The sequence below is a fragment of the Pseudomonas sp. BN417 genome, assembly GCF_029871205.1.
In the GTDB taxonomy this organism is placed as follows: domain Bacteria; phylum Pseudomonadota; class Gammaproteobacteria; order Pseudomonadales; family Pseudomonadaceae; genus Metapseudomonas.
Genome location: NZ_SSOJ01000125.1, coordinates 1 through 51,296, shown reverse-complemented (window position 1 = coordinate 51,296; position 51,296 = coordinate 1). Strand labels below are relative to the sequence as shown.

50 protein-coding genes are annotated in these 51,296 nt (G+C 66.5%); 30 read left to right on the top strand and 20 right to left on the bottom strand.

Annotated features, from left to right (window positions below; all coding sequences use genetic code 11):
* Positions 1–285: 285 nt before the first annotated feature.
* The gene (locus E8F11_RS16115; protein WP_280289843.1) at positions 286–1,410 is read right to left on the bottom strand and encodes an endonuclease/exonuclease/phosphatase family protein; all 1,125 of its coding nucleotides are present in this window, start codon (positions 1,408–1,410) and stop codon (positions 286–288) included.
* A 49-nt stretch (positions 1,411–1,459) separates the two neighbouring features.
* Here E8F11_RS16115 and E8F11_RS16110 point away from each other — a divergent pair, with 49 nt between their 5' ends.
* Positions 1,460–1,708 carry a CDGSH iron-sulfur domain-containing protein gene (locus tag E8F11_RS16110; protein ID WP_280289842.1) on the top strand — a complete coding sequence of 83 codons (249 nt, stop codon included), beginning with the start codon at positions 1,460–1,462 and terminating at the stop codon, positions 1,706–1,708.
* 13 nt (positions 1,709–1,721) lie between these two features.
* The gene (locus tag E8F11_RS16105) at positions 1,722–2,522 is read left to right on the top strand and encodes a transporter substrate-binding domain-containing protein (RefSeq protein WP_280289841.1); all 801 of its coding nucleotides are present in this window, start codon (positions 1,722–1,724) and stop codon (positions 2,520–2,522) included.
* On the opposite strand, the gene E8F11_RS16100 is transcribed toward E8F11_RS16105, so the two are convergent.
* The 4 genes from E8F11_RS16100 to E8F11_RS16085 form a co-directional block, all read right to left on the bottom strand.
* On the bottom strand, positions 2,516–2,953 hold the full coding sequence (locus E8F11_RS16100) for a VOC family protein (RefSeq protein ID WP_280289840.1): 438 nt from the start codon (positions 2,951–2,953) through the stop codon (positions 2,516–2,518). The genes E8F11_RS16105 and E8F11_RS16100 overlap by 7 nt on opposite strands.
* Positions 2,954–3,056: 103 nt before the next feature.
* Positions 3,057–3,719 (bottom strand): YciC family protein, encoded by a 663-nt coding sequence (locus E8F11_RS16095; protein WP_280289839.1) that lies wholly within the window; start codon positions 3,717–3,719, stop codon positions 3,057–3,059.
* A gap of 202 nt (positions 3,720–3,921) precedes the next feature.
* The gene (locus E8F11_RS16090) at positions 3,922–4,647 is read right to left on the bottom strand and encodes a transporter substrate-binding domain-containing protein (RefSeq protein ID WP_280289838.1); all 726 of its coding nucleotides are present in this window, start codon (positions 4,645–4,647) and stop codon (positions 3,922–3,924) included.
* A gap of 156 nt (positions 4,648–4,803) precedes the next feature.
* Positions 4,804–5,376 (bottom strand): cysteine hydrolase family protein, encoded by a 573-nt coding sequence (locus E8F11_RS16085; RefSeq protein ID WP_280289837.1) that lies wholly within the window; start codon positions 5,374–5,376, stop codon positions 4,804–4,806.
* Positions 5,377–5,461: 85 nt separating this feature from the next.
* Here E8F11_RS16085 and E8F11_RS16080 point away from each other — a divergent pair, with 85 nt between their 5' ends.
* Positions 5,462–5,941, top strand: a complete 480-nt coding sequence (locus E8F11_RS16080) for an NYN domain-containing protein (protein ID WP_280289836.1) — start codon at positions 5,462–5,464, stop codon at positions 5,939–5,941.
* Between the two features lie 25 nt (positions 5,942–5,966).
* Positions 5,967–6,578: a 3'-5' exonuclease gene (locus E8F11_RS16075; RefSeq protein ID WP_280289835.1), complete on the top strand. Its 612-nt coding sequence runs from the start codon at positions 5,967–5,969 to the stop codon at positions 6,576–6,578.
* Positions 6,579–6,700: 122 nt separating this feature from the next.
* Here E8F11_RS16075 and E8F11_RS16070 read toward each other — a convergent pair whose 3' ends face one another.
* Positions 6,701–7,180, bottom strand: a complete 480-nt coding sequence (locus E8F11_RS16070) for an Lrp/AsnC family transcriptional regulator (protein WP_280289834.1) — start codon at positions 7,178–7,180, stop codon at positions 6,701–6,703.
* Positions 7,181–7,341: 161 nt separating this feature from the next.
* Here E8F11_RS16070 and yedA point away from each other — a divergent pair, with 161 nt between their 5' ends.
* The 8 genes from yedA (at position 7,342) to E8F11_RS16030 (ending at position 17,438) form a co-directional block, all read left to right on the top strand.
* On the top strand, positions 7,342–8,268 hold the full coding sequence (gene yedA, locus E8F11_RS16065; RefSeq protein ID WP_280289833.1) for a drug/metabolite exporter YedA: 927 nt from the start codon (positions 7,342–7,344) through the stop codon (positions 8,266–8,268).
* 61 nt (positions 8,269–8,329) lie between these two features.
* On the top strand, positions 8,330–9,649 hold the full coding sequence (locus tag E8F11_RS16060; RefSeq protein WP_280289832.1) for a DEAD/DEAH box helicase: 1,320 nt from the start codon (positions 8,330–8,332) through the stop codon (positions 9,647–9,649).
* Positions 9,650–10,271: 622 nt separating this feature from the next.
* Positions 10,272–11,096, top strand: coding sequence for a helix-turn-helix transcriptional regulator (locus E8F11_RS16055; RefSeq protein WP_280289831.1), 825 nt, complete (start codon positions 10,272–10,274; stop codon positions 11,094–11,096).
* A 624-nt stretch (positions 11,097–11,720) separates the two neighbouring features.
* Positions 11,721–12,839: an ABC transporter ATP-binding protein gene (locus E8F11_RS16050; RefSeq protein ID WP_280289830.1), complete on the top strand. Its 1,119-nt coding sequence runs from the start codon at positions 11,721–11,723 to the stop codon at positions 12,837–12,839.
* Positions 12,840–12,890: 51 nt separating this feature from the next.
* The gene (locus E8F11_RS16045; protein ID WP_280289829.1) at positions 12,891–14,036 is read left to right on the top strand and encodes a spermidine/putrescine ABC transporter substrate-binding protein; all 1,146 of its coding nucleotides are present in this window, start codon (positions 12,891–12,893) and stop codon (positions 14,034–14,036) included.
* 190 nt (positions 14,037–14,226) lie between these two features.
* Positions 14,227–15,138, top strand: a complete 912-nt coding sequence (locus tag E8F11_RS16040) for an ABC transporter permease (RefSeq protein ID WP_280289827.1) — start codon at positions 14,227–14,229, stop codon at positions 15,136–15,138.
* Positions 15,138–15,950 (top strand): ABC transporter permease, encoded by an 813-nt coding sequence (locus tag E8F11_RS16035; RefSeq protein WP_280289826.1) that lies wholly within the window; start codon positions 15,138–15,140, stop codon positions 15,948–15,950. Before E8F11_RS16040 ends, E8F11_RS16035 begins: the two co-directional genes overlap by 1 nt.
* Positions 15,951–15,968: 18 nt before the next feature.
* Complete coding sequence (locus tag E8F11_RS16030) at positions 15,969–17,438, top strand: aldehyde dehydrogenase family protein (RefSeq protein WP_280289825.1); 1,470 nt, start codon at positions 15,969–15,971, stop codon at positions 17,436–17,438.
* A 166-nt stretch (positions 17,439–17,604) separates the two neighbouring features.
* Here the strand turns inward: E8F11_RS16030 and E8F11_RS16025 are convergent, their stop codons facing one another.
* From E8F11_RS16025 to E8F11_RS16005, 5 genes are all read right to left on the bottom strand, one after another.
* Complete coding sequence (locus tag E8F11_RS16025; RefSeq protein ID WP_280289824.1) at positions 17,605–18,057, bottom strand: PAS domain-containing protein; 453 nt, start codon at positions 18,055–18,057, stop codon at positions 17,605–17,607.
* A gap of 3 nt (positions 18,058–18,060) precedes the next feature.
* A complete protein-coding gene (locus E8F11_RS16020) occupies positions 18,061–19,068 on the bottom strand; it encodes a response regulator (RefSeq protein ID WP_280289823.1) in 1,008 nt (335 codons plus the stop codon).
* An 88-nt stretch (positions 19,069–19,156) separates the two neighbouring features.
* Positions 19,157–19,522, bottom strand: coding sequence for a VOC family protein (locus E8F11_RS16015; RefSeq protein WP_280289822.1), 366 nt, complete (start codon positions 19,520–19,522; stop codon positions 19,157–19,159).
* Between the two features lie 78 nt (positions 19,523–19,600).
* Complete coding sequence (locus tag E8F11_RS16010) at positions 19,601–20,836, bottom strand: TIGR03862 family flavoprotein (protein WP_280289821.1); 1,236 nt, start codon at positions 20,834–20,836, stop codon at positions 19,601–19,603.
* A 145-nt stretch (positions 20,837–20,981) separates the two neighbouring features.
* Positions 20,982–21,905, bottom strand: coding sequence for a histone deacetylase (locus E8F11_RS16005; RefSeq protein ID WP_280289820.1), 924 nt, complete (start codon positions 21,903–21,905; stop codon positions 20,982–20,984).
* A 70-nt stretch (positions 21,906–21,975) separates the two neighbouring features.
* On the opposite strand from E8F11_RS16005, the gene E8F11_RS16000 reads away from it, so the two are divergent.
* Genes E8F11_RS16000 through E8F11_RS15985 form a run of 4 tightly spaced genes read left to right on the top strand, consistent with a single transcriptional unit; the run spans position 21,976 to position 25,640 of the window.
* The gene (locus tag E8F11_RS16000; RefSeq protein ID WP_280289819.1) at positions 21,976–22,536 is read left to right on the top strand and encodes a GNAT family N-acetyltransferase; all 561 of its coding nucleotides are present in this window, start codon (positions 21,976–21,978) and stop codon (positions 22,534–22,536) included.
* Complete coding sequence (locus E8F11_RS15995; RefSeq protein ID WP_280289818.1) at positions 22,533–24,137, top strand: nitroreductase family protein; 1,605 nt, start codon at positions 22,533–22,535, stop codon at positions 24,135–24,137. Before E8F11_RS16000 ends, E8F11_RS15995 begins: the two co-directional genes overlap by 4 nt.
* Positions 24,138–24,168: 31 nt before the next feature.
* Positions 24,169–25,038 carry an acyl-CoA thioesterase II gene (gene tesB / locus E8F11_RS15990; RefSeq protein ID WP_280289817.1) on the top strand — a complete coding sequence of 290 codons (870 nt, stop codon included), beginning with the start codon at positions 24,169–24,171 and terminating at the stop codon, positions 25,036–25,038.
* Between the two features lie 8 nt (positions 25,039–25,046).
* The gene (locus E8F11_RS15985; protein WP_280289844.1) at positions 25,047–25,640 is read left to right on the top strand and encodes an HAD family hydrolase; all 594 of its coding nucleotides are present in this window, start codon (positions 25,047–25,049) and stop codon (positions 25,638–25,640) included.
* Between the two features lie 408 nt (positions 25,641–26,048).
* Here E8F11_RS15985 and E8F11_RS15980 read toward each other — a convergent pair whose 3' ends face one another.
* The 3 genes from E8F11_RS15980 to E8F11_RS15970 form a co-directional block, all read right to left on the bottom strand.
* The gene (locus E8F11_RS15980; protein WP_280289816.1) at positions 26,049–26,921 is read right to left on the bottom strand and encodes a neutral zinc metallopeptidase; all 873 of its coding nucleotides are present in this window, start codon (positions 26,919–26,921) and stop codon (positions 26,049–26,051) included.
* Positions 26,922–26,989: 68 nt separating this feature from the next.
* Positions 26,990–27,844, bottom strand: a complete 855-nt coding sequence (locus E8F11_RS15975) for a PhzF family phenazine biosynthesis protein (protein WP_280289815.1) — start codon at positions 27,842–27,844, stop codon at positions 26,990–26,992.
* 55 nt (positions 27,845–27,899) lie between these two features.
* Positions 27,900–28,334, bottom strand: coding sequence for a DUF411 domain-containing protein (locus tag E8F11_RS15970; protein WP_280289814.1), 435 nt, complete (start codon positions 28,332–28,334; stop codon positions 27,900–27,902).
* Between the two features lie 141 nt (positions 28,335–28,475).
* Between E8F11_RS15970 and E8F11_RS15965 the strand changes: the two genes are divergently transcribed.
* Entirely contained in the window at positions 28,476–28,862 is a 387-nt protein-coding gene (locus tag E8F11_RS15965; RefSeq protein WP_280289813.1) for a DUF4345 domain-containing protein, read from the top strand.
* 69 nt (positions 28,863–28,931) lie between these two features.
* Here E8F11_RS15965 and trmA read toward each other — a convergent pair whose 3' ends face one another.
* Positions 28,932–30,026, bottom strand: a complete 1,095-nt coding sequence (trmA, locus tag E8F11_RS15960) for a tRNA (uridine(54)-C5)-methyltransferase TrmA (RefSeq protein ID WP_280289812.1) — start codon at positions 30,024–30,026, stop codon at positions 28,932–28,934.
* A complete protein-coding gene (locus E8F11_RS15955) occupies positions 30,026–31,318 on the bottom strand; it encodes an NCS2 family permease (RefSeq protein ID WP_280289811.1) in 1,293 nt (430 codons plus the stop codon). The genes trmA and E8F11_RS15955 overlap by 1 nt, the downstream gene beginning before the upstream one ends.
* 193 nt (positions 31,319–31,511) lie before the next feature.
* Here E8F11_RS15955 and E8F11_RS15950 point away from each other — a divergent pair, with 193 nt between their 5' ends.
* Positions 31,512–32,078, top strand: coding sequence for a DJ-1 family glyoxalase III (locus tag E8F11_RS15950; RefSeq protein WP_280289810.1), 567 nt, complete (start codon positions 31,512–31,514; stop codon positions 32,076–32,078).
* 145 nt (positions 32,079–32,223) lie between these two features.
* Here E8F11_RS15950 and E8F11_RS15945 read toward each other — a convergent pair whose 3' ends face one another.
* Complete coding sequence (locus tag E8F11_RS15945; protein ID WP_280289809.1) at positions 32,224–33,432, bottom strand: MFS transporter; 1,209 nt, start codon at positions 33,430–33,432, stop codon at positions 32,224–32,226.
* 288 nt (positions 33,433–33,720) lie between these two features.
* Between E8F11_RS15945 and E8F11_RS15940 the strand changes: the two genes are divergently transcribed.
* From E8F11_RS15940 to E8F11_RS15905, 8 genes are all read left to right on the top strand, one after another.
* Positions 33,721–36,549: a xanthine dehydrogenase family protein molybdopterin-binding subunit gene (locus E8F11_RS15940; protein WP_280289808.1), complete on the top strand. Its 2,829-nt coding sequence runs from the start codon at positions 33,721–33,723 to the stop codon at positions 36,547–36,549.
* A complete protein-coding gene (locus tag E8F11_RS15935; RefSeq protein WP_280289807.1) occupies positions 36,542–37,081 on the top strand; it encodes a 2Fe-2S iron-sulfur cluster-binding protein in 540 nt (179 codons plus the stop codon). The genes E8F11_RS15940 and E8F11_RS15935 overlap by 8 nt, the downstream gene beginning before the upstream one ends.
* 2 nt (positions 37,082–37,083) lie before the next feature.
* Positions 37,084–38,292 carry a cytochrome c gene (locus E8F11_RS15930; RefSeq protein ID WP_280289806.1) on the top strand — a complete coding sequence of 403 codons (1,209 nt, stop codon included), beginning with the start codon at positions 37,084–37,086 and terminating at the stop codon, positions 38,290–38,292.
* Positions 38,293–38,306: 14 nt separating this feature from the next.
* Entirely contained in the window at positions 38,307–39,278 is a 972-nt protein-coding gene (locus E8F11_RS15925) for an XdhC family protein (protein ID WP_280289805.1), read from the top strand.
* A gap of 161 nt (positions 39,279–39,439) precedes the next feature.
* Entirely contained in the window at positions 39,440–40,009 is a 570-nt protein-coding gene (locus E8F11_RS15920) for a nucleotidyltransferase family protein (RefSeq protein ID WP_280289804.1), read from the top strand.
* A gap of 346 nt (positions 40,010–40,355) precedes the next feature.
* On the top strand, positions 40,356–41,795 hold the full coding sequence (locus tag E8F11_RS15915; RefSeq protein ID WP_280289803.1) for a cytochrome ubiquinol oxidase subunit I: 1,440 nt from the start codon (positions 40,356–40,358) through the stop codon (positions 41,793–41,795).
* A 3-nt stretch (positions 41,796–41,798) separates the two neighbouring features.
* Entirely contained in the window at positions 41,799–42,806 is a 1,008-nt protein-coding gene (gene cydB, locus E8F11_RS15910) for a cytochrome d ubiquinol oxidase subunit II (RefSeq protein ID WP_280289801.1), read from the top strand.
* A gap of 10 nt (positions 42,807–42,816) precedes the next feature.
* Positions 42,817–42,957 (top strand): DUF2474 domain-containing protein, encoded by a 141-nt coding sequence (locus E8F11_RS15905; protein ID WP_280289799.1) that lies wholly within the window; start codon positions 42,817–42,819, stop codon positions 42,955–42,957.
* Positions 42,958–43,106: 149 nt separating this feature from the next.
* On the opposite strand, the gene E8F11_RS15900 is transcribed toward E8F11_RS15905, so the two are convergent.
* Positions 43,107–44,231 (bottom strand): class I SAM-dependent methyltransferase, encoded by a 1,125-nt coding sequence (locus tag E8F11_RS15900; RefSeq protein WP_280289798.1) that lies wholly within the window; start codon positions 44,229–44,231, stop codon positions 43,107–43,109.
* Positions 44,232–44,314: 83 nt separating this feature from the next.
* On the opposite strand from E8F11_RS15900, the gene E8F11_RS15895 reads away from it, so the two are divergent.
* Complete coding sequence (locus tag E8F11_RS15895) at positions 44,315–45,091, top strand: ferredoxin--NADP reductase (RefSeq protein ID WP_280289797.1); 777 nt, start codon at positions 44,315–44,317, stop codon at positions 45,089–45,091.
* Positions 45,092–45,130: 39 nt separating this feature from the next.
* On the opposite strand, the gene E8F11_RS15890 is transcribed toward E8F11_RS15895, so the two are convergent.
* Both E8F11_RS15890 and ccoN read right to left on the bottom strand, forming a co-directional pair.
* Positions 45,131–45,376 (bottom strand): cbb3-type cytochrome c oxidase subunit 3, encoded by a 246-nt coding sequence (locus E8F11_RS15890; protein WP_280289796.1) that lies wholly within the window; start codon positions 45,374–45,376, stop codon positions 45,131–45,133.
* Positions 45,369–46,805, bottom strand: a complete 1,437-nt coding sequence (gene ccoN / locus E8F11_RS15885; protein ID WP_280289795.1) for a cytochrome-c oxidase, cbb3-type subunit I — start codon at positions 46,803–46,805, stop codon at positions 45,369–45,371. The genes E8F11_RS15890 and ccoN overlap by 8 nt, the downstream gene beginning before the upstream one ends.
* A gap of 267 nt (positions 46,806–47,072) precedes the next feature.
* Here ccoN and E8F11_RS15880 point away from each other — a divergent pair, with 267 nt between their 5' ends.
* The 3 genes from E8F11_RS15880 (at position 47,073) to E8F11_RS15870 (ending at position 51,045) form a co-directional block, all read left to right on the top strand.
* Positions 47,073–48,743, top strand: coding sequence for a nitrite/sulfite reductase (locus tag E8F11_RS15880; RefSeq protein ID WP_280289794.1), 1,671 nt, complete (start codon positions 47,073–47,075; stop codon positions 48,741–48,743).
* On the top strand, positions 48,740–49,216 hold the full coding sequence (locus E8F11_RS15875) for a DUF934 domain-containing protein (protein WP_280289793.1): 477 nt from the start codon (positions 48,740–48,742) through the stop codon (positions 49,214–49,216). Before E8F11_RS15880 ends, E8F11_RS15875 begins: the two co-directional genes overlap by 4 nt.
* 275 nt (positions 49,217–49,491) lie before the next feature.
* Entirely contained in the window at positions 49,492–51,045 is a 1,554-nt protein-coding gene (locus E8F11_RS15870; protein ID WP_280289792.1) for a TerC family protein, read from the top strand.
* The last annotated feature ends 251 nt before the right edge of the window (positions 51,046–51,296 follow it).

Here is a 51,296-nt window from a genome sequence, read left to right as displayed (position 1 = left end):
TGCGGGCATTCCCCGGATTTCATCCGGGCTACCAAGCTGCTGGCCGGATGACCCGCTGGTGGCTGAGCCGAGGGCAAGGGCCAAGCCGAGGAAGTGAGCGCGGTGAATCGCACTCTTGTGGGGGCGATTTCAATCGCCAAGGGACGCGAAGCGGCCCCCGACAATCTGGAACGGCAGACCTTCGGTCTGCTTAGCGAATGAATTCGCCCCCACAGGTATGAACCTGTAGCCCGGATGCAATCCGGGAGCGATGGCGCCGGCATTGGCAACGCAGCGCCCGGCGGCTCAATGCGCAGGCGGCAGGAAGAACCGGGCCGTCAGTGGCAGGTGGTCGGAGATGCGCAGGGTATCGCGCTGGCGCACCCGTGCCTCGATGCGGGTCAGGCTGGGGCTGTGGAAGAGGTAGTCCAGGGTGCGGTCCGGGCCATTCACCCGCGGGTCGTTGGGGAAGTGGGTGAACCACTGCGCCTGTTGCGCGCCGCCGGCTTCCTCGACGCTGGGAATCATCGGATACCGGCTCCAGAGTGCCTTCAGCTCGCTCTCGGGGGCGTAGCGGCTGCGCTGGGCCGGCGCCAGGCGTTCGTACTGGCCGGGGGGGAGCTGGCTGAAGTCGCCGCCAAGCACCCAGGGCATCCCTTCTGAATGCAGCTGGTCGAGCAGGCCGCGGGTCATGGCCACCTGGCGTTTCAGGGTTTCCTGGTCGTCGGCCAGGGCATCCAGGTGAGTGTTGATCGCCGCCAGGCGGCCGCCGCCGCGGATCGGCAGGTAGCTCACCAGCAGGGCACGCTTCTTGTCGAACTGGCGGCTGACGGGGTCGTTGTCCGCCAGGGGCAGTTGCAGGCGTTCGGCACTCTCGATGCGGAAGCGGCTGAGGGTGGCCAGCTTCATGCCGACACTGCCGAGGATTCGCGGATGGGGCACGAAGGAAGCCTTCCAATAGAAGGCCTGGCTGGCGCAGGGATAGAGGTCGGCCAGGCGCTCCTGGAGCAGGGCCAGCTGGTCCTGGTAGTCGGTGGCCCGGGTGCCTTCGTGCAGTTCCTGCAGGTTGACGATGTCCGGCTGTTCCTCGCGAATCACCCGCACTGCTTCGTCCAGGCTGTAGGCCAGGTCCTCGGGGGTGGGGCGTTCATCCGGGCCTTTGCCGTCGGGCAGGTCGTAGTAGAAGACGTAGCGCTTGCCGGCCAGGTACTGCAGGTTCCAGGTCATCACCTTGAGCGCCTGGCCGGGCTGCAGTTGCGGCGCTTCCGCCAGGCAGGCGAGGGGAGCCGCTTCGCGCGCCGCCGGATGCCAGGTCAGCGCATAGATCAGGGCGACCAGGACAACGGCGAGGACCGACAGGCTGAGCAGGGCTAAACGCAGGACTCGGGACATCGGCAAAGGCTGGGAACTATGCTGGAAGAGGGCGAGCATACCCGAGAGGCCGCCGCGGCCCAACCCAAGCACGCCCGGGAGGAGTGCCGTGACCAGTGAGCCGCTGATCGCCCAGAAGGGCCCCTACGAAGTCGAGGTGGAAGCCGGCCAGGACTACTTCTGGTGTCGCTGCGGACGCAGTCAGCAACAGCCGTTCTGCGACGGTTCGCACAAGGGGACTGGCCTGGTCCCGCTCAAATTTCATGCAGAGGTTAGCGAAACCTTGTATTTCTGTGGTTGCAAACATAGCCATTCGCCTCCTTGCTGCGATGGTACCCACAACCAACTGAACGATTGATCCGGGAGCCGGCATGCCGCTGGGCGTAGTCCTCTGGTCATTGCTGTCCTCCCTTGCCAGGCCGAAACGCCACCGCTGCCTGGCGGTCCTGTTGCTGCTGCCTGGTCTCGTCGGGGCCGAGGAGCCGGTGCCGCTGCGGGTGATGACCGACTTCTGGCCACCCTTTCGCATCGCCGGCCCGGAGGGCGAGCTGCGCGGCCTGGACTTGGATCTGCTGAATGAACTCGGGCGCCGCACCGGGCTGCGCTTCGAGGTGCAGCGCGCGCCCTGGTCGCGGGGGTTGGCGGCCCTGGAGCGGGGTTCGGCGGACCTGATGACGGGCCTCGCCAGGACGCCCGAGCGCGAGCGCTACATCGACTATCTGGAACGCCCCTATTTCACCTGCGCGCCGCGCTTCTACAGCCGACCGGAGCTGGCCCAGGGCGTCACCGGTTATCCCCAGCTGAGCCACTACGACATCGGCTTCGTCCGGGGCTCGGCCTATTTCGAACCCTTCGATTCCGATACCGCATTGCACAAGGTCGGAGTCGCCAGCGAAGGGCAGTTGCTGGACATGCTGCGCCACAAGCGGCTGCAGCTGGTGATAGGCACCGACTGCCAGGTGGACTACGAACTGCTGCGCGACCCGCATCTGGCCGGGCGCATCGTCAAGCTGGCCTACCGGCCGCCGGCGCGCACCGAACTATTCCTCGGCTTCTCGCGCCAGCGGCCCCTGCAGGCCCAGCGACGGGCCATAGCCGAGGCCATGGGGCAGATGATCGATGAAGGCTGGGTCCTGGATGCCGCGCGGCGCTATCGCCGCGGCGCTCAGTGAGCGTGGGGCTCGACGTAGAGCTCGTAGCCAGGGTCCAGGGACATGTCCCAGAAGGCCGCCTCGATCTTGTGTCCGTCCAGGTCGCGGACGAAGCAACCGTAGTAGGGGGCGCCATACTCCGGGCGTGGGCCGGGGGCGCCGTCGTCCTGGGCGCCGGCGTCCAGCGCCGCCGCGAAGAAGGCCAGCACGGCTTCCTTGCTGGGGGCGAAGAAGCCGAAGTGGGTGCCGTTGCCGACACTGGCCGGGCGGCCGTCGATGGGCGTCTGGACCCAGAATTCCGGGTATTCGCGGCCGTAGGCCACGGCGCCGGGGTGTTCCATGATGCGCTTGCAGCCCAAGGTGGGCAGTACCTTGTCGTAGAAGGCGACGGCGCGCTCGAAGTCGTTGGTGCCCAGGGAGATATGGGACAGGATGCTGGGGTTCTCGGACATGCTGGAATCCTCCTTGAATGGACCAGCAAGCCTAGCAGGCGATTGAATAACTACTCCGCCGGCCTTCCCTCGCCACAGTTTGCAACAGCCTGCTGGACGCGGATCACTGCTCCGTCGCCCTCTCGGTCACCAGGGTGAACATCCGGTACAGGGCGACGCTGACGAACAGCTGGAAGAAGCTGTTGAAGCTCTCCAGCAGCACGGTGCCCACCGGGTCCGGGCTATCCCCCAGCTCGCCGTAGGCGAACCAGTCCACCAGCCAGATCGGTCCCATCACCAGCAGCACGCAGGACAGGATGGTGAAGAAATGCCCCTTGGTGAGCTCGAAGCTTTCCTTGATGGCGTCCAGCGGCGACTTGCCCTCCAGCACCAGCAGGTATTCAGCGAAGGCCAGCTTGATCATCACGTAGACGCCGGGAAGGATCAGCATCCAGACGCCGACCATGATCAGCAGGGTGCTGATGGCCGCCAGCACGGCGAAGGATGGCCAGCGGAACAGTGCCATCTCCATGACCTGCCTGGGCTTCAGGCGGATACGGTGGCTGCGGCTGTCGACGAAGATGATCAGCGCGCCGACGTAGACCGGATAGAACAGCATGCTGACCACTATGGACGCGCCCTGGGACTTGTCCGGGCCGAGCCAGGCGATCAGGCCCTGCTGGGAGATGGCTTCGATGAGGATCGCCGGCAGGCAGAGCAGGACGATCTCGCCGACGTTGCGGGAAAAGAAGTACCAAGAGTCGCGCAGCAGCTCAAACGGGTTCATCAGCGGGCATTCACATCTTGCGGCAGAAGGTCTTGCGCACTTTAGCCCAAGCCACGGCCGCCTCCAAAGGCAACCTCAGGCGGAACGATAGCGCAGTACCCGGTTGGGCAACGCCGGGAGCAGTCGGGCGAGGTCGGCGGTGGCCGCCTCCAGGGTGCACCATGGCGGGCCGGACGTGGTCAGGGTGCGTCATGACAAGGGCTCAGGGAGGGCTGAGGTCATCCAGTCCGGCTTCCGCCAGCACCTGGTGTTCGATTTGCTGCAGGCGGCCGCTCTTCGCCATGTGCTGCAGGACTTCCTCCAGGCGCGGCGCCAGCTCGCGATGGCGGGGATTGAGGTAGTGATGCATGGAGAAGCGCTCCAGCACCGGATGCAGGGGCTGGATGCCGCGCATGCCGTTCTGGCGCAGGAAGCACATGCCCGAGTAGTAATCCTCCACATGCACGTCGACGCGGCCGCCGGCCAGCTTGCGCATGCCATTCTCCACGCCGTTGGATGGCGACAGGCGGACCCCTTTCAGGCGAAGTTCCAGGGCCGCCTTGCCACGCTCGAAACCCACCAGGTAGGGCTTGAGGCTGGACCAGCCGCGCAGTTGCAGCGGGCGGTTGGCGAAGGCCACCGTATAGGATTCGAACAACGGGGTGCGGATCAGCAGCAGGTCGCTGCGCTGCTCGGAGATCAGGTTGGTGCGGCACAGTTCGCCGTCATTCAGGCCGCGTTCGGCGTACTGCAGCGCACGGGCAGCCGGCGCGGCGCGGGTTTCGATGCTGATGCCCAGCTGGCCGTAAGCTTCCACCAGGATGCGCTGGCAGATCTGGAACAGTGGCAGGCCCTGGTCGGGGAAGGCACTGAATACCAGGCGAGCTTCGGCATGGCCAGGGGAGGAGAGCAGCAGCAGGGCGAGCAGCCAGCATCCATGGGCGCGCATCGGATTATTGCCTGGGGCACGGCCTGCGCTGGAGTGACTGCTTGACGACGCCGCCTGCCATGGCGGGCGCCTTGCTCCCTGCAACAGGCCCATGCGGTGGGTCTCGGCGTATTCCCCGTTCTGAGGATCCGCGGGGTTAGCTGCAACTATAGACGTCTACTGTAAGGGCGTCGGTCCGCTCGCCAGCAGCGCCTCGGCCCGGACCACCTCGGCGTACTCGCCATGCAGGTTGGCCATGGCCATGTCGTGCACTTCCTCGGCGCTGCGCGGGCGACCGGCGAAGTCGGGCTTGGCGAAGGTGTAGCAGGCGTCTGTCACCACGGTCGTGGCGAAGCCCAGGTTGCCGGCGCTGCGCGCCGTGGCTTCCACCGAGTTCTCGCTGGCCACGCCCACTACCACCACCGCCTCGATGCCGCGCACCCGCAGCCAGCGCTCCAGGCCGCTGTTGGCGAAGGCATCGGGGACATTCTTCTCCAGCACCTGCTCGCGCTCTCGTGGCGCCAGCTCCGGCTGGAACAGCGCGCCGGGCTGGCCCGGGGCGAATACCGAATCCGCCTCGCGGGAAATGTGGCGGATATGCACCAGCGGCCAGCCGGCCCGGCGCCAGTGCGCCAGCAGTGCGGCGATTTGGGTTTCGGCGTCAGGGTTGTTGCGGGGCCGGTCCAGGCGTCGGATGCCTTGTTGCTGATCGATGATCAGCAGGGCACCTGGCGAGTTCTGCGCGGTCATATCCACTTTCCACTCCCTGAGGCTGGCATACTGGCCGCAATCTACCCCTATCGAGCCGCCGCCAGCCAGCTGCCGAGGTATCGCGTTGAAGAAAATCGCAGTGTTCGCCGACGTGCAGAACCTCTATTACACGGTGCGCCACGCCTATGGCTGTCACTTCGACTACAGCGTTTTCTGGCAGAGCGTCAGCGCCGAAGGCGAGATAGTCGAAGCCAACGCCTATGCCATCGACCGTGGCGACCCCAAGCAACAGCAGTTCCAGCAGATACTGCGCAACCTCGGCTTCCGGGTGAAGCTCAAGCCTTTCATCCAGCGCAGCGATGGTTCGGCCAAGGGCGACTGGGACGTCGGCATCACCATCGACGTGCTCGACGCAGCGCCCCGGGTGGACCAGGTGGTACTGGCCTCGGGCGACGGCGATTTCGACCTTCTGCTGGAGCGGGTGGCCCAAGCCCATGGCGTCGAGACCCTGGTCTATGGCGTGCCCGGCCTGACCGCGCAATCCCTGATCCGTGCCGCCGACCGCTACCTGCCCATCGAAGGCAACCTGCTGCTGCGCAACTGAGCCCCATCCCGACCTGGAATCACCCGTGGACCCCATAGCTGTAATCGACTTCGAAACCACCGGCATCACGCCGGGCAACGACTGCCGCGCTACCGAGATAGGCGTGGTCATCCTCGACGGCGGGCGCATAGTCGACCGCTACCAGAGCCTGATGAACGCCGGCATCCCGGTACCCCCCTTCATCCAGAACCTCACCGGCATCAGCACCGCCATGCTGCGGGAGGCGCCACCCGTGGCGCAGGTGATGAAGGAGGCGGCCGACTTCATCGGTGACCTGCCGCTGCTGGCGCACAACGCCTCCTTCGACCAGAAGTTCTGGGACTTCGAACTGGCGCGCATCGGCCGCACCCGCCGCCAGGCCTTCGCCTGCTCCCTGCTGCTGGCGCGGCGCCTGCTGCCCGAGGCGCCCAACCACAAGCTCGGCACCCTCAACGCCTGGGCGCGCCTGCCCAATACCGGCAAGGCTCACCGCGCCCTGGCGGATGCCGAGATGGCAGCCAACCTCACCCTGCACCTGGCCGGTCGCCTGCGGGACATGCATGGGATCAACGAAGTCTCGCACCAGCTGTTCTGCAGCCTGCAGAAGGTGCCGGCGGCGAAGATTCCCGAAGCGCTGAGGCGACATCGGGCAGGGTGAGGCAGCGCGTTACCGTAGATTGGTGCCGAGCGGAGCGAGGCCCAACATTTTCGGGCGCAGAGGCTCTGGGCGTTGGGCTTCGCAGGCTCAGCACCAACCTACGTGAGCTTCGGCGTGTAGCTTCAACCCTTCACTGTCCGCAGCGTCTCCACCTTCGCCCCGCGCTCCTGCAGCACCCCGGGAATCCTTTGCTCGAAGGGCGTGGAGAGGATCAGCGAAGTCTTGGTCGCGCCAAACTTGCCGATCTGGTCGATCAGATCCTGCAGTTCCGGCATCGAGGCCACGGCGGCCTTGATCAGCAGGCAGGCATCGCCGGTGACACGGTGACAGAGGTTGAGTTGCGGAATATCTTCCAGTGCTTCCTGGGTCCGCTTGTAGTCGCGATCGGTGATGCGCAGTTCGATCACGCATTCGATGGGCAGCCCCACTTTCGCCAGGTCCACACTGGCGTGGTAGCCGGTGATGATCCCGGCGGCCTCCAGCTTGGCCACCCGGTCGGCCACCGCCGGCGGCGAGAGGTTGACCCGGCGTGCCAGGTCGGCGAAGGACGCGCGGCCATTCTCGATAAGCGCCGCAAGCAGCAGGCGGTCGTACTTGTCCACAGGACCTCCGAAATCAGCCTCTGTCGAATCAACGGCAGAGGATCAAGAAAACAGTGCTTTCCAAGGTTAATAACGCAATGAATAAGGCTTTCGTCCTTATTCCGCGCTCATCACCTTACTTAGAATAGACACTTCAATCCTGCCTGTGTCGAGTTCCGATCATGCCTGCGCGCCGCGTTCCCCTTCTGCTGATAGGTGCCTTCATCGCCCTCTACCTGATCTGGGGCTCCACCTACCTCGCGATCCGCATCGGCGTCGAGTCCTGGCCGCCGCTGTTGATGGCCGGCATCCGCTTCGTGGTCGCCGGTGCCCTGATGTACGGCTTCCTGCGCTGGCGCGGGGTGCCCAACCCGAGCTGGCAGGAATGGAAGTCCGCCGCCGCCATCGGTTTCCTCCTGCTCAGCTGCGGCAATGGCGGCGTGACCCTGGCCGAGGACCTGGGCGTGGCCTCGGGCGTCGCGGCCCTGGCCGTGGCCACCGTGCCGCTGTTCGCCCTGCTGCTCGGGCTGATCTGGGGGCAGCGCACCACGCGCCTGGAATGGTCCGGCATCCTCCTCGGGCTGGTCGGCATCGGCCTGCTCAACCTGGGTTCCAACCTCCAGGCCAGCCCGCTGGGTGCGGTGCTGATCATCTTCGCTGCGGCGGCCTGGTCCTTCGGCTCCATGTGGAGCAAGAACCTCAAGCTGCCCGCCGGCCCCATGGCCAGTGCCGTGGAAATGCTCGCTGGCGGCGTTGCCTTGTTGGCCGGCAGCCTGCTCAGCGGCGAGCGCATGGTCGCCGCGCCCACCGCCGCCGGCTGGGGCGCGCTGGTCTATCTGATCGTCTTCGGCTCGATCATCGCCTTCAGCTCCTATCTCTACCTGCTGAAGAACGTGCGCCCGGCCGCGGCCACCAGCTATGCCTACGTCAACCCTGTGGTGGCGGTGCTATTGGGTATCGGCTTCGCCGGCGAGACCGTCGGCATCGAGGAAGGCCTGGCCATGCTGGTGATCATCGGCGCCGTGGTGTTGATCGGCCTGCCGCAATGGCGCGAGCGCAAGGAAGAGCAGGTGCGCAAGGCCCAAGGGCTGCAAGAGCAGACCAACTGATCCCGGAGGGCCGGGGCGGCCTGCTAGAATCGCGGCTTTTCCGCATACTACGGCTGCCCCCATGACCTTCGCTTCCCTCGGCCTGATCGAACCCCTGCTGCGCGCGACCGAAGCGCTCGGCTACCAGACCCCATCGCCGGTGCAGGCCGAGGCGATTCCCGCCGTCCTCAAGGGCCGCGACCTGATGGCCGCGGCCCAGACCGGCACCGGCAAGACCGCCGGCTTTGCCCTGCCGCTGTTGCAGCGCCTGACCCAGGAAGGCCCGCAGGTGGCCAGCAACTCGGTACGCGCCCTGGTGTTGGTGCCCACCCGTGAGCTGGCCGAACAGGTCAACGAGAGCTTCCGCGTCTATGGCCAGCACTTGCCGCTGCGCAATTACGCGGTGTACGGCGGAGTGAGCATCAACCCGCAGATGATGAAGCTGCGCAAGGGCATCGACATCCTGGTCGCCACGCCCGGCCGGCTGCTCGACCTCTATCGGCAGAACGCGGTGAAGTTCGACCAGCTGCAGGCGCTGGTGCTGGACGAGGCCGACCGCATGCTCGACCTGGGCTTCGCCCGTGAGCTGGACGAACTCTTCGCCGCATTGCCGAAGCGCCGCCAGACCCTGCTGTTCTCCGCCACCTTCTCCGACGCCATTCGCCAGATGGCCCGCGAGCTGCTGCGCAACCCGCTGTCCATCGAGGTCAGCCCGCGCAACGCGGCGGCCAAGAGCGTGCGCCAGTGGCTGATCCCGGTGGACAAGAAGCGCAAGAGTGAACTCTTCGTGCACCTGCTGGGCGAGCGTAACTGGGGCCAGGTGCTGGTCTTCGCCAAGACCCGCAAGGGCGTCGACCAGCTGGTAGACGAGCTCCAGGCCCAGGGCGTCAGCGCCGACGCCATCCATGGCGACAAGCCGCAGCCGTCCCGCCTGCGCGCGTTGCAGCGGTTCAAGGACAATGAAGTACAGGTGCTGGTGGCCACCGATGTGGCGGCCCGTGGCCTGGATATCGACGACCTGCCCCTGGTGGTCAATTTCGACCTGCCCATAGTGGCCGAGGACTATGTCCACCGCATCGGCCGCACCGGCCGCGCCGGCGCCACCGGCGAGGCGGTATCCCTGGTCTGCGCCGACGAGGTGCAATTGCTGGCTGCCATCGAGGTGCTGACGCGTCAGACCTTGCAACGCCGCGAAGAGCCGGGCTTCATCCCCGACCACCGGGTGCCGCAGACCGACGCCAGCGGCCAGGTGCTGAAGAAGCCTAAGAAACCCAAGAAGCCCAAGGAGCCCCAGGCCAGTGCCGGCAAGGCGGCGGCCCTCGGCCGCTGGATCGACAGCGAGAAGCCCAAGGTCAAGGCGGTGCGCAAGGCACCGGGCTTCGGCAAGGCGAAGAAAGGTTGAGGGAGTTCGCTTGGAGTCTTGTTGCTCAGTTCATTACTGAGTGGGTTTCGTATCTCTGTTTCGCCTCCCGGCGAGTCACTTCTGGCAGTCGCCCCAGAAGTAACCAAGAGGGCTTGCCCCTGCATCCGGCCCCAGCTTCGCCGGGGTTCCCTCTCTCCATCGCTGTTCCAGGGGCACGGCGCGAAGGGCCATCCATGGCCCTGCGCGCCTCTCGCGGCATCCATGCCGCTCATCCCCTTACACAGCGATTCCGCTCGGCCTCCTGAAGGGGCGAAGTCCTCGCCCCACCTTTCTCTTTCTGGCTCCAGACCTGTTTGGGCTTCAGACTTGTTTGGCCCTTGCCAGCGCGAGTCACCCCTCTACCGCTTGCGGGAGAGGGGCTGGGGGAGAGGGCCGTACCCGGCTGCGCGGACCTACCCAAATATGAACCACCCCTTTTGTGGCATTGGGTGACGCCTTCCGGGGCAGCAGCTACCCGGACGGAAGAGGGCGGCCGGCAGCCATCCCCGCGCCAGAGCGGCTGGCAGGGCTTTCAGGATATTGGCTCACTTCCTGCATTTTTGTGCGAAATGCTGAACGCCTATAGTGATTGAAGCGCAGCCCAACCTCAGGCACTTCCCCCATGCGCCACAAGGAACTCAAGCACTGGACCTCCGGTGTCGCCCACCTGCTTGCCCAACCGGCAGGCCGGGCCCGGCTGCTCGGGCTCAGCCAATGGCTGCAGCAGGTCTGCCATATCGACCATTTCGTGCTCTTCGTCTATGAAGGCAACCACCGGCCACTGGCCCTGTTCGACACCTTTCCGCCGGACAAGCGCCACGTCTACGTCGAGGACTACCAGGTCGGCCCCTACCTGCTCGATCCCTTCTACCTCGCCTGCACCCGCAACCAGGCCCCCGGCCTCTGGCGCCTGCGCCAGTTCGCCCCGGACCATTTCTACCTGGGCGAGTACTACGTCACCTACTACCAGCAGACCGGCCTGACCGAGGAGATCGCCTTCTTCGTCGACCTGGCCGAGGGCGCCAAGGCGGTGCTTTCGCTGATGCGCAGCACTTGCAGCCCGGCGTACAGCCGCGACGAGATGCAATTGCTGGATTGCGCCCAGCCGGTGGTGGAGCAAGTGGTGAACGAAGCCTGGGAGCTCTGCCGCGCCCATGCGCCGCGCCCGGTGCAGGACCTGGACTACAAGATCCGCGAAGCCTTCGACCAGTTCGGCGCCCATGTGCTGACGGCCCGCGAACAGGAAGTGGTGCAGATGCTTCTGCGCGGCCACTCCAGCGCCTCGGTGGCCGAACACCTGGCCATCAGCCCGGGCACGGTGAAGATCCACCGCAAGAACATCTACGCCAAGCTCGGCATCGGCAGCCAGTCGGAGCTGCTCGGCCTCTTCGTCCGCGACCTGGCCGGCCAGCGCGACGATCCGGAACCCTTGCGGACGGCGGTCTAGCCTTATTTCCAAAGGCGATTAGTGGCTGGCTGATCAATAACCGTACAGCCTGATGCAGGCCAGCCGCCATCGGCCTTGCGTGGTGATGCCCACGACTTATCCACAGTTATTTGCACAGAATTTGTGGGCAGTGGTGTCGACGGGGAGATGCCTTTTTTGCAGGGGCGAATGAATTCGCCCCTGCAAGGTCGTGTGCTCAAAAACCGAGCACTTGCTTGAAACCCTCGCCCCAAGGGCTCTGCAGCCAGTCATCCACGAGTTATCCACAGTCGGTCCCACAGAAATTGTGGGTAGCTGTGAGGAGCGGAAACGCTGTAGGAGCGAATTCATTCGCGAAGCAGGCCGCAGGCCTGCCCTTAGGATTACCAGGGGCTGCTGCGCAGCCCATCGCGAATGAATTCGCTCCCACGAGTGGTCTTGTCTGTAGGTTCTGTTCAAGAAACAGGCAATGGCTTCGAGCCCACGCGCCAGGTGGCCTGGGGACAGTAACTCATAACTTATCCACACCTCGCTCCACAGTTTCTGTGGAAGTCTCGCCTATCCCCCAAGGGATATATACAGCCGAAAACCGCTATAGCTAGCCTGTTGCCACATGCCAAGAACACCTGGAACAAGGGGCCGGCCGTGAGCGATGCAAGCGAGTTCATCGATATCGAGTTCCGCAATGTGGTCAAGCGCTATGGCGCGGTGGCGGCGGTCAACGGCCTGAACTTCAAGGTGCGGCGCGGCTCCTTCCATTCCTTCCTCGGCAGCTCCGGCTGCGGCAAGACTACTACCCTGCGGATGATCGCCGGCTTCGAGCAGCCCACCGCCGGCGAGGTGTTGCTGGCCGGGCAATCGGTGGCCGGGGTGCCGGCGCACCAGCGGCCGGTGAACATGGTGTTCCAGAGTTATGCACTGTTCCCGCACCTCTCCGTGGCGGAGAACATCGCCTACGGCCTGCGTTATCACCAGCCGCGCCCGGACCGCGCCGGGCAGCGCCGCCTGGCCGACCAGGCGCTGGAGATGGTGCGCCTGTCCGGCTTCGGCCAGCGCAAGCCCCATGAGCTCTCGGGCGGCCAGCAGCAGCGGGTGGCGCTGGCCCGCGCCCTGGTCAACAAGCCCACGGTGCTGCTGCTGGACGAACCCCTGGCGGCGCTTGACCGCAAGCTACGCAAGGAAATGCAGTCCGAGCTGCTGCGCCTGCAGCGCGAGGTGGGCATCACCTTCGTGCTGGTCACCCATGACCAGGAAGAGGCGCTGTCCATGAGCGACAGCATCAGCGTCATGCAGGACGGCCAGATACTCCAGAGCGCCAGCCCCGAGCAGCTCTACGAGACCCCGGCGAGCCGCTACGTGGCCGACTTCATCGGCGAGTCCAACCTGTTCGACGGCACGGTACGGCGCATCGAAGGCAGCCGCGTGACGCTGGAAACCTCCCACGGCCTGCAGCTGGCCAGCCCGCAGACGCCCACCGGCCCGGCGCTCAAGGCATCCGAGCCGGGCTGCATCGCCGTGCGCCCGGAACTGATCGCCATTGGCGCCGCGCAGGAGGCGCTGCCCCGCGAGGTCAGCCTGCCCGGCCAGGTGGTGGACCGCATCTACCTCGGCAACCTCACCGAATACCGGGTACGCACCGAGCCCTTCGGCATCGTCTGCGTGCGCGTGCCGCGCCATGGCCAGCATGAGCGCGCGGCCTTCGAGCATGGCACCCCGGTACGAATCGGCTGGGATCAGGCCAGCGGGCTGGCGATGACCTTGTAGTGACGTAGTACGGAACGGACAACAGCAACCACTCACAGGCGGGTAGCAGCAATGGATCGGAAAGACTTCATCAAGCAACTGCGCAGTTGGCAGAACGGCTCCATCAGCCGTCGCGAGTTCCTCGGCCGCACCGGCCTGGGCCTGGCCATGGCGGTGATGGCCGCCAACATGCCGGGCCTGCTGACCGGCAATCGGGCCTTCGCCGCCGAGAAGGGCTCCATCGGCGACCGCGTGGTGCTGGCCACCTGGCCCAACTACCACAATGCCGAGAACTTCGCCGCCTTCGCCGAGCAGACCGGCGCCCAGGTGCAGATGAACGTGTTCGGCTCCAACGAAGAGATGCTCGCCAAGCTCCAGGCCGGCGGCAGCGGCTGGGACGTCTTCGTGCCCACCAACTACACCATCAGCACCTATGCCGAGCTGGGCCTGATCGAGCCGCTGGACCTGGCGCGCATCCCCAACTTCGACCCGGCCTCCTTTGAAAAGCGCTTCATGGAGCAGGGCGTAGTCAACGGCAAGACTTACGCCGTGCCCAAGGACTGGGGCACCACCGGCTTCGTCTACGACAGCAAGAAGCTCAAGGCCAAGCCCACCACCTGGAAGGAGTTCTGGGATCTCGCCAAGGGCGAAGCCACCGGCCGGGTGATGGTCCACGACTACCAGCTGACCGTGATCGGCAATGCCCTCAAGGCGTACGGCTACAGCTTCAACTCGATCGACCCGAAGGAGATGGCCGACGCCGAGAAGTTGCTGCTGGAGGTCAAGCCGCATCTCTTCGCCATCAACTCCGACTACCAGCCGTCCATGCGAAACGGCGATGCCTGGATGGCCATGTGCTGGACCGGCGATGCCTCGCAACTGCACCGCGACCTTCCGCAGATGCAGTACGTGCTGGGCCGCGAGGGGGGCGAGATATGGAGCGACTTCTTCGCCATTCCGAAGAGCGCCGAACGGCCTGATGCGGCCTATGCGCTGATCAACTTCCTGCTCGACCCGCAGGTGAACAAGCTCGAGGTGGAGGCCCACGGCTACCCCAGCGGCGACAAGCGCGTGGATGCGCTGCTGCCCGAGACCATGCTCGACGACCCGATCATGTACCCGGCCGCCGACCTGCTCAGCGCCCTGGAGTTCGGCGCCGCGGCGACGCTGACCAGTCCGGCGCGGGCGGAGCTGATGGCGCGCTTCAAGGCGGCGTGATCGAGCGCCCCTCCACTCGGTAGGGGGCCTGGGAGCCTGTGGACCCTCTCCCCGGCCCCGCTCTGCGCCCCGGCCTGATCGCTTCGCGCTCAGTCGCGAATCGGCACCGGAAGCAGTGCTTCCGAGAGCGTGCCTCTCGCCCCTGAAGGGAGAGGGAGATAGTTGCACCGTGCGGATCAAGGAATCCTCCATGAACATTGCTCTCAGCGCCCCTGCGCTGGCCGATGCGGGCCAGGTCGCGCCGGTCGAAAGCCGAAGCCTCGGCCGACGCGTCACGCTGCTCCTGCTGTTGCCGTCCACCCTCTGGTTCCTGCTGCTGCTCCTGCTGCCGCTGGTGATCATCCTGGTCTTCAGCCTGGGCGAGCGCAGCCCGGTGGGCGGCTACAGCGCGGCCCTGACGCTGGAGAACTACCTGAACCTCGGCTCCCGGGCCAAGGCCTTCTACAACACCTTGCTGCTCGCCCCGCTCGGCACCCTGGTGTGTTTGGTGGCGGCCTACCCGCTGGCCTACTTCCTGGCCGTGAAGGTGCAGCGCAGCCGTTCCCTGCTGCTGACCCTGGTGATAGTGCCGTTCTGGACCAGCTTCCTGATCCGCACCTACGCCTGGATCTTCATCCTCGGCGGCAAGGGCATCCCGGCGCTGCTGGCCATGGTCGGACTGGACGACGTGCGCCTGATCAACAGCCCGAGCGCGGTGCTGATCGGCATCGTCTACGGCTACCTGCCGCTGATGGTGTTCCCCATCTACGTCAGCCTGGAGAAGCTCGACAAGCGCCTGCTGGAAGCGTCCTCCGACCTCGGCGCCAGCGCCTTCGAGACCTTCCGCCGGGTGACCCTGCCGCTCTCCGCTCCCGGCGTCATCACCGGCTCCATGCTGGTGTTCATCCTGCTCATGGGCGAGTTCCTGATTCCCGCCATCCTCGGCGGCGGCAAGGTGTTCTTCGTCGGTAACGCGCTGGTGGACCTGTTCCTGCAATCGCGCAACTGGCCCTTCGGCAGCGCCGTGGCCATGACCCTGGTGGCGATGATGCTGCTCATCATCGCCCTCTACCTGAAACTGGTGGCGCGCTACGGCAAGCGCGGCACGGAGGGGATGCTCTGATGTGGCTGCGCAGTTACTCCACCTCGCTCTACCTGTTCCTTTACGCGCCCATCGCGCTGATCGTGCTGTTCTCCTTCAACGCCGGGCGCAGCGGGTTGTCCTTCGAATGCTGTTCGACCCAGTGGTTCGGCCGCGCCTTCGGCAACCCCTTCATCATGGAGGCACTCGGCACCAGCACCCTGATCGCCTTCTGCTCGGCAGTGATCGCCACGCTGTTCGGCACCCTGGCGGTGTTCGGCCTGCAGCGGGTGGGCCGGCGGGTGCGGTTGTTCTTCGATGCCCTGACCTACTGCGCCATCATCATCCCTGGCATCGTCATCGGCATCGCCACGCTGATCGCCTTCATCAGCCTGTTCGAAGTGGTCAACCCGCTGCTCGACCTGCTGCTGGGCGCCGGCCTGCCGCGCCTGCGCATGGGGCTGTTCACCGTGATCGCGGCGCACTCGCTGTTCACCATGGCGCTGGTGATGGTGATAGTCCGCACCCGTGTCGACGCCCTGGACCAGGCGCTGCTGGAGGCTTCTGCCGACCTCTACGCACCGCCGCTGGAAACCTTCCGCCGGGTGACCTTGCCGCAGATAGCACCGGCCATCCTCGCCGGCTTCCTCCTGGCCTTCACCTTCAGCTTCGACGATTTCATCATCGCCTTCTTCGTCGCCGGCTCGGAAACCACCCTGCCGATCTACATCTTCTCGTCGATCCGCCGGGGCATCACCCCGGAAATCAACGCCATCTCCACGGTGATCATCTGCGTCTCCCTGGCGCTGCTGTTCACCTCCCGCCATCTGCAGAACCGCCGCAGCGGCGCCTGAGCGCCCATGGAGCAAACCATGCGTGACCAGCTGTACATCAACGGCCAATGGGTCCGCCCCGACCTGGGCGGCTATTTCGAAGTGCTGGACCCCAGCAACGGCGACCTGATCCAGCGCGTGCCGGCGGCCACCGAGGAGGACATCGACCATGCCGTGCATGCCGCCCGCCAGGCCTTCAATCGCGGCTGGGGGCAAAGCAGCGGAGCCGAGCGCGCCGCCTGGCTGGAGGCCCTCGCCGCGGACCTGGAAAGCCGCCAGGACGCCCTGGCGGTGCTGGAGGTGCGCGACAACGGCAAGCCGCTGCCGGAGGCGCAATGGGATATAAGCGATGCCATCGGCTGCTTCCGCTACTACGCCGAGCTGGCGCGGGAGCTGGACGGCCGCCAGGACCAGCCCCTGGCACTGCCGGACGAGCGCTTCAGCTGCCGCGTCCGCTATGAGCCGGTGGGCGTGGCGGGGCAGATCATCCCCTGGAACTACCCGCTGCTGATGGCTGCCTGGAAGGTCGCCCCGGCCCTGGCGGCGGGCGCCACCTGCGTGCTCAAGCCCTCCGAGCTGACGCCCCTGACCGCCCTGGAACTGGCCGCTACCGCCGAGCGGGTCGGTCTGCCGTCTGGCGTACTGAACGTGGTCACGGGGTTGGGCAGCGAGGCGGGCGGTCCCCTCAGCCAGCATCCGGGAGTGGACAAGCTGGCTTTCACCGGCAGCGTGCCGACCGGGGCGAAGATCATGTCGGCGGCCGCTGCGGACATCAAGAACATCAGCCTGGAACTGGGCGGCAAGTCGGCCTTCGTCGTCTTCGACGACGCCGAGGTGGAGGCCGCGGTGGAATGGATCATGTTCGGCATCTTCTGGAACCAGGGCCAGGTGTGCAGCGCCACCTCGCGCCTGCTGGTGCAGGAGGGCATCGCCGGGCGCCTGATCGAACGCCTGGTGGAAGAGACGCGGCGCATCAGCATCGGGCCGGGCCTGGAGCGCGGCGTGTTGCTGGGGCCGCTGGTGAGCGCCGGGCAGCACCAGAAGGTCCTGGGCATGATCGAGCAGGGCCGCCAGGAGGCCAGCCTGCTCACCGGCGGCAAGCGACCGACGCACTTGTCCCACGGCTACTTCGTCGAGCCGGCGGTGTTCGCAGAGCCGGCAGACAACGCCCGCATCTGGCGCGAGGAAATCTTCGGCCCGGTGCTCTGTGTGAAGCGCTTCAAGACCGAGGCCGAGGCCCTGCGCCAGGCCAACGATAGCCGCTTCGGACTGGCCGCGGCCGTGATGAGCGCCGATCTGGAGCGCGCCGCGCGGGTGGCCAACGGATTGCGCGCCGGCATCGTCTGGGTCAACTGCTCGCAACCGACCTTCACGCAGGCGCCCTGGGGCGGCATGAAGCAGAGCGGCATCGGCCGCGAGCTGGGCCGCTGGGGCCTGGACAACTACCTGGAGGTGAAACAGATCACCGAGTATCGCAGCCAGGAGCCGTGGGGGTGGTACATAAAATGATCATCCCCCTCTTCCTCGGGAGGGGGCGAATGCGCTTTTCCTTGTGGGGGCGAATTCATTCGCTATGGGCAGCGCAGCTGCCCCAGTGGGATTCCAGAGGGCAGGCCTTCGGCCTGCTCAGCGATTGAAATCGCCCCCACAAGATTCCAGGGCCCTGGAGCAGGACCTATGCCCCGCCAGCCTCCGCCAACCGCTTCTTCAACCGCGCCACCTCGGTCATGTCGGTGATCACCAGACACACCCGCTCTACCTGTCCGCCGGCGGCGGCCAGCGGCAGCAGGGTGATGTTCTGGTACATGAAGTCTTCTTCGCCGGTGATGGGCCGGTAGTTCTCGAAGCGGATCAGATAGGGCCGCTGTTCCCACAGGCTGAAGGTGCGGGTGCCCAGTTGCAGCACGCTATCCACCTTGCGCCTGAGCCAGGTGCGGTCGATCTCCGGGAACAGCTCGAAGAGGTTCTTGCCGTGCACCCGGTCGGGGCCGAGGCCGGAATGGTTTTCCATGAAGCTGTTCCACACCTCGACCCGGTACTGGCGGTCCAGGACCACCACGCCGACGTCCAGGCACTGGACGATGTCGAGCAGCCAGTGGAGTTCCTTGAAATCGATCTGTGCCGGCATGGGTCAGTCCATCAGGTAGTGGATCTTCTGGGTCAGGCGCGCGATGGAGGTTTCGGTGAACAGCAACAACAGGTCGAAGTGGAGGTTGTGGTCCTCGATGGCGTAGCTGATCTCCACCGCCAGGGTCTTGCGCCAGCGCCGGCGGTTGAGCTGGAACAGCCGCTCGATGGAGCTGTGCTGGCCGAGCAGCTGCGGGTGGCCCTGGGAGAAACGCACGTCGATCTGCTCGGCGATGCCGGCCAGGCAGGCGCCGATCAGGATGCTCGCCAGGTCCAGCAGCATTTCCGCCTGGCCGGCTTCGCCCTGGGGCTGCCAGCCGAGCAGGCGTGCGACCTCGGCGCTCTCGGCATCGTGGAACAGCAGCAGCGCCTCGCCGGCGATGGAGTCGCCGATGAAACCCTGGCACACCGCGGAGATGCGCTGGCCGCGCTGTGCATCGGCCAGGGCCATGTGCAGTTCGCTGACCTCGAAGAGGTTGACGTTGGGCACCGGCAACCGCACGAAGACCCCGAGTACGCGCGCCAGCAGTGCGGCGGCGCGGCCCATGGCAACGTTGCTCACCTCGCGCAGGGCGTCGCGGAAGTTCACCCGCAGCTCCGGGTCGGCGCGGCCGGGCACGCCGGTGACCGGGCTGCTGGAAGGCGCCGGTCGCAACAGGCCGAGGCTGATCAGGGTCTCCCGCAGCTCGTCCGGGTCGGCCGGTTTACGGATGAAGGCCAGCGCGCCCAGCTCGTGGACACGGCGCTGGGCCTCTTCCTGGATATCCCCGGAAACCACCACCACCTTGGACTTCAGGCCCTCGTCGCGAATCCGGCCGAGCACCTTGTAGCCGTCCATTATCGGCATGGTGAGGTCAAGCAGAACCACCTGGCCGTGTCCGTGGCGGATAGCTTCTAGGGCTTCTTCACCGTGGCTGGCCTGAGTGATGTGGACCGGCCAGTCCAGCGGTAGCGCGCGGATCAACTGCTTGCGCGCCATCATCGAGTCGTCGCAGACGAGAAGGGGGATCACATTAGGGGCACCGCATGGAAAAAGCTGGGCTCAGGGCAAGCATAGTCGCTGGCCGGGCGGCAGCCGACACCACTCGGGCAGCTTCCGATCAGATGTTCTGTCCGATGCGCCAAAGGACGCCGCTGGGATCGAAGAGGATGAAATCGCGCATGCCCCAGGGCTGGTCCTGGGGCGGCACCACGCGCACGCCGTAGCGCTCGATCACCCCGGAGTCCTGGACCATCCGCCACCAGGACTCAACGTCCTTCACCAGCAGATGCATCATCAGGTTCTCCGCCAGCTCCCTGGCGTAGAAGTTCTGCAACAGGAAGGCGCAATCGCCGTGGCTGAAACAGGTCACTTCATCGGACTCGCCGCCCGGTTTGAAGCCGAGGTCGAGGTAGAAGGCCTTGCTCTGTGGATAGTCCTTCGCCGGGACGAAGGCTTTGATCTCGATGCTGTCCAGCGTGTTCATGGATGGGGTTCCCCGACAGTTCCAATGGACAGACAAGCACGGTGCAGGTGGCCCTCTGCCGGGGCCTGGCGCTGGATGCTACGTGAGCTGGCGCTGCGAAAGCCAGTGCAGCATGCCGCGCGCGGCAGCGCGGCCGCTGGCGAAACAGGCGGTGAGCAGGTAGCCGCCGGTGGGGGCTTCCCAGTCGAGCATTTCCCCGGCGCAGAAAACCCCAGGCAGGTCCTTGAGCATCAGCCCGTCATCCAGTGCCTCGAAGGGCACGCCGCCGGCCGAGCTGATGGCTTCGTCCAGCGGTCGCGCCCGCACCAGCGTCAGCGGCAGGCTCTTGATCACCGCGGCCAGGCGCTCGGGGTCGAGGAAGTCGTCCTTGGCCGACAGTTCCCGCAGCAGGCTGGCACGGGCGCCGTCGATACCGAGCTGGCCGTGCAAGTGCTTGGCCATGGTGCGCGAACCGCGTGGCCGGGCCAGGGCCTTGGCGACCTTTTCCACAGGCTGGTTGGGCAGCAGGTCGAGATGCACCGTGGCGCTGCCGCTGGCCTTGATCCGCTCGCGGATGGCGGCGGAGAAGGCGTAGATCAGGCTGCCTTCCACACCCTGGGCAGTGAGCACGAATTCGCCCTGGCGCGGTGCGTCGTCATCCAGGCGGATGGCCACCGGCTTGATCGGCGCGCCGGCGAACTTCTCCTGCAGCAGCGGGCTCCATCCGGCCACTTCGAAGCCGCAATTGCTCGGTTCGAGCGGCGCGACACGGATACCGCGATTCTCCAGAAGTGGTACCCAGGCGCCGTCCGAACCCAGTCGCGCCCAGCTGCCGCCGCCGAGGGCCAGCAGGCAGGCATCGGCGGCCAGCAGGGTTTCGCCGTCCGGGGTGGCGATACGCAGGGCGCCCTGGTCGTCCCAGCCCAGCCAGCGTCGACGGGTGTGGATAAGTACACCCCGCTCGCGCAGGCGCTTGAGCCAGGCGCGCAGCAGCGGCGCCGCTTTCATGTCGGTGGGGAAGACCCGGCCCGAGCTGCCGACGAAGGTGTCGATGCCCAGATCGTGGATCCACTGGCGCAGCTCTTCGGCGCCGAAGTCCTCCAGCAGCGCGGCGACCTCATCGCGGCGCGCGCCGTAGCGGCCGAGGAAGGGCACCTTGGCTTCGGAATGGGTGATGTTCATCCCGCCCACCCCGGCCAGCAGGAACTTGCGGCCCACCGAAGGCATGGCATCGAACAATTCCACCCGCGCGCCGCCCTCGGCCAGGACTTCGGCAGCCATCAGCCCGGCAGGGCCGCCGCCGATGATGGCGACGAAGGGGGAGGAGTCTTTCATGGGGGCAAGGGCGCGGGAGTGGAGGAGGGGCGCATTCTACTGCACCGCGCAGGCTTTCGTAGGATGGGTATCGCTCCGCTCCACCCATCCTACGGGTCAGCTTCGCAGCCCTTGGCGAATAAATTCGCCCCCGCAAGGATCACCTTCAGGCTCCCAACCCCATCCCGCGCCAGACCTTGTCCGCACTGTGGTGGAGGATGCCGTGCCGCCGGGCCAGCGCCGCGCGGTCCTTGTCATAGCCGCCGCCGATAACCCCCACCACCGGAATATCCCGCCCGAGGCAGTGGCGGATCACCCGCTCGTCGCGCTCGGCCACGCCGGCGTCGGTGAGTTGCAGGTAGCCCAGGGCATCGTTCTCGTGCACGTCGACCCCGGCGTCGTAGAGCACCAGGTCCGGCTGGTAGAGGGGCAGCAGGTAGTTCAGCGCGTCCTCCATAACCTGCAGGTAGTCGGCGTCGCCCATGCCCATGGGCAGGGGAATGTCCCAGTCGCTCTCGGCCTTGCGCGCGGGGAAGTTCTTCTCGCAGTGCAGCGAGACGGTGATGGCCTCCGGCGTATCGGCCAGCAGCCGCGCGGTGCCGTCGCCCTGGTGCACGTCGCAGTCGAAGATGAGCACCCGCTGTACGCGGCCGGCTTCCAGCAGGTAGCGGCTGACCACCGCCAGGTCATTGAAGATGCAGAAGCCCGCCGCGTGGTCGAAGTGGGCATGGTGGGTGCCGCCGGCCAGGTGGCAGGCCAGGCCATGCTCCAGGGCGAGTTCGGCGGCCAGCAGCGAGCCGCCCACCGCGCGCACGGTGCGCCGCGCCAGCGGTGGGCTCCAGGGCAGGCCGAGGCGGCGCTGTTCCTCGCGGCCGAGTTCGCCGTCGAGGAAACGCTGGATGTAGTCAGGGCAATGGGTCAGGGCCAGCACCTCGGGCGGACAAATGTCCGGTCGATGCAGGCGCTCGTCGGTCGCCAGGCCGCTTTCCAGCAGATGCTCATAGAGCAGGCGGAACTTCTCCATGGGAAAACGGTGCGCCGCCGGGAAAGGCGGGCTGTAGTCGTCGTGGTAGACCAGCGGCAGGAACATCGATCAGCACTCGGCGGTGTTACGGCGGCAGTATGATGGGCGCTTCGAGCCCGGCTCAAGAGAAACTCCCGTGCCCTCCATCGAACTCGACACCCCGCGTCTGCGCCTGCGCACCTGGCGCGACGATGACCTGACGGCCTTCGCCGAGATGAATGCCGACCCCGAGGTGATGCGCCATTTCCCCGCCTGCATGAGCCGCGAGGAAAGCGACGCCCTGGCCGCGCGCATACGCCAGCACTTCCAGGACCACGGCTTCGGCCAGTGGATAGTGGAACGCCTTGACGATGGCAGCTTCGTCGGCGTGCTGGGCCTGCAAAACGTGAGCTTTGAGGCGCATTTCACCCCGGCGGTGGAAATCGGCTGGCGCTTCATGCCCCAGCACTGGGGGCAGGGACTGGCCTGCGAGGCGGCCCAGGCGGCGCTGGCCTTCGCCTTCGAGCGGCTGCTCCTGGCGGAAGTGGTGGCCTTTACGGTGCCGGCCAACCTGCGTTCCCAGGCCGTGATGGAGCGCATCGGCATGCAGCGCGACTTTGACGGGAACTTCGAGCACCCGAGTCTGCCGTCCGGCCACCCGCTGCGGCTCCATCTCCTCTATCGGCTCGGCCGCGCCGAATGGGAGGCGCTGCGATGAGCGATGCAGTGCGCGCCTACCACGAACTGAGCAAGCATCGTCCCGATCGCTTCGCCCCCGGCCCCGGCCAGCTGGACTGGGCCACCCAGCCGGCGCCCTTCCGTCGTTTCGCCGGCGCGCGGCTGCTGGAGCTCTGGCAGCGACCGCTGGAGGAGACCCCGCCCTATGACGCCGTATTCGCCGGCCCGATCGGCCCGCCGGCGCCGCTGAACCGCGAGAGCCTGTCCCAGCTGCTCTACGACAGCCTCGCCATCTCCGCCTGGAAGGAGGCTGGCGGCAGCCGCTGGGCCCTGCGGGTCAATCCGTCCTCGGGCAATCTTCATCCCACCGAGGCCTATCTGCTGCTGCCGCCCGGCGCGGTGGAGGAGGGCGCGCTGCTGGCCCACTACGCGCCGGATCTCCACGCCCTGGAGGTCCGCGCCCAATTGCCGGCGCCCCTGGCCGCGCAGCTGGCGGCGGCTCTGCCGGCGGGGGGCTTGCTCCTCGGTCTGGCCAGCATCCCGTGGCGCGAGGCCTGGAAGTACGGCGAGCGCGCCTACCGCTATTGCCACCACGACCTCGGCCACGCCCTGGCGGCCCTGGCCCTGGCCGCCAGCGCCCTGGGCTGGCAAGTGCGTTTGCTCGGCAATGTCGCCGAGCAAGCGCTGGACGGCGTGCTGGGACTGGACCGGCCCGGCTTCGTCGAAGGCGAGTACGCCGATGTGCTGCTCTGGATAGGCCCGCCCCGGGATGCGGAGTTCGCCCTGGATCAACAGCTGCTGTCCGGCCTGGCGGCGCTGGAGCTGCAGGGCACGCCCAATCGTCTGTCCCGTGAGCAGCACCACTGGCCGGAGCTGGAGCGCGTCCACGCCCAGTGCCGTGCGCCGCGCCAGCCCCTGGCCGACTGGCGCGCAGCGGTGGCCGCCGCCACTGTGGATAACCCCGGCCTGCCGCTACGCCCGCTGCTGCACCGACGACGCAGCGCCCAGTCGATGGACGGCCGCAGTGGCATCCAGGCGGAATTGCTGCTGGCCTGGCTGCGCCGCCTGCTGCCGGAGCACTCGCCGGTTCCCCTTGCCAGCCTGGGCGCGCCCCAGGTGGACCTGCTGTTGTTCGTCCACCGCGTCCAGGGCCTGGCGCCGGGCCTTTACTGGCTGGCCCGCGGCGCCGCCCCCGACGATGAGCTGGCGGCCGGCCTGCGCAAGGATTTCCTCTGGCAGCGGGCCAGCGACGAGCTGCCGCTGTACCGCCTGCTGGAAGGCGACGCCCGTGGCCTGGCGGGCTTCCTCTCCTGCGGCCAGGACATCGCCGCCGACGGCTGCGTCGCCCTGGCCATGCTCGCGCGCTTCGACGCCGCCCTGGAACAGGGCGCCTGGCATTACCCACGGTTGTACTGGGAGTGCGGCCAGATCGGCCAGCTTCTCTACCTGGAGGCCGAGGCGGCCGGGCTGTCCGGCACCGGCATCGGCTGCTACTTCGATGATGCGGTACACGAATTGCTGGAGATTGCCGACAGCCGCTGGCAAAGCCTTTACCATTTCACCCTGGGCCGCGCGCTGTGGGACGAGCGCCTGACGACGCTGCCGGCCTATCCTGAACTACGACGACCGCCCCGGCCATGACCGGGACGGCAGCCTTGCAGAGGAGATTTCCATGTCCCAGGTGCTCGACGAACTGGTCGCCCTGCTGAGCCTCGAATCCATCGAAGAGAACCTGTTCCGCGGCGTCAGCCAGGATCTCGGCTTCCGCCAGCTGTTCGGCGGCCAGGTACTAGGTCAATCCCTCTCCGCCGCCAGCCAGACGGTGGAGGCCGAGCGCCACGTGCACTCCCTTCACGGTTACTTCCTGCGTCCGGGCGACGCCAGCCTGCCGGTGGTCTACTCGGTCGAGCGGGTCCGCGACGGCGGTAGTTTCAGCACCCGCCGCGTCACCGCGATCCAGAAGGGCCAGCAGATCTTTACCTGCAGCGCCTCCTTCCAGCAGGACGAGGAAGGTTTCGAACACCAGTTGGGCATGCCCCTGGTGCCGGGCCCGGAGAACCTGCCCAGCGAGCTGGAAATCGCCCGGCAGAACGCCCACCTGCTGTCCGAGCGGGTGCGCGACAAATTCCTCTGCGAAAAGCCCATCGAGATCCGCCCGGTCACTGCGGAAAACCCGTACGACCCCAAGCCGGGCGAGCCGATCAAGCACCTCTGGTTCCGCGCCGACGGCAACCTGCCGGACATCCGCGCCATCCACAAGTACATCCTGGCCTACGCCTCCGACTTCGGCCTGTTGACCACCTCGATGCTGCCCCACAGCGTCTCGGTGTGGCAGAAGTTCATGCAGGTGGCCAGCCTCGACCACGCCCTGTGGTTTCACCGCGACCTGCGTGCCGACGACTGGCTGCTCTACTCCATGGACAGCCCCTGGGCCGGCAATGCCCGCGGCTTCACCCGCGGCAGCATCTTCAACCGCGCCGGCCAACTGGTGGCGTCCGTGGCCCAGGAAGGCCTGACCCGTCTGCGCGAGGACTGGAAGTGAGCGTCCCTTTGATCCTGGCGCAGTTCCGCCACTGGGTGTTCGACATGGACGGCACCCTGACCATCGCCGTGCATGACTTCGCCGCCATACGCCAGTCCCTGGACATACCGCCGGAGGAGGACATCCTCCACCACCTGGCGGCGCTGCCCGAGGAGGAGGCGAACGCCAAGCATGCCTGGCTGCTGGAGCACGAACGGGAACTGGCGCAGAACGCCCGTCCCGCCAGCGGTGCCATCGAGCTGGTACGTGAACTCCACCAGCGCGGCTGCCGGCTCGGCATCCTCACCCGCAACGCCCACGAACTGGCGCTGCTCACCCTCGAAGCCATCGGCCTCGGCGACTGCTTCGCCACCGACGACATCCTCGGCCGCGGCGAAGCCCCGCCCAAACCCCACCCCGGCGGCCTGCTGCACCTGGCCGACCGCTGGCAGGTAGAGCCCCGGCGACTGGTGATGGTGGGCGACTACCGCTTCGACCTCGACTGCGGCCGCGCGGCGGGGGCCAGCACAGTGCTGGTGAACCTGCCGGAGAACCCCTGGCCAGAGCTGGCGGACTGGTTCGCGCGGGATTGTGGGGAGTTGATGGGGATGGTGGAAAGGTAGGTTCGGCAAGAGCCGTAGGGTGGACCACGCTTCATCGATCCACCGGCGGAGCCAGGCCTGGCCACACTGGTGGATATGAAAAGCGATATCCACCCTACGCCGGTCCACGCTTTGCCATAGCCCCTTCGCGAATGGAGTTTCGGCAAGAGCCGTAGGGTGGATCACGCTTCATCGATCCACCATCGGAGTCTGGCCCAGCCTCGCTTGGTGGATATGAAAAGCGATATCCACCCTACGCCGGTCCACGCTTTGCCATAGCCCCTTCGCGAATGGAGTTTCGGCAAGAGCCGTAGGGTGGATCACGCTTCATCGATCCACCGGCGGAGCCAGGCCTGGCCACGCTGGTGGATATGAAAAGCGATATCCACCCTACACCCGGTCATGGCTGCGGGCGGGGCTCCATATCCCTCAAAGCCGCGCCGTCGAAAAGGTATCGCACCTTCCCACGTCCCCCTTCTCGAACCCCGTCTTGAACCAGCGCACCCGCTGCGCCGAAGTCCCGTGGGTGAAGGAGTCGGGCACCACCTGGCCGCGGGCCTGGCTCTGCAGGCGGTCGTCGCCGATGGCGTTGGCGGCGTTGAGGGCTTCTTCCAGGTCGCCGGGTTCCAGCCAGTCCATGCGTTTCTGCGCGTGGAAGGCCCAGACACCGGCCAGGCAATCGGCCTGCAGTTCCTGGCGCACCAGCAGGCCATTGTCGCCTTCCACCCGTTCGCCGCGCTGGCGGGCGGCGTTGACCTTGGCGGAGACGCCCAGCAGGGTCTGCACGTGGTGGCCCACTTCATGGGCGATCACATAGGCCTGGGCGAAGTCGCCGGCGGCCTCGAAGCGCTGGGCCATTTCCTCGAAGAAATCCAGGTCCAGGTAGACCTTGCGATCACCCGGACAGTAGAAGGGGCCGACGGCGGCAGAAGCGAAGCCGCAGGCCGATTGCACGCCGCCGTTGAACAGCACCAGGGTCGGGTCCTGGTACTGGCGGCCAGCGGACTGGAAGATGGCGCGCCAGGTGTCTTCGGTATCGCCGAGGATGGCGCGGACGAATTCGCGTTCTTCCGGTGTGCCCGTGGGCATGGCCGATTGCTGTTGCGGGTTGACCGAAGCGTTTTGCTGGGTGATCTCGCCGAGGATCTGCAGCGGGTCCTCGCCCATCAGCAGCGCCACCACCACCACTATCGCGATGCCGCCCAGGCCGAGGCCCTTGCCACCGCCCAGGCGCATACCGCCACCACCCATGCCTCCGGCATCCTGAACATTGTCGCTGCGACGCGCACGTTGCCAGCGCATGATCGCTCTCCCTTCGTTGTGCGAGTGTTCAGTGTTGTCGCTGGCAGCAGGTGCCGCCAGCCCGGTCGTCAGCCCAGATCCGCTGGAGCCGCCAGCAGGCGGGCCTGGGCCAGCAGCTGGACCTTGCCGCCGACCTTCACCCGGTCGTCCTCGCTCACGCACACATCGAGCCGGCTCAGCCGGCCAAGGAAACGCCCCTGGGACAGGGCGAAGGGTTGCCCGTGGAACTCCAGCCCTTGCTCCACCATCCAGGCGGCCACCGGGCCTGCGGCGCTGCCAGTGGCGATGTCCTCCACCACGCCCAGCGGGTCCCAGGTGCGGCCTTCGCGGGCGTCGACCTCGATAAGGAAGACGAAGGCCGCACCTATTCCCGCCAGGGCGTCGTCGAGCAATTCGCGTTGTTTCGCCGCGGCGAGGCCGGCGGCGGTCACCGGCAGCAGCAGGTAGGGCAGGCCGGTGCTGACCACCTGGGCGGGGAAGCGGCGGTCGCGCTCGCTGCCGAAGGCGGCGGCGAAGGCATCGGCGCTGGTGTCGTCCAGGACCCGGCCGAACTCGGCGCGGCCCTGGTCCATTTCCGCGTAGAAGCCCTTGCCCTGGTGCCGGGTGGCGATGCGCACCTGCTTCTCCGAAAGGTGCAGCAGCCAGTCGGCATGGGCCGCGCCGCCGTGCAGGTGATGCAGCAGGGCGGCCGCGCCGAGTATGGGGTGACCGGCGAAGGGCAGTTCCTCCTCCACCGTGAACACCCGCGCGGAGAAGGCGTTGGGGCCGTCCAGCGGCGCCAGGAAGATCGACTCGAACTGCCGCAGTTCGCGGGTCAGCTCCTGCATGGCGGTGGCGGAGAGGCCGCGGCAGTCGGGGAAGACCGCCACGCCGTTGCCGGCCAGCACACGTTCGGCGAATACATCGACTTGCCAGTAGTCCATTTCAGGCTCCAGAAAAAACGGCCGCTGCAAGCGGCCGTCCGTGGAAAGGGCGGGCTCAGTGCGCAGGATACTCGCTCAGCACGCTCTGTTTGCCACCTTGCGCCACGCCTATGACCTGGTAGGCATCAACGCGATCGCCCATCTCCATGCCCGGCGAGCCGACGGGCATGCCAGGTACGGCAGCGCCCAGCAGGTCGGGACGGTCGCGCAGCTTCAGCACATCGCTGGCCGGCACGTGGCCCTCGACGAATTTCCCGTCCACCACGCCGGTGTGGCAGGAGCCCAGGCTGTGGGGCACGCCGAGACGGGTCTTGACCGAGGCCATGTCGGATTCCTCATGGTCGCGGACCTGGATGCCGTTTTCCTGCAGGTGACTGATCCAGGCCTTGCAGCAGCCGCAGTTGGGGTCGCGGTAGACGTCCATGGTGACGGATTCCGCAGCCTGGGCGATGCCGGCGAGCAGGGTGGTGAGGAGAACGAGGGAACGCATGCTGGGCTCCTTGCGGTGAGTCAGGCCTGTGACAAAGAAGGGCAGCATAGCGCCGTGCCTCGCAGGCCCCAAGCACAGGTCTGTTTCAGACTGTTCCCCGGCGGCCTATGCTTTTTCCTGCACTCCACGCGAGACCAGGCGATGCTCTTCACCCGCATCCTGCTCGGCCTGCAGGCCCTGATACTCACAGGCGCAGGCCTGGCCTACTTCATCCGTCCGGAGCTGATGGCCAGCCTCAGTGGCATGCTGCTGATGGACCCTTCTGCGGTCACCGATGTGCGCGCCTACTACGGCTGCCTGCCGCTGGGCATCGCCGCCTTCCTCCTGCTGGCCCAGTTGCGCCTGCAACTGGCGCGGGCGGCGCTGGACCTGCTGGTGCTGGTCTACATCGCCCTGGCCCTGGGCCGGATCGGCGGACTCTGGCTGGACGGCAGCCTGGGGCAGACCTTCAACCTCTATGCGCTGCTGTTCGAAGTGGTCTCGGCGGGGTTGGCCTTTGCGGCGTTGCGCAAGCTGGATGGGGAATAAGGCTGGCGCGGGGGCTGGCGTAGGGTGGACAGCGCTTTTCCTGTCCACCCGACCTATGCCCCGAGCCTTTCAGCGGCGCTCCAGCAGGACGCCCGACTCCATGTGGTAGGTATAGGGGAACTGGTCGAACAGGGCGCAGCGCGTGACCTTATGGGTATCGCTCAGCTGCTGGATGTTCGCCGCCAGGGTCTCCGGATTGCAGGAGATATAGAGGATGCGGTCGAAGCGCCGGGTCAGTTCGCAGGTGTCCGGGTCCATGCCGGCGCGCGGCGGGTCGACGAAGACGCTGCCGAACTCGTAGCTCTTGAGGTCGATGCCGGCCAGGCGGCGGAACGGGCGCACGTCGTTCAGGGCTTCGGTCAGCTCTTCGGCGGAAAGGCGCACCAGGGTGACGTTGTCCACGGCGTTGTCGGCCAGGTTGGCCAGGGCGGCATTGACCGAGGTCTTGCTGATCTCGGTGGCCAGCACCTTGCGCACGCGGGTGGCCAGCGGCAGGGTGAAGTTGCCGTTGCCGCAGTAGAGTTCCAGCAGGTCGTCGCTGCGCTCGCCGAGCGCCTCGAACGCCCAGCCGAGCATCTTCTGGTTCACTTCGCCATTGGGCTGGGTGAAGGCGCCTTCCGGCTGGCGGTAGCGGAATGCGCGGCCGGCCACGGTCAGCTCTTCCTCGACATAGTCGCGGCCGATGACGATGCGCTTGCCCTTGGAACGGCCCACCAGGCTTACGCCCAGCTCGGCGGCGAGTTTCTCCGCTTCCACCTGCCAGGCCTCGTCCAGCGGACGGTGATAGCAGAGGGTGATCAGCGCATCGCCGGCCAGGGTGGTGAGGAACTCCACCTGGAACAGCTTGAAGGAGAGCACCTGGCTCGCCTGCCAGCCGGCCTTCAGACGCGGCATCAGCTCGTTGATGCGGCGGCTGGCGATGGGGAAGTCCTCGATCAGCACCGGGGTGAATTTGTCGCCGGCCTCGAACATGGCGTAATGGCGGTTCTCGCCACCGGTCTCGCGCCACAGGCGGAATTCGGCGCGCAGGCGGTAATGCTCGCGGGGGGAGTCGAAGACTTCAGGCTCCGGCGCATCGAAGGGCGCCAGCAGCGCCTTCAGGCGCTGCGTCTTCTCGGCGAGTTGGGCGGCGTAGGCCGCCGGGTCGAACTGGGGACGACTCATCAGTGGAAGAAACCCATCTTGATAACGAAGAGCACGGCGAGGATCACCAGGGCCGGGCTGAGTTCCTTGTAGCGGCCGGCCAGGGTCTTGATCGCGGCCCAGGCGATGAAGCCGAAGGCGATGCCGTCGGCAATGGAATAGGTGAAGGGCATGGCCAGGGTGGTGATGAGCACCGGCGCGGCGGTGGTCAGGTCATGCCAGTCGATCTCGGCCAGGCCCGACGCCATCAGCACGGCGACGAAGAACAGCGCCGGCGCGGTGGCGTAGGCCGGCACGCTACCCGCCAGCGGCGAGAGGAACAGGGCCAGCAGGAAGAGCACGGCCACCACCATGGCGGTGAGGCCGGTACGGCCGCCGGCGCTGACGCCCGCGGCGGATTCGATGTAGCTGGTGGTGGTGGAGGTGCCCAGCAGCGAACCGCCCATGGCGGCGGTGGAGTCGGCGATCAGGGCGCGGCCCATCTTCGGCATGTAGCCGTCGGCGCGCATCAGCCCGGCCTTCTTGGCCACGGCGATCAGGGTGCCGGAGTTGTCGAACAGGTCGACGAAGAGGAAGGCGAAGATCACGCTGACCAGGCCGATTTCCAGTGCGCCCTTGATGTCCAGCTGGAGGAAGGTGGGCGCCAGCGACGGCGGCATGGAGAAAATGCCGCCGAACTGGGAGACGCCGAGGGCGATGCCGAAGAGGGTCACGGCGAGGATGCCGATCAGCACGGCGCCGGTCACCTTGCGCGCTTCCAGGGCGATGATCAAGAAGAAGCCGAGCACGGCGAGGATCGGCTCGGGCTTGGTCAGGTCACCGACGGTCAGCATGGTCACCGGGTGGGCGGCGACTATGCCGGCCTTCTGCAGGGCGATCAGCCCGAGGAACAGTCCGATGCCCGCGGCGATGGCCGAGCGCAGCTCCAGCGGGATGCTGTTGATGATCCATTCGCGGATCTTGAAGATCGACAGCAGGAAGAACATGCAGGCGGAGAGGAACACCGCGCCCAGGGCCACCTGCCAGGTGTGGCCCATCTGCAGCACCACGGTGTAGGTGAAGAAGGCGTTCAGGCCCATGCCGGGAGCCAGGGCGATGGGGTAGTTGGCGATCAGCGCCATGGTGGCCGAACCGATGGCAGCGGCCAGGCAGGTGGCGACGAAGACCGCGCCCTTGTCCATGCCGGTCTCGCCCAGGATGGCCGGGTTGACGAACAGGATGTAGGCCATCGTCAGGAAGGTCGTCAGACCGGCCAGTACCTCGGTGCGCACGTTGGTGTCGTGCGCCTTGAGTTGGAACAGCTTCTCCAGCATGTGTGGCTCCCCGTGACGCACAGCGTCGTTGTTATGCAGCTGGCAGAAAGAAAAGCACAAATGCACGGCGGCCGGGCGCCATGGACTTTTCTCTGCCAGTCTGAAAAAAGGCGCGCATCATACCAGCTCACCCCGGGGCGGTGAATTTATGACCGGACAGACAGCTTCGGTTCCCGGGACAAGGAGGATAGACATGACACATCCCACACATCCCCATGCCCTGATCGCCGTCGCCGATGGCGTGGAAGACCTGGAAACCGTGACCCTGATCGACGTGCTGCGGCGCGCCGAGGTGAAGACGGTGGTGGCCAGCGTCGAGAACCGGCGCATGATCACCCTGGCCCGCGGCACCCGCCTGACCGCCGACGCCATGCTGCTGGACGTGCTGGCCCAGGACTACGACCTGATCGTGCTGCCCGGCGGCATGCCCGGCGCCCAGCGCCTGGGCGAGCACGAGCCGCTGGCCGAGCGGGTGCGCGAGCAGGCCGCCGCCGGCGGCTTCTTCGCCGCCATCTGCGCATCCCCGGCCTTGGCCCTGCAACCCTACGGCGTGCTGCGCCAGCGGCGCATGACCTGCTACCCCTCCTTCAGCGATCGCCTGTCCGGCTGCACCTTCGTCGATCAACCGGTGGTGGTGGACGGCAACTGCATCACCAGCCAGGGCCCCGGCACCGCCCTGGCCTTCGCCCTGACTCTGGTGGAGCAGCTGTGCGGCAAGGCCAAGCGCAATGAGGTGGCCAAGGCGATGCTGGTGCCTTGAGGGAGCGAAGGGCTATCAGAAGGGGCTTTATTGTGGGGGCGATTTCAATCGCTGAGCAGGTCGCAGACCTGCCCTGCAAAAATTCCAGGGGGCAGCTGCGCTGCCCTTAGCGAATGAATTCGCCCCCACAGATAGCCGCACAGGCTCAGTGCAGCTTGTCCCGCCTGGCCAGGCTCGGGAACAGCTTGATCCACAGCCCGGTCACCAGCAGGGTGCCCACCCCGCCCATGACCACCGCCGGCACGGTGCCGAACCAGGCGGCGGTGACGCCGGACTCGAACTCCCCCAGCTGGTTGGAAGCACCGATGAACAGGCCGTTCACTGCGCTGACCCGGCCGCGCATCTCGTCCGGAGTGTGCAGCTGCACGAAGGCGCCGCGGATCACCATGCTGATCATGTCGGCGGCGCCGAGCACGGCCAGCACCGCCAGGGAGAACCAGAAGGAGGTGGACAGGCCGAAGGCGATAGTCGCCACGCCGAACACCCCCACCGAGGTGAACATGATCCGCCCCACGTTGCGCTCGATGGGGAAGCGCGCCAGCCAGAAGGACATCAGCAGTGCCCCCACCGCGGGTGCCGAGCGCAACAGGCCCAGGCCCCAGGGGCCGGTGAGCAAGATGTCCTTGGCGAACACCGGGAGCAGGGCGGTGGCGCCACCCAGCAATACGGCGAAGAGGTCCAGGGAAATGGCGCCGAGTATGTCCGGGCGGCTGCGGATGAAGCGGATGCCCGCCAGTAGGCTGTCCAGGTTGGCCGGGGCCTTGCTCGCCTGCTGCTGGTTGCTGGCAAGGCCCAGCATCAGCAAACAGGCGGCGATATAGAGGACGGCCGTCGGACCATAGACCCAGAGGCTGCCGAAGGCGTAGAGCAGCCCGCCCAGGGCCGGCGCAACTATGGTGGCAGCCTGCATGGCCGAGGCCGAGGCTGCTACGGCGCGGGGAAAGAGTTCGGCCGGGACTATGTTCGGCAGCAACGCCTGGGTGGCCGGCATCTCGAAGGCGCGGGCGGCGCCGAGGACGAAGGCCATGAGGAAGATCAGCTCGCGACTGGCGCTGTCGGTGGCGCTGGCGAACACCAGCGCCCCGGCCACCAGCGCCTGCACCACCTGGCAGAGGGCGGCGACGCGGCGGCGATCGAAGCGGTCGGCCACATGCCCGGTGTGGAGCATGAAGAGCACACGGGGCAGGAATTCCACCAAGCCCACCAGGCCCAGGTCGAGGACGCTTCCGGTGAGTTCGTAGATATGCCAGCCGATGGCGACGGTGATCATCTGGAAGCCACTCGCCGTACAGACGCGCGCGAACCAGAAAGCCAGGAAAGGACGGTGATGGCGTAGGAGAGTGGCCTGGGACATATCCGAAAATGCTTAGGTTGCTATCGGTGCGCAGCCTAGCACGGCGGTGGAAACATGCGGTTGCATTTGCTGAACAGAGCGTTCGATCAGCGGTTCGTCATCAGAAATTTCTGACTAAAGAGACAGATTTCCTCTTTGTCTGCGTCAGGGATTTCGCTAATATTTGACTTTCAAGTCAGATTCACTCTCCGACTATTCTTTCTGACAGCCCTTCCGCATGGCTGGGGCTGGCGGCTGTTTATTGCACAAACACTTGGGCAGGCTCCGGTCCGCCCACGAGGTACGGGTATGTCCACTCCTGAACTGTCCCGCCGCGCCTTCCTCCAAGGCAGCGTCGTAGCCGGTATCGGCATCACTCTGGCGCCGCTCGGCAGCAAGGCCTTCGCCGCGCTGTTCGAGGCGCAGGTCACCAGCACTCCGCAAACCTGGTACACCGCAGGCGGCCAGGCCCGCGGGCGCATCGACGGGGTCAGCAAGGTCTGTGGCGGCAAGGTCTTCGCCCGCGACATCCGCGCCAAGGACATGCCCGGCTGGCCGCAGCAGCAGGGCCATGCCCTGTTGCTCAAGGCGACCCGTGCCGACCAGCTGTACCAGGGCTTCGACCTGTCCATGCTGGACGCTGAGCTCGCACCCGACCGCGTGGTGACTGCCGAGGACCTCGCGCGGGACGGCATCGCCTTCCCCGAGGGCCACAGCCCTGACCCCTTCCTGCCCGAGGGCCAGGTGCCGATGTTCATCGGCCATCCGGTGGCGCTGCTGATCTGGAAGGACTTCGACCGTTACCGCCGGGCGAAGAACATCCTCAAGTTCAACGAGAAGGTGATCCGCTACGGTGCCAAGGCCTCGCTCTACCAGCGCGACCCGTACGGCAGCTTCCGTTTCGTCCGCGTCGGCGGCGCCACGCCCTTCGACCCGGACAGCTTCTCCAGCCTCAAGGACAGCATGCTGTTCCCGCTGATCCGCGAGCGCAAACCCACCTGGGGCGCGGGCAACCCGACCGGCGACCTGACCGCCCAGGGCCTGTTCCACGCCGAGCAGATGCAAGCGACGCTGGCGACCCCGCCGGAAGGCTGGATGGTCTTCGACGAGCGCTACAAGACCCAGTCCATCGAGCCGGCCGCCCTGGAAGCGGACAACGGCAATGGCTGGTACGACGCGGCCAGCGGCACCCTGCATTTCGTCGTCGCCACCCAGTGCCCCTTCGAAGTGGCCGAGCAGACCGCCCACATGCTGGCGCCGTCGCGCTTCAAGGTCGCGACGTTGAACATGCACCCGGGCTATACCGTGGGTTACGGCTCCAAGGACAACAACATCTTCGTCTTCTACGCCGCCCTCGCCGCGATGTACGGCGACGGTGTACCGGTGCGCCTGGCCAATGACCGCTACGAGCAGTTCCAGAGCGGCATCAAGCGCCACCCCTTCGACATGCACTACCAGTTGGCGGTGAAGAAGGACGACCTGTCGTTCCAGATCTTCCGCGCGCACATGGATGTCGACGGCGGCGGTCGCATCAACTACAGCCCCTCGGTGGCCGCCGTGGGTGCCACTGCCGCGCAGTCCATCTACTACCTGCCGCAGAGCGACCTGGCCGCCACCGCCTATCATTCCCGCGGCGTCGAGGCCGGCTCCATGCGCGGCTACGGCACCCTGCAGACCATGGCCGCCACCGAAATGATGGTGGACGAGGTGGCCGCCCGCCTGGGTGTGGATGCCATCGAACTGCGCCGCAAGAACGTCTTCAAGTCCGGCATGAAGAACACCCAGGGCGCCATTCCCGCCGGCGCCCTGCGCCTGGAGGAGATCCTCGACAAGGCCGCGCAGCACGAGGTCTGGAAGAACCGCGACGCACGCAAGCGCGAAGAAGAGGCCAAGGACCCGGACCACTACTACGGCGTCGGCTTCGCCATCTGCCAGAAGGACTTCGGCACCGGTTCCGAAGCGCCCATGGCCAGCCTGGAGTTCACCGCCGAGGGCCGCGTGAAGCTGCGCCAGATCGCCATCGACATGGGCACCGGCATGGCCACCTCGCAGGCGCTGCTGGTGGCCGACTACCTGGGGCACCCGGCCGACGAGATCCGCACCGGCGACACCGAATGGGCCGAGCTGGCGCTGACCACCAGCGGTAACCCCTACCTGATCAGCCAGGCCGAACAGGACGCCGCGCTGAAGAATCCGCGCTGGGTCGGCAAGCTGGCTTCGCCGTCCTCGGCCACCAACTCGGCCTACTACTCGGGGCACGGCACCCGTGAGGCGGCGCGTATCCTCTTCAACCACGGACTTTGGCCGGCGGCCCTGAGCATCTGGGGTCGTGGCGAGTACGGCGGCCTGGCCAACCCCTACGTGGTGCGCCGTGAGGACGCCCACTGGGTTGAGGGCAAGCTGACCGCCAACGGCCTGCCGCCGATTCCCTTCGAGCTGCTGGCGCACAAGGCCCACGAGTTGGGCCTGGTCACCGGCGTCAGCGTCCACGGTTTCAACCGCTGGTCCTGGGCCACGGGTGAGTTCGAGATCGACGGCAAGCGCGACACCTTCCCCCTGGATGCAGTGGCGGTGAAGTACGGTGACGGCGCCACTCCGGCGAAGAAGGCGCAGATGACCAGCCACGGTTTCCACCTGCTGAACCGTGTCTCCGTCAGCTACCCGCCGACCCAACTGAACAACGCCATGGTCACCTACTACAGTCCGGTGGCGACCCTGGTGGAAGTGAAGGTGAACAAGGGCAGTGGTGAGGCGCGAGTGGTCAACCACCATTCCTGGCTGGAGTGCGGCCGGGTGATCGTGCCCGAGCTGGTGCGCGGCCAGCTGGAGGGCGGCATCGCCATGGGCATCGGCCACGCGCTGCTGGAAGAGATGCCGCTGTATGAAGGCGGCCCCGGCGAAGGCACCTGGAACTTCAACCGCTACCAGCTGCCCCGCGCCAAGGACTGCGCGGTCTGGACCCAGACCGCCGAAATCCTCCCGCCGCTGTCGCCCAGCGACCCGGCCAAGGGCATTGCCGAGGTGGTGATGATCCCCGTGGTCGGCGCCATCGTGAACGCCGTGGCCCATGCCACCGGCAAGCGCCTGCGCGACCTTCCCCTGACTCCGGCTCGCATCAAGGAGGCCCTCCATGGCTAAGCGCGCACTCAGCATGACCATCAACGGCCAGGCCGTCGGCCCCTTCACCGTGGACGACGACCTGATGATGATCGACTTCCTGCACGAGCACCTGAACCTCACCGGTTCGCGCCTGGGCTGCGGCCAGGGCATCTGCCACGCTTGCGTGGCCATCCTCGACAAGCCGGACGGCACCAGCGAGGAAATCCGCACCTGCATCACCGGCGCGCACTTCTTCGACGGCAAGAAAGTGCGCACCATCGAAGGCCACGCCAAGCGTGATGCCAAGGGCGAAGTCGCCGAGCTGAACCCTATCCAGCAGAAGTTCATCGACCAGTTCGCCTTCCAGTGCAGCTACTGCACTCCCGGCTACGTCAATGCCGCCACCGTGCTGGTGGAGAAGCTCCAGCGCCAGCCGGTCAAGCGCAGCGAACTGGAAGGGGAGATCGAGAACGCCCTGGGCAAGCACATCTGCCGCTGCACCGGCTACGTCCGCTACTACAGCGCCGCGCGTGATGTGGTGGAAGGTCTCGGCCTGGTCAAGGAGGGTTGAGGATGCGCGCGCTTCTACTCGCGGCACTGCTGTCCCCCCTGGCCGCCCAGGCGGCGGACCAGGTGCTGATCGAACGCGGCAAGTACCTGGCCAATGCCGCCGACTGCGTGGCCTGCCACAGCATCGAAGGCGGCGCCGAGTACGCCGGCGGCCTGCCGCTGGTGTCGCCGTTCGGCACCATCTACGGCACCAACATCACTCCGGACAAGGAGCACGGCATCGGCCACTACAGCGCCGACGACTTTTTCAAGGCGGTGACCCAGGGCGAACGCAAGGATGGCAGCAAGCTCTATCCGGCGATGCCCTATACCTCCTATCACCTGCTGAAGCGGGAGGACTCCGACGCCATCTACGCCTACCTGATGAGCCTGGAGCCGATTGCCAAGCCGAGCCCGAAGACCGACCTGGCCTTCCCGTTCAACGTGCGCTTCGGCATGACCTTCTGGAACATGGTCTACAAGAACCGCGTGCAATTGCTGCCGGCCGACGGCAAGGGCGAGGAATGGCAGCGCGGCCAGTACCTGGTGGAAGTGCTTGGCCACTGTGGCGAATGCCACACCCCGCGCAACGCCGTGGGCGCCCTGCAGCAGGACCTGCGCATGAGCGGCGGTGAGCTCCTCGGCTACCAGGCGCCCAGCCTGCTGGCCGACGACCTGGCCGAACGAGGCTGGACCACCGACGACCTGGCCACCTTCCTCAAGCACGGCATCAGCGCCCAGGGCTCGGTGTTCAACGAGATGTACCCGGTGCTGCACCACAGCACCCAGTACCTGCCCCAGGACGATCACCGCGCCATGGCCACCTACCTGCTCGGCGAGCAGCCACCGGCACCGCGCAAGATCGCCGCGGTGGCCGAGGACAAGCTGGGCGAAAGCGCCGCCCGCGGGCGCCAGGACTACCTGAATGTCTGCGCCGGCTGTCACGGCGCGGCGGGGGAGGGCGTGCCCCATGTGGCGGTAGCGATGAACGGCAACACCACCCTGCGCCTGGCGGACTCGCGCAACCTGCTGCGGGTCATCGACGACGGCATCCGCGAGCAGCAGTTCACCGGCTTCGAACGGATGCAGCCGATGCCCGGCTTCAGGGATAAACTCGACGACAGCCAGATGCGCGACCTGCTCAACTACCTGCGCCAGACCTGGGGCGGCCTCGACAGCGAGGTGACCCCGGAGCAGGTGGCTGAGCTGCGCGGCGAAGTCCAATCCCACTAACGGCGAGTTTTCCCATGCAACACCTTGATCTGCTGGTGGTGCGCAAGGCCCTGGAATGGTCGAGTTCCGGCCAGCGTGTGTGGCTCTGCACCGTACTGGCCACCTATGGCTCGGCGCCCCGCGCGCCGGGCTCCCTGCTGGCGGCCAATGCGTCCGGCCACTGGATCGGCTCGCTGTCCGGCGGCTGCGTGGAGGATGATTTCCTGGAACGCCTGGCTGCCGGCGCCTTCCCCGAGCCCGTCCGGATGGTGCGCTATGGCGACGGCAGCGACGAGCGCTCGCAGATCCGCCTGCCCTGCGGTGGCGTGCTGGAAGTGCTGGTGGAGAACCTGCCGTCCGACTGCGACGTTCAGGCCCACCTGCGCGAGCTGGAAAGCGCCCTGGCCGGTCAGCGCCGGTTGATTCGCGAAGTCTCGCTGCCCGATGGCGGGCGCCGGTTGTTGCCGGACCACGAGCAGGGCCCCCGGGTGGAGCGCCTGGGCGATCTGCTGCGCCTGCGCGTCGGCGCGGCCCAGCGCCTGCTGCTGGCGGGCTATTCCACGGTGGCCCAGGTTTGCGCCGAGTTCGGTCAGAGCCTGGGCTTCGAAGTGGTGCTCTGTGACCCCCGCGAGGAAGCGCTTCAGGGCGTCGAACTGCCCGGCGTGGAAATCCGCCGCGAACTGCCCTCGGAATTCATCCGCCTGGGCGGCTGCCATGCCGATACCGCCGTGGTCGCCCTGACCCACGACCCGAAGATCGACGACCTGGCAATGATCGAGGCCGTGCGCACCGAGGCCTTCTACATCGGCGTGATGGGCTCCATGGCCACCAGCAGCAAACGCCTCGAGCGCCTGCGCCGGGTCGGTGGGCTGAATGAACCGGAAATCGCCCGCATCATCGCCCCCATCGGCCTCAACCTGGGCAGCAAGACCCCGTCCGAGATCGCCCTGGCGGTGCTGGCGGACATCCTGCGGGTGCGCAATGGGATTGCGCGGGATAGGCTTTGAGGCCTGTTGCCAGGCCTTGCCTGTTCTTGTGGGGGCGAATTCATTCGCTAAGGGCAGCGCAGCTGCCCCCATGGATTCGGTAGGGCAGACCTCCGGCCTGCTTAGCGAATGAATTCGCCCCCACAGTGTCCGAGTCCGCAATGGCAACCCGGAGTTGATGCATGCCCAACGTCACCGCCCTGATCCTCGCCGCCGGTTTCGGCACCCGCTTCGGCAGCGACAAGCGCCGCGCCACCCTGGCCGACGGTCGCACCCTGCTGGCGGCCAGCCTGGAGGGGGCGTTGCGGGTGTTCGACGACGTGCACCTGGTGCTGCGCCCGGAGGATGACCCGGCCTCGCTGGGGCTGCCGGACGGATGCAGCATCATCCTTTGCGAAGATGCCGGGCAGGGCATGGGCCATAGTCTGGCAGCGGGTGTGCGGGCGTTATCCACAGACCCGGCCGAGGCCATCGCCGTGCTGCTCGGTGACATGCCCTGGATTGCCGAGCCCAGCCTGCGCACGTTGGTGGCCAGGGCCGACGCCGCGCGCATCGTCTTCCCGGTCCACCAGGGCGAACGCGGCCACCCGGTGCTGTTCGGCCGCGACTTCTGGCCCGAGCTGCAAGCGCTCAGCGGCGACGAAGGCGCCCGCCGGGTGTTGCGCACCCACGCCTCGGCCTGGATAGCGGTCGATGTCGACGACCCGGGTGTGCTGCGCGACGTGGACAGCCCCGAGGCTCTCGAACCGTAGGTTGCGGCAGAGCGCAGCGAAGCCCAACGATCCCGGGTTGGTGCGCATGTTGGGCTTCGCTTCGCTCAGCGCCAACCTACAAGGGCGCCAACCCATCCTGCGGCGGTCGGCCGCGCGGCAACCTGTCGCGCGGCAACGAACCACAGCTTCCAAAATGCCTCGACCGGCTAATCTCTAGGCATTGCTTGATCCGCGTCAAAATACCGGGCGCGGATCTGTGAAGGGCCGGCCTGGTCCACATCCAGTCGCAGCAGACCCCAGAAGAACAATTCGGCCCTGCCTGGCTCCAGACCCCATGGAGCCGCGCGTGGGGCATACCCGTATCAATCTGATTAGAGGATTCGCCATGTTCGGATTGGAGGCTCTCGATCTCGCCCGAATGCAGTTCGCCTTCACCGTGTCCTTCCACATCATCTTTCCGGCCATCACCATTGGCCTGGCCAGCTACCTCGCGGTGCTGGAAGGGTTGTGGCTGAAGACCGGGCAGGAGGTCTACCGCGACCTCTATCACTTCTGGTCGAAGATATTCGCCGTCAACTTCGGCATGGGCGTGGTCTCCGGCCTGGTCATGGCCTACCAGTTCGGCACCAACTGGAGCGCCTTCTCCGACTTCGCAGGCAGTGTCACCGGGCCGCTGCTGACCTACGAGGTGCTCACCGCCTTCTTCCTCGAGGCCGGCTTCCTCGGCGTCATGCTGTTCGGCTGGAACCGCGTGGGGCCGAACCTGCACTTCTTCGCCACGGTGATGGTGGCCATCGGCACCATCATCTCCACCTTCTGGATCCTCGCCTCCAACAGCTGGATGCAGACCCCGCAAGGCCACGAGATCATCGACGGCCGTGTGGTGCCGGTGGACTGGCTGGCGGTGATCTTCAACCCGTCCTTCCCCTACCGCCTGCTGCACATGGCCACCGCCGCCTTCCTCGCCACCGCCTTCTTCGTCGGCGCCTCGGCGGCCTGGCACCTGCTGCGCGGCCGAGACAACCCGGCAATCCGCAAGATGCTCTCCATGGCCATGTGGATGGCCCTGCTGGTGGCCCCGGTGCAAGCCTTCATCGGCGACCTGCACGGGCTCAACACCCTCAAGCACCAGCCGGTGAAGATCGCCGCGATGGAGGGCCACTGGGACAACAGCAGCGGCGAGGCCACCCCGCTGATCCTCTTCGGCTGGCCGGACATGGAGCGCGAGGAAACCCGTTTCAAGGTGGAGGTTCCCTACCTCGGCAGCCTGATCCTGACCCACAGCCTGGACAAGCAGGTGCCGGCGCTGAAGGAGTTCCCCAAGGAGGACCGCCCCAACTCCACCGTGGTGTTCTGGTCCTTCCGCATCATGGTCGCCCTCGGCCTGTTGATGATCCTGGCCGGCGTCTGGAGCCTGTGGCTGCGCTGGCGCGGTGGGCTGTTCGGCTCGCGGCCCTTCCTCTACCTCTGCCTGTGGATGGGGCCCTCGGGGCTGATCGCCATCCTCGCCGGCTGGTTCACCACCGAGATGGGGCGCCAGCCCTGGGTCGTCTACGGGTTGATGCGCACCGCGGACGCGGTGTCCAACCAGAGCGTGACCCAGATGAGCCTGACCCTGGTGACGTTCGTGGTGGTGTATTTCCTGCTATTCGGCGCGGGCCTCGGCTACATGATGCGCCTGGTGCGCAAGGGCCCGGTCACCGACGAAGGCAAGGAACAGGGCATCGGCGGCCCTGGCCAGCACCGCACCCCCGCGCGCCCGCTCTCCGCGACCGAAGAGGGCATGGACGATGACGACACCGCTGCAATCGAGGGGAGGAACTGAACCATGGGCGTCGACCTTTCGCTGATCTGGGCCATCATCATCATCTTCGGCGTGATGATGTACGTGGTGATGGACGGTTTCGACCTGGGCATCGGCATCCTCTTCCCCTTCGTCAAGGACGATGGCGAGCGCGATGTGATGATGAACACTGTCGCGCCGGTCTGGGACGGTAACGAAACTTGGCTGGTGCTGGGCGGCGCGGCGCTGTTCGGCGCCTTCCCCCTCGCTTATTCCGTGGTGCTCTCCGCCCTCTACCTGCCGCTGATCCTGATGCTCCTGGGGCTGATCTTCCGTGGCGTGGCCTTCGAGTTCCGCTTCAAGGCCCGGCCGGAGAAGCGCCACCTGTGGGACAAGGCCTTCATCGGCGGCTCCATCGCCGCCACCTTCTTCCAGGGCGTGGCGCTCGGCACCTACATCGAAGGCCTCCCGGTGGTGGACCGCACCTTTGCCGGCGACTCACTGGACTGGCTGGCGCCCTTCCCGCTGTTCTGCGGCCTGGGCCTGATTGCCGCCTATGCGCTGCTCGGCTGCACCTGGCTGATCATGAAGACCGAAGACCGCCTGCAACAGCAGATGCACGACCTGGCGCGGCCGCTGGTGCTGGTGTTGCTCGGTATCACCGGTATCGTCAGCATCTGGACCCCGCTGGCCCATGCCGATATCGCCGAACGTTGGTTCAGCCTGCCCAACCTGTTCTGGTTCATGCCGGTGCCGATCCTGGTGCTGGTGTGCACCTGGGCCCTGCTGCGCGCGGTGGCGAACAACGCCCACCATGCGCCCTTCGTGCTGACCCTGGTGCTGATCTTCCTCGGCTACAGCGGTCTCGGCATCAGCCTTTGGCCCAACGTGGTGCCGCCGTCCATCTCCATCTGGGACGCGGCGGCGCCGCCGCAGAGCCAGGGCTTCATGCTGGTGGGTGCGCTGTTCATCATCCCCTTCATCCTGATGTACACCGCCTGGAGCTACTACGTGTTCCGCGGCAAGGTGCGGGTGGAAGATGGCTACCACTAGGAGCGTCGCCATGGACGAGCCGGAAAAGAAACCCCTGTGGCAGCGCCTGGGCTGGCTGGTGGGCATCTGGGCCCTCAGCGTGCTGGCCCTGGGCGCGGTGGCCTACCTGCTGCGGATGGTCATGACGGCGGCGGGGTTGAGTACGCACTGACTGGAGTCCGAGCGGACTTCAATCACCCTCACCCCCGGCCCCTCTCCCGGAGGGAGAGGGGTGACTCACGCCGGCCTGCCCCTTGCGCGGACAGCCCCCTCTCCCTCTGGGAGAGGGTTGGGGTGAGGGAAGCCAGGCCATGCTCGGACTTACTTGGTCGCCTTGAGCACCACGAACTTCGGTGTCGCCGCCACCTGCTCCACACCGCGGAACAGGCGCTTGAGCTTGGCGTGGTAGCCCAGATGGCGATTACCCACTATCCACAGCTCGCCGCCCTTCACCAGGGCATTGCGCGCCTGGACGAACATGCGCCAGGCGAGGAAGTCGCCCACCACCTGCTGCTGGTGGAAGGGTGGATTGCACAGCACCAGATCCAGGGAGTGCGCCGGCTGTTCCGCCAGGCCGTCGCCGGCGCGGATATCCGCCGGGCGCTCGCCCAGGGCCGCCCGCCAGTTCTCCCGCGCCGACTGCACGGCCATATAGGACTCGTCCACCAGGGTCATCTCGGCTTGCGGGTTAGCCAGGGCATAGGCGATGCCCAGCACCCCGTTGCCGCAGCCCAGGTCCGCCGCGCGGACGGCCGCCAGGCTGCGCGGCAGGTGCGGGAGGAAGGCGCGGGTGCCGATATCCAGGCCTTCGCGGCAGAACACGTTGGCGTGGTTGGTCAGGGTCAGGCGAGGCTGATCCAGTTGGTAGCGCGTGGGGTAGGGCGAGGCCACGGCGGGTTTATCCACAGGCGTGGCGATCAGCAGGCGGGCCTTCTTCATCGCGAGTGAGGGCTGCATCGGGCCGATGTACTTCTCCAGCAGGTCGCCGGCGGCGTGGGGCAGGTGCTTGACCATGCCGGCGGCCACCACCGTGGCGCCCGGAGCCAATTGGCCATGCAGGCGGATCAGTTGCTCTTCCAGCAGGGCCAGGGTCTTGGGCACGCGGATCAGCACCCGGTCGAACGGACCGTCCGCCCGCTCGCTGGCGGGCACGAAGCGCACCGCTGCATCGTCCAGGCCATTGCGCGCCAGGTTGCGCTGCAGGGCGATATGCCCCAGGTGCGAATCGCCGCTGCTGGTAACCCGGGCGCAGGACGCCAGGCTGGCGGCCAGGGCGCCGAAGCTGTCGTTCAGTACCAGGATGCGCGTGTCGGCTGTGATGCCCTGCTCGTGCAGGTGATTGAGCAGGTATTCGTCGGCGGCGTCGAAGGCTTGCAGCGGGTCGTCCTGCTGCTCGGGCTGACGCACCAGGTCGAGCTGGGCAAAAGGCGTAGCGAATATAGGCATAAGAACCAGCGGTGTTTCTGAAGACCGCTTTGCGAGACACTGGAGCGGTCTTGGAAAGAATCGGAAAAGGATGGGAGCGGAGTATGACCGCCAGCGAAGAGAAGTTCACCCGTCAGACCCTGCTGGATGTGCAGACCCTGACGCCCAGCCTGTTCACCCTGCGCACCACCCGCGATGCGGGCTTTCGCTTCCGCGCCGGGCAGTTCGCCCGCCTGGGGGTGACCAAGGCCGACGGCAGCACCGTCTGGCGCGCCTATTCGATGGTGTCGGCGCCCTATGACGAACACCTGGAGTTCTTTTCCATCGTGGTACCCGGTGGCGAATTCACCAGCGAGCTGAGCCGCCTGCAGGAAGGCGACACCCTGATGGTGGACAAGCAGGCCTTCGGCTTCCTCACCCTGGACCGTTTCGTCGACGGCCGTGACCTCTGGCTGCTGGCCACCGGCACGGGCCTCGCGCCCTTCCTCTCGATTCTCCAGGACCTGGAAGTCTGGGAGCGCTTCGAGCGCATCATCCTGGTCTACAGCGTGCGCCAGGCCGCTGAGCTGGCTTACCAGGAGCTGATCGCCGAACTCAAGGACAAGGAGTATCTGGAAGGGGTGGCGGACAAGCTGCTGTTCATCCCGGTGGTCACCCGCGAGGAAGTGCCCGGTGCGCTGCACGGGCGCATCACCACCTTGATCGAGAACGGCGAGCTGGAGCGCGCCGCCGGCCTGGAACTGACCCCGGAACATTCCCGGGTGATGCTCTGCGGCAACCCGCAGATGATCGATGACACCCGCGCGGTGCTGAAGACCCGCGACATGAACCTGAGCCTGAGCCGCCGGCCGGGGCAGGTGGCGGTGGAAAATTACTGGTAAGGCAGGACTGCCTTGGCTTTCTCTTGTGGGGATTCCCCCTCAGGCCTCGATTTCTATTCGCCCCGCACAACTCCCATCACACCTTCCCGGACAGCTGCACCCCGTGCTGCTGCGCCCGGTGGCGTGTTCCATGCGGCGGGCGACGGGCTCGTCATCGGCGAAGGGCAGCATGGTGGCTTCGTCCAGCTGGCGCTGGCTCCTGCCACCCAGGCTGGTCTGGGTGGCGAGGTAGAAGAAGGCCAGGGCACTCAGGCTGAGCAGGGCGTAGGCGCTTTCGCTATCCATGGGCCACCGCCTGCGGCACGGCTTCGGTGGTGCGGGCATTGCCCACCCGCACCGTGCGCCAGGTGTTCCAGGCCATGAGGAACATGCCGGTGAGGAAGAACACGCCGCCGATCATGCGTACCACGAAGCCCGGATGGCTGGCCTCCAGCGCCTCGACGAAGGAGTAGGTGAGGGTGCCGTCCTCGTTGACTGCACGCCACATCAGGCCCTGGGTGATGCCGTTGACCCACATCGAGGCGATGTAGAGAACGGTGCCGATGGTGGCGAGCCAGAAGTGCGCGTTGATCAGGCCGACGCTGTGCATCTGCGCGCGGCCCCAGAGGCGCGGAATCAGGTGGTAGAGCGAGCCGATGGTGATCATCGCCACCCAGCCGAGAGCGCCGGCGTGTACGTGGCCGATGGTCCAGTCGGTGTAGTGGGAGAGGGCGTTGACGGTCTTGATGGCCATCATCGGGCCTTCGAAGGTGGACATGCCGTAGAAGGCCAGGGACACCACCAAAAAGCGCAGGATCGGGTCGTCGCGCAGCTTATGCCAGGCGCCGGAGAGGGTCATCATGCCGTTGATCATGCCGCCCCAGCTGGGCGCCAGCAGGATGATCGACATCACCATGCCGAGGGACTGCGCCCAGTCGGGCAGGGCGGTGTAGTGCAGGTGGTGCGGGCCGGCCCAGATGTACAGGGTGATCAGCGCCCAGAAGTGGACGATGGACAGCCGGTAGGAATACACCGGACGCCCGGCCTGCTTGGGGATGAAGTAGTACATCATCCCGAGGAAACCGGTGGTGAGGAAGAAACCCACGGCGTTGTGGCCGTACCACCACTGCACCATGGCGTCGGTGGCGCCGGAGTAGACCGAGTAGGACTTGAACCAACTCACCGGGATGGCCAGGTGGTTGACCACGTGGAGCATGGCGGTGACCAGGATGAAGGCGCCGAAGAACCAGTTGCCGACGTAAATGTGCTTGGTCTTGCGCTTCAGGATGGTACCGAAGAAGACCGCCGCATAGGCGACCCAGACGATGGCCATCCACACCGCGCCGGTGAATTCCACCTCGGCGTATTCCTTGGTCGAGGTCAGCCCCTGGGGCAGCGTGACCAGCAGGATCACCACCAGCGCCTGCCAGCCCCAGAAGGTGAAGGCCGCCAGCTGGCCTCCATAGAGCCGCGCCTGGCAGGTGCGCTGCACCGTGTAGTAGCTGGTGGCGAATAGGGCGCCGCCGCCGAAGGCGAAGATCACCAGGTTGGTGTGCAGCGGGCGCAGGCGGCCGAAACTGGTCCAGGGCAGGTCGAGGTTCAGATCCGGCCAGACGAGCTGGGCGGCGATGAACACCCCCATGCCCATGCCGACGATGCCCCAGACCAGGGTCATCAGGGTGAATTGGCGAACCACCTTGTAGTCGTAGGTCGGTTCCGGGATTGCGCTGTTCATGTGCGGGCCTTTCGGTTGGAAGACTGAGCGGCCGCCATTCTGAAAAGCCCTGCGAAAAGGAAACAGACTCAGATCAAGGCACTTTTTAGTGTTCAGATAGAGATGGCACCCTGTAGGAGCGAGCTTGCTCGCGAACCGTAGCCATTCGCGAGCAAGCTCGCCCCTACAGCTCAGTCTGATACGGTTTTTCGTGTCGAACCTGAAGCTGTTTTCGTCTTGCCCGCGTGGTCATAGTGAAGGCCCCCGCCCGCCTTGCTGGAGCCTGCGATGTACCACTACGACGACTACGACCGCGCCCTGGTGCAGGAGCGCGTCGCGCAATTCCGCGACCAGGTGGCGCGGCGTATCAGCGGCGAGCTCACCGAGGAGGAGTTCCTGCCACTGCGGCTGCAGAACGGCCTCTACCTGCAGAAGCACGCCTACATGCTGCGGGTCGCCATCCCCTACGGCACCCTTTCGTCGAACCAGCTGCGCTGCCTGGCGCGGATCGCCCGCGAGCACGACCGCGACTACGGCCACTTCACGACCCGGCAGAACATCCAGTTCAACTGGATCGAGCTCGCCGAGGTGCCGGACATTCTCCAGCAACTGGCCGAGGTGGAGATGCACGCCATCCAGACCTCCGGCAACTGCGTGCGCAACATCACCACCGAAGCCTTCGCCGGGGTGGCCGCCGACGAGCTGCTGGACCCGCGCCCGCTGGCCGAAATCCTCCGCCAATGGTCGACCATCAACCCGGAATTCCTCTTCCTGCCGCGCAAGTTCAAGATCGCCCTGTGCGCCGCCGAGGAAGACCGCGCAGCGATACAGATGCACGACATCGGCCTCTACCTCTACCGCGACGACGCCGGTGAAATGCGCCTGCGGGTGTTGGTGGGTGGCGGCCTGGGGCGCACGCCGATCCTCGGCCAGCAGATCCGCGACGGCCTGCACTGGCGGCACCTGCTGTCCTATGTCGAAGCCATCCTGCGGGTCTACAACCGCCACGGGCGGCGCGACAACAAGTACAAGGCGCGGATCAAGATCCTGGTCAAGGCGTTGGGTATCGAGGCCTTCGCCCGCGAGGTGGAAGCCGAGTGGCAGCACCTGAAGGACGGCCCCGCCGAGCTGACCGAGGCCGAATACCAGCGGGTCGCCGCCAACTTCGACACGCCGCCCTACGCGCGGCTGGACGACACCGACCTGGGCTTCGGCAGCCACCTGGCGCAGGATCCGGAGTTCGCCCGCTGGACGGCGCGCAACCTGCAACCGCACAAGGTGCCGGGCTACGCCTCGGTAGTGCTCTCCACCAAGCCGGGGCCCGACGCCCCGCCTGGGGACGTGACCGCCGCACAGATGGAAGCAGTGGCGGACTGGGCCGAGCGCTTCGGCTTCGGCGAGATCCGCATCGCCCACGAACAGAACCTGGTGTTGCCGGACGTGCGCAAGGCCGACCTGCACGACCTCTGGCTGCGGGCCCGCGAGCAGGGCCTGGCGACGCCCAATATCGGCCTGCTCACCGACATCATCGCCTGCCCCGGCGGCGACTACTGCTCGCTGGCCAACGCCAAGTCCATCCCCATTGCCCAGGCCATCCAGGCACGCTTCCCGGACCCGGCCGCGCTGCAGGAACTGGGCGAGCTGAGCCTGAACATCTCCGGCTGCATGAACGCCTGCGGCCACCACCACATCGGCAACATCGGCATCCTCGGCGTCGACAAGGGCGGCAGCGAGTGGTACCAGATCACCCTCGGCGGCGCCCAGGGCATGGATAGCGAACTGGGCAAGGTAATAGGCCCGTCCTTCAGCGCCGCAGAGGTGCCCGAGGTCATCGTTCGCGTGGTGGACACTTTCCGCGACTACCGCGAGCCGGAGGAGCGCTTCGTCGACACCGTGCGGCGCATCGGCCTGGAGCCCTTCAAGGAGCGGGTCTACGCCAAGGCGGAGGTGCCGGCATGAACAACCTGATCAAGCTGCTGGATGGCCAGGCGCGCCTGGTGGACGACCCCTGGACCCTGGTGCGCGAGGCGCAGGAGCCGCTGCCGGCAGGGCCGCTGATCCTGCCCATGGCGCTCTGGCGCGAGCGTGGTGGAGTCGACGGCCTGCTGCTGCAGCCGGATGACGAGGTGGAGGAGTTGGTGCCCTGTCTCGTCGGGCTGCCTCTGATCGCCATCGACTTCCCCAGCTTCCGCGATGGCCGTGGCTACAGCCAGGCCTACCTGCTGCGTACCCGCCTGGGCTGGCGTGGCGAGCTGCGAGCGGTGGGCGACGTGCTGCGCGACCAGCTCAGCCATATGCGCCAGTGCGGCTTCGATGCCTTTGCCGTGCGCGAGGACAAATCCGCCGAGGATGCGCTCAAGGGGCTGGCTGGGGTGAGCGTGCTCTACGGACGTTCTGTCATAGAGCCGAGGCCCTTGTTCAGACGCCGTTAAGAGATTTCATACATCATTGGTAAAGATTTCCGGCTTAAAGCCGGCAATTTTCTGACCTAGCATTCGCAGTTCGTTTATCCGAACCGGAAACCAATGAACAGCGATTGTTGCAAGCCGCCTCCTGCGCCCCAGGGGGCGGCATCCCATCCCTCCGGCGCCCCGGCGCGCCAATCCGAATCGCAGCGCCCCGCTGCACGCTCCCCGCACAGGTCGAAGCAACGCCAGCCGGCGCAGCTCGCGCGCGCCCGTAACTTTCCCCCGAGAGCCTGACCCCCATGGAATGGATAGCTGATCCCACGGCCTGGTTGGGCCTCTTGACCCTGATCGTCCTGGAAATCGTCCTGGGCATCGACAACCTGGTGTTCATCGCCATCCTGGCGGACAAGCTGCCGCCCCATCAGCGTGACCGCGCGCGGCTGTTCGGCCTGTCGCTGGCGCTGATCATGCGCCTCGGACTGCTGGCCAGCATCTCCTGGCTGGTGACCCTGACCGAGCCGCTGATCGACATCTTCGGCAAGAGCTTCTCCGGCCGTGACCTGATCATGCTGGGCGGCGGTGTGTTCCTGCTGTTCAAGGCCACCATGGAGCTGCACGAGCGCCTGGAGGGCCGCGTCCATAGCCAGGGCGGCAGCCGTACCTATGCCCTGTTCTGGCCGGTGGTGGCGCAGATCGTGGTGCTGGACGCGGTGTTCTCCCTGGACGCGGTCATCACCGCCGTCGGCATGGTCGAGCACCTGGAAGTGATGATGATCGCGGTGGTCGTTTCCATCGGCCTGATGATAGTCGCGAGCAAGCCGCTGACCGCCTTCGTCAACGCCCACCCGACGGTGATCATGCTGTGCCTGGGCTTCCTGATGATGATCGGCTTCAGCCTCACCGCCGAAGGCCTGGGCTTCCACATCCCAAAAGGCTATCTGTACGCCGCCATCGGCTTCTCGCTGCTGATCGAGGCCGCCAACCAGCTGGTGCGCTGGCGCCGCAAGCGCCACCTGCAGGGCGGCCGCGACCTGCGTGAACGCACCGCCCATGCGGTTCTGCGTCTGATGGGCGGGCGCAGCGTCGAGGCCGAAGAGGTGGGCGAGGAGATCGCCGACCTGCTGGGCGGCAACGATGCTGGTGCAGTGCCCTTCGACCGCCGCGAACGGATCATGATCAGCGGCGTGCTGGGCCTGGCCGAGCGCCCGATCCGCACCCTGATGACCAATAGGGGAGAGGCGGAGCGCATCGACCTGGATGACCCGCGCGAGGCCATCCACGATGCCCTGCTGCGCTCATCCCACTCGCGCCTGCTGGTGATCCGTGGCGGCGATGTCGACGAGCCCCTGGGCTACGTACACAAGAAGGAACTGTTGCGCGAACTGCTGCAGGGCGAGGACCCGGATATCGAGCAACTGCTGCGCATCCCGCCGAACCTGCCGGAAAGCGCCTCGGTGCTGGGTGCCCTGGAGGAAATGCGCAAGGCGTCGACCCACGTGGCCTTCGTGGTCAATGAGTTCGGTGGCTTCGAGGGCCTGCTGACCATGACCGATATCCTCGAGTCCATCGCCGGCGAACTGCCTGATGCCAGCGAGATGGACGGCCTGGATATCGAGCCCTGCGAGGACGGCTGGGCCGTCAGCGGCGCGGTTAACCTGAGCCTCCTGGGCGAGCGCCTGGGCTTTTCGGCCAAGCCCGGGGAGGACTACCAGACCCTGGCCGGCCTGGCCATGAGCCTGCTCGACCGCCTGCCGGTGACGGGCGACTCCCTGGAGTTCGCCGGCTGGCAGCTGCAGGTGATCGAGGTGAAGGAGCGGCGGGTGAACCGGCTGCTGCTGAAACCGCTGGCGTAGGTTGGGAGGCCTTGTAGGGGCGAATTCATTGGCTATGTCTGCGTTAGCTGTTGCAGCACCGAATAGAGGCGTCTAGCACGGTTCTTTCAGGCCTCCACACCGGCCTGACACATCCCTCACCCCCGCCCCTCTCCCAGGGGTAGAGGGGTGACTCGCGCCTGACAGGACGCGGCAATCCTGACGCCTGGTCATTGCCTGAACCTGTGCAGCAGAGGTGGGGCAGCGACTCTGCCCCGTCAGAAGGCCGAGCG

Bases quoted from the DNA above. Each gene is read 5' to 3' on its own strand.
- tesB (WP_280289817.1), top strand. From the start codon at position 24,169: ATGTCCCAGGTGCTCGACGAACTGGTCGCCCTGCTGAGCCTCGAATCC.
- E8F11_RS15905 (WP_280289799.1), top strand. From the start codon at position 42,817: ATGGACGAGCCGGAAAAGAAACCCCTGTGGCAGCGCCTGGGCTGGCTG.
- E8F11_RS15975 (WP_280289815.1), bottom strand. From the start codon at position 27,844: ATGGACTACTGGCAAGTCGATGTATTCGCCGAACGTGTGCTGGCCGGC.
- E8F11_RS15920 (WP_280289804.1), top strand. From the start codon at position 39,440: ATGCCCAACGTCACCGCCCTGATCCTCGCCGCCGGTTTCGGCACCCGC.
- E8F11_RS15965 (WP_280289813.1), top strand. From the start codon at position 28,476: ATGCTCTTCACCCGCATCCTGCTCGGCCTGCAGGCCCTGATACTCACA.
- trmA (WP_280289812.1), bottom strand. From the start codon at position 30,026: ATGAGTCGTCCCCAGTTCGACCCGGCGGCCTACGCCGCCCAACTCGCC.
- E8F11_RS15870 (WP_280289792.1), top strand. From the start codon at position 49,492: ATGGAATGGATAGCTGATCCCACGGCCTGGTTGGGCCTCTTGACCCTG.
- E8F11_RS16035 (WP_280289826.1), top strand. From the start codon at position 15,138: ATGTGGCTGCGCAGTTACTCCACCTCGCTCTACCTGTTCCTTTACGCG.
- E8F11_RS15995 (WP_280289818.1), top strand. From the start codon at position 22,533: ATGAGCGATGCAGTGCGCGCCTACCACGAACTGAGCAAGCATCGTCCC.
- E8F11_RS16005 (WP_280289820.1), bottom strand. From the start codon at position 21,905: ATGTTCCTGCCGCTGGTCTACCACGACGACTACAGCCCGCCTTTCCCG.
- E8F11_RS15980 (WP_280289816.1), bottom strand. From the start codon at position 26,921: ATGCGCTGGCAACGTGCGCGTCGCAGCGACAATGTTCAGGATGCCGGA.
- E8F11_RS15955 (WP_280289811.1), bottom strand. From the start codon at position 31,318: ATGCTGGAGAAGCTGTTCCAACTCAAGGCGCACGACACCAACGTGCGC.
- E8F11_RS16115 (WP_280289843.1), bottom strand. From the start codon at position 1,410: ATGCTCGCCCTCTTCCAGCATAGTTCCCAGCCTTTGCCGATGTCCCGA.
- E8F11_RS16090 (WP_280289838.1), bottom strand. From the start codon at position 4,647: ATGCGCGCCCATGGATGCTGGCTGCTCGCCCTGCTGCTGCTCTCCTCC.
- ccoN (WP_280289795.1), bottom strand. From the start codon at position 46,805: ATGAACAGCGCAATCCCGGAACCGACCTACGACTACAAGGTGGTTCGC.
- E8F11_RS16010 (WP_280289821.1), bottom strand. From the start codon at position 20,836: ATGAAAGACTCCTCCCCCTTCGTCGCCATCATCGGCGGCGGCCCTGCC.
- E8F11_RS16085 (WP_280289837.1), bottom strand. From the start codon at position 5,376: ATGACCGCGCAGAACTCGCCAGGTGCCCTGCTGATCATCGATCAGCAA.
- E8F11_RS16055 (WP_280289831.1), top strand. From the start codon at position 10,272: ATGCGCCACAAGGAACTCAAGCACTGGACCTCCGGTGTCGCCCACCTG.
- E8F11_RS16105 (WP_280289841.1), top strand. From the start codon at position 1,722: ATGCCGCTGGGCGTAGTCCTCTGGTCATTGCTGTCCTCCCTTGCCAGG.
- E8F11_RS15880 (WP_280289794.1), top strand. From the start codon at position 47,073: ATGTACCACTACGACGACTACGACCGCGCCCTGGTGCAGGAGCGCGTC.
- E8F11_RS15945 (WP_280289809.1), bottom strand. From the start codon at position 33,432: ATGTCCCAGGCCACTCTCCTACGCCATCACCGTCCTTTCCTGGCTTTC.
- E8F11_RS16025 (WP_280289824.1), bottom strand. From the start codon at position 18,057: ATGCCGGCACAGATCGATTTCAAGGAACTCCACTGGCTGCTCGACATC.
- E8F11_RS16030 (WP_280289825.1), top strand. From the start codon at position 15,969: ATGCGTGACCAGCTGTACATCAACGGCCAATGGGTCCGCCCCGACCTG.
- E8F11_RS16095 (WP_280289839.1), bottom strand. From the start codon at position 3,719: ATGAACCCGTTTGAGCTGCTGCGCGACTCTTGGTACTTCTTTTCCCGC.
- E8F11_RS15925 (WP_280289805.1), top strand. From the start codon at position 38,307: ATGCAACACCTTGATCTGCTGGTGGTGCGCAAGGCCCTGGAATGGTCG.
- E8F11_RS15875 (WP_280289793.1), top strand. From the start codon at position 48,740: ATGAACAACCTGATCAAGCTGCTGGATGGCCAGGCGCGCCTGGTGGAC.
- E8F11_RS16060 (WP_280289832.1), top strand. From the start codon at position 8,330: ATGACCTTCGCTTCCCTCGGCCTGATCGAACCCCTGCTGCGCGCGACC.
- E8F11_RS16045 (WP_280289829.1), top strand. From the start codon at position 12,891: ATGGATCGGAAAGACTTCATCAAGCAACTGCGCAGTTGGCAGAACGGC.
- E8F11_RS15935 (WP_280289807.1), top strand. From the start codon at position 36,542: ATGGCTAAGCGCGCACTCAGCATGACCATCAACGGCCAGGCCGTCGGC.
- E8F11_RS15970 (WP_280289814.1), bottom strand. From the start codon at position 28,334: ATGCGTTCCCTCGTTCTCCTCACCACCCTGCTCGCCGGCATCGCCCAG.
- E8F11_RS15900 (WP_280289798.1), bottom strand. From the start codon at position 44,231: ATGCCTATATTCGCTACGCCTTTTGCCCAGCTCGACCTGGTGCGTCAG.
- cydB (WP_280289801.1), top strand. From the start codon at position 41,799: ATGGGCGTCGACCTTTCGCTGATCTGGGCCATCATCATCATCTTCGGC.
- E8F11_RS16100 (WP_280289840.1), bottom strand. From the start codon at position 2,953: ATGTCCGAGAACCCCAGCATCCTGTCCCATATCTCCCTGGGCACCAAC.
- E8F11_RS16040 (WP_280289827.1), top strand. From the start codon at position 14,227: ATGAACATTGCTCTCAGCGCCCCTGCGCTGGCCGATGCGGGCCAGGTC.
- E8F11_RS15895 (WP_280289797.1), top strand. From the start codon at position 44,315: ATGACCGCCAGCGAAGAGAAGTTCACCCGTCAGACCCTGCTGGATGTG.
- E8F11_RS15890 (WP_280289796.1), bottom strand. From the start codon at position 45,376: ATGGATAGCGAAAGCGCCTACGCCCTGCTCAGCCTGAGTGCCCTGGCC.
- E8F11_RS15940 (WP_280289808.1), top strand. From the start codon at position 33,721: ATGTCCACTCCTGAACTGTCCCGCCGCGCCTTCCTCCAAGGCAGCGTC.
- E8F11_RS15915 (WP_280289803.1), top strand. From the start codon at position 40,356: ATGTTCGGATTGGAGGCTCTCGATCTCGCCCGAATGCAGTTCGCCTTC.
- E8F11_RS16015 (WP_280289822.1), bottom strand. From the start codon at position 19,522: ATGAACACGCTGGACAGCATCGAGATCAAAGCCTTCGTCCCGGCGAAG.
- yedA (WP_280289833.1), top strand. From the start codon at position 7,342: ATGCCTGCGCGCCGCGTTCCCCTTCTGCTGATAGGTGCCTTCATCGCC.
- E8F11_RS15950 (WP_280289810.1), top strand. From the start codon at position 31,512: ATGACACATCCCACACATCCCCATGCCCTGATCGCCGTCGCCGATGGC.
- E8F11_RS15930 (WP_280289806.1), top strand. From the start codon at position 37,084: ATGCGCGCGCTTCTACTCGCGGCACTGCTGTCCCCCCTGGCCGCCCAG.